The organism is Novosphingobium sp. ST904 (genome assembly GCF_001298105.1).
Taxonomy (GTDB): Bacteria; Pseudomonadota; Alphaproteobacteria; order Sphingomonadales; family Sphingomonadaceae; genus Novosphingobium.
On record NZ_LGJH01000149.1, the window covers coordinates 51651 to 105770 of the forward strand.

The 54120-nt window shown below is 65.3% G+C and carries 48 protein-coding genes and 1 tRNA gene (1 of these 49 cut by a window edge); 20 read left to right on the plus strand and 29 right to left on the minus strand.

The window, feature by feature from the left end; all coding sequences use genetic code 11:
• From ADT71_RS15645 to ADT71_RS15655, 3 genes are all read left to right on the plus strand, one after another.
• Positions 1-1570 carry the 3' portion of a terminase large subunit domain-containing protein gene (locus ADT71_RS15645; protein ID WP_156336621.1) on the plus strand. The gene continues 386 nt to the left of window position 1, outside the view, so only the last 1570 of its 1956 coding nucleotides appear in the window; the start codon falls outside the window, past its left edge; it ends in the stop codon at positions 1568-1570.
• A gap of 11 nt (positions 1571-1581) precedes the next feature.
• The gene (locus ADT71_RS15650; RefSeq protein WP_082370384.1) at positions 1582-2670 is read left to right on the plus strand and encodes a phage portal protein; all 1089 of its coding nucleotides are present in this window, start codon (positions 1582-1584) and stop codon (positions 2668-2670) included.
• A 141-nt stretch (positions 2671-2811) separates the two neighbouring features.
• Complete coding sequence (locus tag ADT71_RS15655; RefSeq protein ID WP_054438303.1) at positions 2812-3624, plus strand: DNA adenine methylase; 813 nt, start codon at positions 2812-2814, stop codon at positions 3622-3624.
• A gap of 119 nt (positions 3625-3743) precedes the next feature.
• Here ADT71_RS15655 and ADT71_RS31445 read toward each other — a convergent pair whose 3' ends face one another.
• The 4 genes from ADT71_RS31445 to ADT71_RS15665 all read right to left on the minus strand — a co-directional run bounded on the left by ADT71_RS31445 (position 3744) and on the right by ADT71_RS15665 (position 5862).
• Positions 3744-4433, minus strand: a complete 690-nt coding sequence (locus ADT71_RS31445; protein ID WP_132468683.1) for a hypothetical protein — start codon at positions 4431-4433, stop codon at positions 3744-3746.
• A gap of 217 nt (positions 4434-4650) precedes the next feature.
• A complete protein-coding gene (locus tag ADT71_RS15660) occupies positions 4651-4974 on the minus strand; it encodes a hypothetical protein (RefSeq protein WP_054438304.1) in 324 nt (107 codons plus the stop codon).
• Position 4975: 1 nt separating this feature from the next.
• Positions 4976-5149, minus strand: a complete 174-nt coding sequence (locus ADT71_RS32200; RefSeq protein WP_165913182.1) for a hypothetical protein — start codon at positions 5147-5149, stop codon at positions 4976-4978.
• Positions 5150-5229: 80 nt separating this feature from the next.
• Positions 5230-5862, minus strand: coding sequence for an SOS response-associated peptidase (locus ADT71_RS15665; protein ID WP_054438306.1), 633 nt, complete (start codon positions 5860-5862; stop codon positions 5230-5232).
• A gap of 733 nt (positions 5863-6595) precedes the next feature.
• Between ADT71_RS15665 and ADT71_RS15670 the strand changes: the two genes are divergently transcribed.
• Positions 6596-6671 (plus strand) — tRNA-Val (locus ADT71_RS15670).
• Here the strand turns inward: ADT71_RS15670 and ADT71_RS15675 are convergent.
• The 6 genes from ADT71_RS15675 to ADT71_RS15700 all read right to left on the minus strand — a co-directional run bounded on the left by ADT71_RS15675 (position 6628) and on the right by ADT71_RS15700 (position 13109).
• Positions 6628-6981 carry a YHYH domain-containing protein gene (locus tag ADT71_RS15675; RefSeq protein ID WP_369818275.1) on the minus strand — a complete coding sequence of 118 codons (354 nt, stop codon included), beginning with the start codon at positions 6979-6981 and terminating at the stop codon, positions 6628-6630. The genes ADT71_RS15670 and ADT71_RS15675 overlap by 44 nt on opposite strands.
• Positions 6982-7023: 42 nt before the next feature.
• On the minus strand, positions 7024-7947 hold the full coding sequence (locus tag ADT71_RS15680) for an SDR family NAD(P)-dependent oxidoreductase (RefSeq protein WP_054438309.1): 924 nt from the start codon (positions 7945-7947) through the stop codon (positions 7024-7026).
• A 50-nt stretch (positions 7948-7997) separates the two neighbouring features.
• A complete protein-coding gene (locus tag ADT71_RS15685; protein WP_054438311.1) occupies positions 7998-9218 on the minus strand; it encodes a CaiB/BaiF CoA-transferase family protein in 1221 nt (406 codons plus the stop codon).
• Positions 9215-10237, minus strand: coding sequence for an alpha/beta hydrolase (locus ADT71_RS15690; protein WP_231635914.1), 1023 nt, complete (start codon positions 10235-10237; stop codon positions 9215-9217). The genes ADT71_RS15685 and ADT71_RS15690 overlap by 4 nt, the downstream gene beginning before the upstream one ends.
• A 109-nt stretch (positions 10238-10346) precedes the next feature.
• Complete coding sequence (locus ADT71_RS15695; protein WP_231635915.1) at positions 10347-11408, minus strand: MaoC family dehydratase N-terminal domain-containing protein; 1062 nt, start codon at positions 11406-11408, stop codon at positions 10347-10349.
• 105 nt (positions 11409-11513) lie between these two features.
• Positions 11514-13109 (minus strand): acyl-CoA synthetase, encoded by a 1596-nt coding sequence (locus ADT71_RS15700; protein ID WP_054438316.1) that lies wholly within the window; start codon positions 13107-13109, stop codon positions 11514-11516.
• Positions 13110-13238: 129 nt separating this feature from the next.
• On the opposite strand from ADT71_RS15700, the gene ADT71_RS15705 reads away from it, so the two are divergent.
• The gene (locus ADT71_RS15705) at positions 13239-14030 is read left to right on the plus strand and encodes an IclR family transcriptional regulator (protein WP_054438318.1); all 792 of its coding nucleotides are present in this window, start codon (positions 13239-13241) and stop codon (positions 14028-14030) included.
• Positions 14031-14068: 38 nt separating this feature from the next.
• Here ADT71_RS15705 and ADT71_RS15710 read toward each other — a convergent pair whose 3' ends face one another.
• On the minus strand, positions 14069-14842 hold the full coding sequence (locus ADT71_RS15710; RefSeq protein ID WP_054438320.1) for a DUF4019 domain-containing protein: 774 nt from the start codon (positions 14840-14842) through the stop codon (positions 14069-14071).
• Positions 14843-15053: 211 nt separating this feature from the next.
• Here ADT71_RS15710 and ADT71_RS15715 point away from each other — a divergent pair, with 211 nt between their 5' ends.
• Positions 15054-16463 (plus strand): methyl-accepting chemotaxis protein, encoded by a 1410-nt coding sequence (locus ADT71_RS15715; protein ID WP_054438322.1) that lies wholly within the window; start codon positions 15054-15056, stop codon positions 16461-16463.
• A 65-nt stretch (positions 16464-16528) separates the two neighbouring features.
• On the opposite strand, the gene ADT71_RS15720 is transcribed toward ADT71_RS15715, so the two are convergent.
• Genes ADT71_RS15720 through ADT71_RS15735 form a run of 4 tightly spaced genes read right to left on the minus strand, consistent with a single transcriptional unit; the run spans position 16529 to position 20740 of the window.
• Complete coding sequence (locus ADT71_RS15720) at positions 16529-16981, minus strand: MaoC family dehydratase (protein ID WP_054438324.1); 453 nt, start codon at positions 16979-16981, stop codon at positions 16529-16531.
• Positions 16981-18822 (minus strand): acetyl/propionyl/methylcrotonyl-CoA carboxylase subunit alpha, encoded by a 1842-nt coding sequence (locus ADT71_RS15725; RefSeq protein ID WP_054438326.1) that lies wholly within the window; start codon positions 18820-18822, stop codon positions 16981-16983. Before ADT71_RS15725 ends, ADT71_RS15720 begins: the two co-directional genes overlap by 1 nt.
• Positions 18819-19133 carry a DUF3088 family protein gene (locus ADT71_RS15730; RefSeq protein WP_082370387.1) on the minus strand — a complete coding sequence of 105 codons (315 nt, stop codon included), beginning with the start codon at positions 19131-19133 and terminating at the stop codon, positions 18819-18821. The genes ADT71_RS15725 and ADT71_RS15730 overlap by 4 nt, the downstream gene beginning before the upstream one ends.
• Positions 19134-19138: 5 nt before the next feature.
• Positions 19139-20740, minus strand: a complete 1602-nt coding sequence (locus ADT71_RS15735) for a carboxyl transferase domain-containing protein (protein ID WP_054438330.1) — start codon at positions 20738-20740, stop codon at positions 19139-19141.
• Positions 20741-20863: 123 nt separating this feature from the next.
• Here ADT71_RS15735 and ADT71_RS15740 point away from each other — a divergent pair, with 123 nt between their 5' ends.
• Positions 20864-21718, plus strand: a complete 855-nt coding sequence (locus tag ADT71_RS15740; protein ID WP_054438332.1) for a LysR family transcriptional regulator — start codon at positions 20864-20866, stop codon at positions 21716-21718.
• Here ADT71_RS15740 and ADT71_RS33750 read toward each other — a convergent pair.
• The 11 genes from ADT71_RS33750 to ADT71_RS15775 form a co-directional block, all read right to left on the minus strand.
• A complete protein-coding gene (locus ADT71_RS33750; RefSeq protein ID WP_231635916.1) occupies positions 21715-21903 on the minus strand; it encodes a hypothetical protein in 189 nt (62 codons plus the stop codon). The genes ADT71_RS15740 and ADT71_RS33750 overlap by 4 nt on opposite strands.
• Positions 21904-21914: 11 nt before the next feature.
• The gene (locus tag ADT71_RS15745; protein WP_231635917.1) at positions 21915-22715 is read right to left on the minus strand and encodes an LLM class flavin-dependent oxidoreductase; all 801 of its coding nucleotides are present in this window, start codon (positions 22713-22715) and stop codon (positions 21915-21917) included.
• A 90-nt stretch (positions 22716-22805) separates the two neighbouring features.
• Positions 22806-25106: an indolepyruvate ferredoxin oxidoreductase family protein gene (locus ADT71_RS15750; protein WP_197283040.1), complete on the minus strand. Its 2301-nt coding sequence runs from the start codon at positions 25104-25106 to the stop codon at positions 22806-22808.
• On the minus strand, positions 25088-25414 hold the full coding sequence (locus ADT71_RS32205) for a hypothetical protein (protein WP_197283041.1): 327 nt from the start codon (positions 25412-25414) through the stop codon (positions 25088-25090). The genes ADT71_RS15750 and ADT71_RS32205 overlap by 19 nt, the downstream gene beginning before the upstream one ends.
• Complete coding sequence (locus ADT71_RS30440; RefSeq protein ID WP_082370386.1) at positions 25389-26249, minus strand: hypothetical protein; 861 nt, start codon at positions 26247-26249, stop codon at positions 25389-25391. Before ADT71_RS30440 ends, ADT71_RS32205 begins: the two co-directional genes overlap by 26 nt.
• Before the next feature lie 266 nt (positions 26250-26515).
• Positions 26516-26863: a DUF2889 domain-containing protein gene (locus ADT71_RS33755; RefSeq protein WP_231635918.1), complete on the minus strand. Its 348-nt coding sequence runs from the start codon at positions 26861-26863 to the stop codon at positions 26516-26518.
• Positions 26860-27561 (minus strand): hypothetical protein, encoded by a 702-nt coding sequence (locus ADT71_RS33760; RefSeq protein ID WP_231635919.1) that lies wholly within the window; start codon positions 27559-27561, stop codon positions 26860-26862. The genes ADT71_RS33755 and ADT71_RS33760 overlap by 4 nt, the downstream gene beginning before the upstream one ends.
• Before the next feature lie 32 nt (positions 27562-27593).
• A complete protein-coding gene (locus tag ADT71_RS15760) occupies positions 27594-28628 on the minus strand; it encodes an NADP-dependent oxidoreductase (protein WP_054438334.1) in 1035 nt (344 codons plus the stop codon).
• On the minus strand, positions 28625-29947 hold the full coding sequence (locus ADT71_RS15765; RefSeq protein ID WP_054438335.1) for a cytochrome P450: 1323 nt from the start codon (positions 29945-29947) through the stop codon (positions 28625-28627). Before ADT71_RS15765 ends, ADT71_RS15760 begins: the two co-directional genes overlap by 4 nt.
• Before the next feature lie 2 nt (positions 29948-29949).
• Entirely contained in the window at positions 29950-30762 is an 813-nt protein-coding gene (locus tag ADT71_RS15770; RefSeq protein WP_054438337.1) for an SDR family NAD(P)-dependent oxidoreductase, read from the minus strand.
• Between the two features lie 12 nt (positions 30763-30774).
• The gene (locus tag ADT71_RS15775; protein WP_231635920.1) at positions 30775-32028 is read right to left on the minus strand and encodes an aldehyde dehydrogenase family protein; all 1254 of its coding nucleotides are present in this window, start codon (positions 32026-32028) and stop codon (positions 30775-30777) included.
• 441 nt (positions 32029-32469) lie between these two features.
• Here ADT71_RS15775 and ADT71_RS15780 point away from each other — a divergent pair, with 441 nt between their 5' ends.
• Both ADT71_RS15780 and ADT71_RS15785 read left to right on the plus strand, forming a co-directional pair.
• On the plus strand, positions 32470-33924 hold the full coding sequence (locus ADT71_RS15780) for an NAD-dependent succinate-semialdehyde dehydrogenase (protein WP_054438375.1): 1455 nt from the start codon (positions 32470-32472) through the stop codon (positions 33922-33924).
• Positions 33925-34175: 251 nt separating this feature from the next.
• Positions 34176-34925: an SDR family NAD(P)-dependent oxidoreductase gene (locus ADT71_RS15785; RefSeq protein ID WP_054438339.1), complete on the plus strand. Its 750-nt coding sequence runs from the start codon at positions 34176-34178 to the stop codon at positions 34923-34925.
• A gap of 85 nt (positions 34926-35010) precedes the next feature.
• Here ADT71_RS15785 and ppa read toward each other — a convergent pair whose 3' ends face one another.
• Entirely contained in the window at positions 35011-35559 is a 549-nt protein-coding gene (ppa, locus tag ADT71_RS15790) for an inorganic diphosphatase (protein ID WP_054438342.1), read from the minus strand.
• Positions 35560-35817: 258 nt separating this feature from the next.
• Positions 35818-37761, minus strand: a complete 1944-nt coding sequence (locus ADT71_RS15795) for a M61 family metallopeptidase (RefSeq protein WP_054438344.1) — start codon at positions 37759-37761, stop codon at positions 35818-35820.
• Positions 37762-37865: 104 nt separating this feature from the next.
• Here ADT71_RS15795 and hisS point away from each other — a divergent pair, with 104 nt between their 5' ends.
• The 10 genes from hisS (at position 37866) to ADT71_RS15845 (ending at position 51608) form a co-directional block, all read left to right on the plus strand.
• Positions 37866-39137 (plus strand): histidine--tRNA ligase, encoded by a 1272-nt coding sequence (gene hisS / locus ADT71_RS15800; RefSeq protein ID WP_054438345.1) that lies wholly within the window; start codon positions 37866-37868, stop codon positions 39135-39137.
• Entirely contained in the window at positions 39134-40204 is a 1071-nt protein-coding gene (gene prfA, locus ADT71_RS15805) for a peptide chain release factor 1 (protein ID WP_054438347.1), read from the plus strand. The genes hisS and prfA overlap by 4 nt, the downstream gene beginning before the upstream one ends.
• A complete protein-coding gene (gene prmC / locus ADT71_RS15810) occupies positions 40197-41039 on the plus strand; it encodes a peptide chain release factor N(5)-glutamine methyltransferase (protein WP_054438349.1) in 843 nt (280 codons plus the stop codon). Before prfA ends, prmC begins: the two co-directional genes overlap by 8 nt.
• A 237-nt stretch (positions 41040-41276) precedes the next feature.
• Positions 41277-42215 (plus strand): DUF4167 domain-containing protein, encoded by a 939-nt coding sequence (locus tag ADT71_RS15815; protein WP_054438350.1) that lies wholly within the window; start codon positions 41277-41279, stop codon positions 42213-42215.
• Positions 42216-42422: 207 nt separating this feature from the next.
• Entirely contained in the window at positions 42423-44072 is a 1650-nt protein-coding gene (gene lnt / locus ADT71_RS15820) for an apolipoprotein N-acyltransferase (RefSeq protein WP_054438352.1), read from the plus strand.
• Positions 44073-44113: 41 nt separating this feature from the next.
• Entirely contained in the window at positions 44114-45331 is a 1218-nt protein-coding gene (gene metK / locus ADT71_RS15825; RefSeq protein ID WP_054438354.1) for a methionine adenosyltransferase, read from the plus strand.
• Between the two features lie 373 nt (positions 45332-45704).
• Positions 45705-47573 (plus strand): oligoendopeptidase F, encoded by a 1869-nt coding sequence (gene pepF / locus ADT71_RS15830; RefSeq protein WP_054438355.1) that lies wholly within the window; start codon positions 45705-45707, stop codon positions 47571-47573.
• A gap of 112 nt (positions 47574-47685) precedes the next feature.
• The gene (locus ADT71_RS15835; protein ID WP_054438357.1) at positions 47686-48534 is read left to right on the plus strand and encodes a sulfurtransferase; all 849 of its coding nucleotides are present in this window, start codon (positions 47686-47688) and stop codon (positions 48532-48534) included.
• Positions 48535-48690: 156 nt separating this feature from the next.
• Positions 48691-51009 (plus strand): tetratricopeptide repeat protein, encoded by a 2319-nt coding sequence (locus ADT71_RS15840; RefSeq protein WP_156336623.1) that lies wholly within the window; start codon positions 48691-48693, stop codon positions 51007-51009.
• Positions 50961-51608: a CHAT domain-containing protein gene (locus ADT71_RS15845; RefSeq protein ID WP_054438361.1), complete on the plus strand. Its 648-nt coding sequence runs from the start codon at positions 50961-50963 to the stop codon at positions 51606-51608. The genes ADT71_RS15840 and ADT71_RS15845 overlap by 49 nt, the downstream gene beginning before the upstream one ends.
• A 93-nt stretch (positions 51609-51701) precedes the next feature.
• On the opposite strand, the gene ADT71_RS15850 is transcribed toward ADT71_RS15845, so the two are convergent.
• Positions 51702-52820, minus strand: coding sequence for an alkene reductase (locus ADT71_RS15850; RefSeq protein WP_054438363.1), 1119 nt, complete (start codon positions 52818-52820; stop codon positions 51702-51704).
• Between the two features lie 116 nt (positions 52821-52936).
• Here ADT71_RS15850 and ADT71_RS15855 point away from each other — a divergent pair, with 116 nt between their 5' ends.
• The gene (locus tag ADT71_RS15855; protein WP_054438366.1) at positions 52937-53875 is read left to right on the plus strand and encodes a LysR family transcriptional regulator; all 939 of its coding nucleotides are present in this window, start codon (positions 52937-52939) and stop codon (positions 53873-53875) included.
• The last annotated feature ends 245 nt before the right edge of the window (positions 53876-54120 follow it).

Consider the following 54120-nt stretch of genomic DNA (forward strand, 5'->3'; position numbering starts at 1 on the left):
CAAGGTCGGCAATCGGAACAACGATCAGGCCAAGGCCAAGCGTGCGGAGAAGCGCAAGAATTTCCTGACGCTGGAGCAGTGGCAGGCGCTGCTTGACGACTTCCACAAGCGCAATTTCGAATACCAGGAACTGTGGTGGGAACAGCGCAATCAGCGCACCCGCAAGATCCGGAAGAGCCGTCAGGTCGGCGCGACGTGGTACTTCGCCCGCGAGGCGCTGGCCAAGGTGGCCGAGGCTGTGCTTGCCGGTGTGGGCCGAGAAGAGCTGTCGCTCGAAGAAGCTCCGCGCAACCAGATCTTCCTTTCCGCATCAGAGCGGCAGGCCCTCAAGTTCCGGCGCGAGATCACGGGATGGGTTCGCCGCGTCACCGGCGTGGAACTCAAGGGCAAGATCATCACCCTCGATTTTGCCGGGCAGTACCCGGAAGACGAGGATGGCGATGCCACCGGCCCCGCGCTCGATCAGGTCGGGTTCTACTTCCTGTCGACCAACTCGGCGACGGCGCAGGGCGAAAGCGGCGACCTCTACTTCGACGAATACGCATGGGTGCATGGCTTCGCGGAACTGAACCGCGTGGCCAGCGGCATGACCACGCACAAGATCTACAAGGAAACGTACTTCTCGACGCCGTCCACCAAGACGCACGCGAGTTACGCCTGGTGGTCTGGCGAGGAGTGGAACGCGGGCCGCGATCGTCGCGCGCAAAAGCCGTTCGACATCAGCCTGAAGAACCTGCGGCGCGGCGCCATCATGCCCGATGGAAGCTGGCAGCAGATCCTGACGATCCACGACGCCTGCAAGATGGGCCTGGCCAAACTGGTCGACGTGGAGATGCAGCGGGCCAAGTATTCGGAGGAGGCGTTCCGCAACCTCTACGAGTGCGAGGACGTAGACGATTCCGAAAGCAGCTTCCCGTTCAACCGGATCGCCCCGGCGCGCGTGGACAGCTTCTACAGGTGGCGCGATTTCAAGCCTGCGCTGATCGAGATACCGGGCGGGCGCCCGTTCGGCGATCTGCCGGTCTGGATTGGGTACGACCCCAACAAGCAGGGGCGCGACGACGCGGCGCTGGTGGTGGTGGCGCCGCCCGAACAGGCGGGCAAGGGCAAGTTCCGGGTGCTGGAAAAGCACCGGCTCAACGGGCGCGATTTCGAAGGGCAGGCCGATTTCATCAAAAAAGTGGCCCAGCGCTACCGCGTGACGGACATTGCGATCGACACCACCGGCCATGGTCAGGCGGTGTGGGAGATCGTGTCCAGGTGGTTCCCGATGGCCCGCAGGATCGAATATTCCGTCGCCGTCAAATCCGCGCTGGTCATGAAGGGCCAGAACATTTTCCGCAATCAGCGCATCGAGTTCGACCAGGAGTGGACGGACCTCATGGCTGCGCTGATGGCGATCCGCCCGGCGCTGACCGGGAGCCAAAAGGGCGTCACCTACGTCGCCAAGCGCAATGGCGAGATCGGCCACGCCGACGTCGCATGGGCGCTTCTCAATGCACTTTCCAACGAGCCGCTGGACGTCGCCACTGCCGGTGAAGGCAGCAGCGGGCGCGTGGTCCCCTTCTGATAGGAGTTTTCATGACCGAGACCACCGATGTTGTCCCCGTGGCGCATGCAGAGGGGCAGGCCGCCAAGGCCAGCCCGACCGTGACCGCTTTCCGCTTCGGCGATCCCGAAAGCGTGATCGATAGCCGCGAGCTGAGCCAGTACTTCGAGATGTGGCACAACGGCCGCTGGTACGAGCCGCCGCTGCCGATGGGCAAGCTGGCCCAGACCTTCAACATGAGCCCCTATCACCGCAGTGCGATCGCGCTGAAAGTGAACATTCTGGTTGCCCAGCAGACACCGTCTCGCTGGCTTGGCTCCGATGCTTTCGAACGGTTCGCGCTCGACTTCCTCCAAATGGGCAACGGCTATCTGGAACATGTGCCGAACATGGCGGGCGGGCTTGCCCGGGCAGACCATGCCCCGGCGCTGCACACGCGGCCGGGCATCGAGGCGGGCAAGTACTGGTTCGTGAACGGTCCGATGGGCGACATCCACGAATTCCCGATCGGCCGCATCTTCCACCTGCAGCAGCCGGACGTGGCGCAGGAAATCTTCGGGATGCCGGAGTGGCTGTCGGCGCTGCAATCGGGCCTGCTCAACGAGAACGCCACGCTGTTCCGCCGGAAATACTACCTCAACGGGGCGCACGCGGGCTTCGTCTTCTACCTTTCCGAACCGCTGGCCGACACGCAGATGGCGGACGCGATCACCGATCAGCTCAAGAGCGCCAAGGGCCGGGGGAACTTCCGCAACCTGTTCATGCACATTCCGGGCGGGAAGAAGGACGGTGTGCAGATCGTGCCGCTCTCGGACGTGACCGCGAAGGACGAGTTCACCAATATCAAGACCATGAGCCGTGACGATATGCTCGCTGCGCACCGCACGCCGCCCCAGCTTATCGGCATCGTGCCCACGAACAGCAGCGGGTTCGGCAAGGTGAGTGAAGCCCGGGACGCCTACTACGAGACCGAGATCGTGCCGATCGCGAGGCGCATGCTCCGCATGAACGACTGGTTCGGCGTGCAGGTCCTGGCCTTCGCCGATTACTTGCTCTCGGATGGGCAGATCATCCGGCAAGTGGGTAACGGGTTCCAGAAGCTGCCCGCCGGCACGCGGTGAGTTTGCCCTGCCGAGAGGCGGGGGACAGGGGCGCGGCAACGCCCAAGTCCGACGAGAGAAGTTCGTCATGATCCAGATCGTCCCGCCCCGGGACCATCCCGCCTGCCGACTCGGCGCGGGAACAAATAAGGAACATGATTGATGATGTCGAATCCCGCGCTCGCGCTGTCCCCGGTGGATCCAGTGCGGCCGCTCGCGCCCTACATCGGCGGCAAGCGCGCGCTCGCCAAGCGCCTGGTCGCGCTGATCAACTCCATCGAGCATCAGGCCTATGCTGAGGTGTTCGTGGGCATGGGAGGCGTGTTCCTGCGCCGCGACCAGAAGCCCAAGGCCGAGATCATCAACGACTGGTCGGAGGACGTGGCGACGTTCTTCCGCGTGATCCAGCACCACTACCTCGCCTTCCTGGACATGTTGCGCTGGCAGATCACGAGTCGCGCCGGTTTCGAGAAGCTGCTGGCGCTGGAGCCCAGCTCACTCACCGACATGCAGCGGGCGGCGAGGTTCCTCTATCTCCAGCGTCTGGCATTCGGCGGGAAGGTGCGCGGCAAGACGTTCGGCGTGGTAGTGGATGGCGGGGCGCGGTTCGACGTGACCAAGCTCGCCCCCATGATCGAGGCGGTGCATGAGCGGCTTGCCGGCGTCGTGATCGAGCGCTTGCCCTGGTCGGATTTCATCACCCGGTACGATAGGCCGGGGACGCTGTTCTACCTCGACCCGCCCTACTACGGCAGCGAGGGCGACTATGGCCGCGACATGTTTGATCGCAGCCAGTTCGAACAGATGGCCCTGCAGCTGCGCGGCCTGCGCGGCCGGTTCATCCTGTCACTCAACGATCATCCCGAGGTGCGCCGGATCTTCGCCGGGTTCGACTTCCGGGAGGAGGAGCTGGCCTACACAGTGGGCGGCGGGGGCAATGCCAAGGCCGTGCGCGAGGTAATTGTTTCGAATTGATGGCAAGGGGCGGCGTCAGATTGGTGACGCCGCCTTTTTTGACAAGCGCGCTTCGATCGTTCTGCAACGGCTGAATTGGGTGGTAAGGTGCCAGTTCGCTTTAGCGAGTGTGATGACGCTTACAGTTTGCTTTTATCCCGCTCACCTTGGGCACTAGCTTCGGCTGCTGCGGCCGACGATGCTGCTTGAGCAGCGGTATTGCTCAGGTAGCTCACCTCGAGAGTTGCCCTCTGACCTCGATCATTTGGACACTTGACTATCTGCGAGTCCACTTCGTTGTTTGCGATATTCTGTGCTAACAGCATCAACTTTCCACTTGCCCCATAGGTATGCTGAGGAACCGTCCCTGGTTCAAGCCTTAGCAGCACTCGCGTTGGCGTAGTATCGAACGTGTTACGTATAGCTACGAGTTGGCGATCTTCTGTCACCTCACGCTGAGCCATAGCGTTTCCATATTTTTGAATTAGCAGTTCACGAAGACTCTCGTACTTCTGAGTGGCGCGGCTCAAGCATGCATCAGTCTGAAGGTGAACAGTAGTTAAGCCCGACGAACTGAATACAAGGCTTGCCTTGTACTGGAGGCCGTCAACCTCAATGCCATCCCCTACATACCCAATGTTGAGGCGAGAACCTTTACTTGTCTTCTTGACAGTCACTCCCCCAATGCCGTCGACCGCGCGAAGCGCGCTTGCTGCCTCTTCCACCGACATCCCTTCGCGAAGAGTTTGCCATAGAACGAGGCGTTGGTCCTCGGTTGGTGCCGAGATCACCCCTGAGGCGGCAGCCACTAAAAGAAGAACAACCGTCATTAATTAGCTTCCCCATTGCCCTCAATCTTTTATCGGATTGAGCATGCATCTGTCGAGAGGCTAGAGGCCCTAACGTGGGAACGTCCCGAATGGGCGGTCGCGGACCGACAGCTTTTCTCGCGTAACATAGGGCGGCCTCGCCTGAACGAGCGGCCTCTTTTGATCAATGGAAAATACCTGCTGTCCGGGGGTAATGGGCGCGAAGCTGACGAATGGCCTAACCTCGAAAGCGATTGATCGCCCGCTTCCACACGGGTTCATCCGGCATGGGAAGGCTGATCGTTGGCGGATCGCTGCACGTCTCAAGCGTGATCGCGGTGAACCTCCAAGAGCGCTGTTTCTTGCACTCGCTGCAGTAGAAGCGCCGCTTGGCCTGGACGAATGACCCGTTCCAGCCGCGCCGTTCGAAGAGCCACCACAAGGCGTGCGGATCGAACACGGCCGTGTGCCCGCACTTGCAGGTCAGCCTGATCGAATAGGACCACGCGGCCGCTTCGAAGATGCTGTTCGCAATCTTCAGGCCATCGGCGCAGCGTGCCACATCAACGCGCGCCCTGGCGCTTGGCCAGTACGGTCGCGCAGGCAATGGCGCCAGTCATGTAGGGGCCGTCGTCTTGCTCCCCCGTGCGGATTTGCCTCAGAAACTCGCGGTTATCTAGCCCTCGCTGCTCCAGCGCCCGCGCCACTGCGTCACGGATTTCGGCAATCTGTTCCATTTTCGCTACTCCGCAAAATGGAACATATGAAGAACAGAAATCGAGTCGGTCAACAGCAGTGCGACCAATGGATGGCAGCTTCAGAGCAGCGTTGCCGACGCCGCGCTGGATGATCGCTTGAACCAAGGTTCGTCCGTGCGATCGACGATCAGCGGCTCGGAATAGACGCGGCATAGGGCGAGCGCCTCGTCCGGCGTCCCGGTGGTCCAGCGGTCCCAATCGTCGCGGGAAAGGATGGTCGGCATGCGGTCGTGAACGTCCGCCATCTGATCGCAGCCATCGACCATCACCATGGAGTAGGCATTGCCCCACTCGGCCGTGGGCCGCCAGATGCCCGCGACCGCGAAGAGATCGTCATCCGGCAGCGAGTACCATGTGCGCGTCATGCTGCCCTTCGCGCCCTCGGCTTCCGCCCATGCGGTTACCGGGATCAGGCAGCGCCGGTGCCGGAAACTGTCGATCCAGAAGCCGGTGTGCAGCTTGTCCTCGCGCGTGTTGTTCACCGGCTTCGGTTTCAGCGGTGCGCCGGTCTTCTTGCTCTTGAGCACGAGGGGGAAGCCCCAGTTCATCGCGCGGACTTCGCCCTCTGCAACGACCAGGCCGGGATAGCCGGGGTAGATCTCGGCCGCGAAATTCGGCGCGGCCGATGTCCTGGCTCGGAATAGCGCCGCGACCGCGTCGGCCGCCTTCGTCAACCGGTAGAGATTGCACATGCGGGGATGGTGCGCCGAGCGTCGCTGGACGTCAATCGGCTCACCGGGACGCACCTGGGCGAGGGAACCGCGGCTAAGCCTTCGAAACGCCCTCACCCCCACGCCTCGCTTTCTCCTTCTTCGTCGAGAATTGTGCATTTGGCCGAGCTGGGCGTGCAGCCGACAGCCACCCCCATTCGTCGCTAAGGCCTAATGTTTCTAATGCGCCGTCGAGGAAGGCCAAAGACCCGCAGAATTTAGCCATTCTTGCCATTAGAACCGCGATCTAATCTGGCCTAATATTTTCAGGCCTCAAACCTTATGTCACTGGAAAACAAGGATATTTATCGATCTAGAAATTACCCTCTCTCTCTATAATTTGATTATAACAAGATTAGTAATTTATTAGACCGTAAGACATTGAAATTTCGTGCTTATTAGAAACATTAGGCGTTGGCGACGCATACCCCATACCCTTGAGAATTCGACGGTAGGCAGCGGCCTTCAGCGAAGCGTTCTTGATCGCTAACACCCTGCCCAAGGTCTGAAGCCGATGTGCGGAATTGTGCGCGAGCGTGCGTTCGGAGACCGCATTGCGGGGAGCCTGCGAGATAGGCGTGATCTGGTCGGGACTATGTCGGGACTCTAGGTCCCGATCTGTTCCATCCGAGCCCGCTTTGTTCCGAAACGAGGGGAGTTGACGCGGCCGCAAAATCGCTTATTTGGCGCGTTCTGCGGCGCACACAGCGCGTCCGGGCGGTTAGCTCAGTTGGTAGAGCATCTCGTTTACACCGAGAGGGTCGGGGGTTCGAGCCCCTCACCGCCCACCATTTCCTTCCTATTCGCAGGCGATTCCATCGCGTCCCGGTCCAGCCCCGGCCGGTATCCCGCGTCGCCACGGCGCAGCGGAGCGGCGCCCGCTGCCCGCGCGCTGGCGCAATTGGGATAATAGCCCGCTCCGCCCGGGGATCGCTGCGGCCTGACAGGCGCGGGCGCGGGCGCGGCCCTGCTGCCGTGGCAATGATAATCCCCCGTCTTGCGGTTGCTATGACAACCGGCCGCATTCACGCCGCCCGGATGGGCCGAAACCGCGCCGGGCAAGGACATCAGGGTGAATGTCAGGCAAATGAGAAAGCGCATCCTGAATGCGCTAGCATTAAATCCTTGAAATGCAGATCATTGTCAGGCGGCCGTGGTCGCCCCGCGAATCACGCCGAAACCATAGAGAAGGTGTTCGAGCTGCCCATCGGGCACCGGCGGAAACGCCACCGTCTCGCCGCCCTGCCGGATAACGTCGATATCTGCGGAAACCTGCTCCAGCGACCAGTCCTGACGGAACGCCCCCTCGTTCTCGGTGATGCGCGCGCGCGCCAGGCGGCCGCCCATCGCCACGAACATTTCGCCGGTGGCCTCGCAGCTTTCGTGACAGAGATAGCCGACCATCGGCGCCACCTGTTCCGGCTCCATCGGCGGGAACTGGCTGGTGTCGATCCCTTCCGACATGCGGGTGACGGCGGCAGGAACGATCAGGTTGGATTTCACATCGGCGTGCTGCCCCTCGATCGCGGCGGTGTTGGACAGGCCCATGAAGCCCGCCTTGCACATCGCGTAAGTCACATTGTCGGACTTGCCGTAGAGCCCGTTGATCGAGCTGGTCAGCACGATGCGGCCATAGCCCTGCGCCATCATGTGCGGGAAAGCCTCACGCACGACGTGGTAGGCGCCCTTCAGATGAACATCGAGGACGCTGGTGAAATCCTCGTAGGAAAGCTCGGAAAGGCTGCCCCGCCGCACGTTGCCGGCCGAGTGGATCAGGATATCGATCCGCCCGAAGGCATCGAGCGCGGCCCCGATGATGGCCTTGCCGCCTTCGGGCGTAGCGACGCTGTCGGTATTGGCCACCGCCTCTCCGCCGGCCGCGCGGATTTCGGCGGCAAGCGCTTCCGCCGGACCTTCCTCGGTGGCATCGCCCGCCATCGAGACGCCAGGATCGTTGATCACCAGCTTGCAGCCCCGGCTGGCCAGCAACAGGGCATGAGCCCGGCCAAGCCCGCGCCCGCCGCCGGTGATCACGGCGACTCTATTGTCGAAGCGCAGGTCTGCCATCTGGAAATCCTCTCAAGTCTTGTCCCGCCAGCCTTGCCCGATGTGGGGGCTCAGGCAACCACTCCGGCGTTCCGCAGCTGCGCAATTCGCTCGGGCGAAAGATCGAGCACGTTGCCAAGGATCGCATCGGTGTGCTCGCCCAATACCGGCGGCGCGCTGGGCACGGGCTGGGGCGCGTCGGTGAAGCGGATCGGGCGATTGACGATGGGGATCGGGCCCAGTGTGCTGTGCTGCGTTTCCACCACCATCTCGCGCTCCACCGCCTGCGGCTGCGCCAGCGCTTCCGACACGCCGAGGATCGGGGCATGCGGCACTTCGTGCGCGGTGAATATCGCCACGAGTTCGTCCACGCTGTGCCGCTCGGTAAAGGCGCTGACGATGGCGTTCACCTCGGCCCGCGCATCGCGGCGCTTCTCCAGGGTGTCGTAGCGCGGGTCTTCGGTAAGTTCGGGCCGGTCGATCGAGCGGCAGATACGGCTCCAGAAGCCCGGCGTGAGGCAGGCGACCACGATCGAGCCCTCCCGCGCCGGGAAAATCCCGTAAGGCACGAGATTGGGATGCTGCGACCCTACCCGGTTCGGGTCCGTGCCGTTGAAGAAGGAAAGCTGCGCGATATAGCCGAGCATCCCGATCAGCCCGTCCATCAGGCTGACGTCGATATGCCGCCCCACCCCGGTCCGCTCGCGTTCGTAGAGCGCCGAAAGGATGCCGATCGGCCCGTTGATCCCGCCAACCAGATCGCCCAGCGGAATGCCCAGCTTGGTTGGCAGTCCGTCAGGCTCTCCGTTCATCGAAAGCGCGCCGGACATGGCCTGCAGCACGATGTCGAAACTGGGCCGGTCCTTGAGCGGCCCGGTCTGGCCATAGCCCGAGATCGAACAGTAGATCAGGCGCGGGTTGATGGCCTTCATCGTATCGTAGCCGAGCCCCAGCCGCTCCATCACACCCGGCCGATAGTTCTCCACCAGCACGTCGCACTTGGCCGCCAGATCGCGAACGAGAGCCAGCCCTTCCTCCGTCTTGAGATCGACGACGATGGACTGCTTGCCGCGATTGACCGCGAGGTAATAGTGGCTCTCCCCATCGCGAAGCGGCGGGAAGGAGCGGGTTTCGTCACCCGTGCCGGGCGGCTCGATCTTGAAAACCTCGGCGCCCATGTCGGCCAGCGCGAGGCTGGCGGCGGGGCCTGCCAGCACGCGGGTAAAGTCGATCACGCGCACACCGGCGAGCGGCCCGGCCCAAGCCCGGTTTACCGGTTCGTCTGCATTCATCGGGACAGGTTCTCGCGAAAGAAGGAGAGGATAGCCGCCACGGCATCGCGCCCCTCGGGCATGTGGAGGCCGTAGTGGTAGCAGTGGCCCATGCCCTCGCCGACGATCAGCGTCGAACGGATGCCGGCCTTGAGCAGCTGCGAATTGGTGAAGATCGCCGGGCTGAGGTCCATCGCGCGGGTGCCGGTGATGATGAGCGTGGGCGGAAAGGTCGCCAGCACGTCCAGGTGATAGCCCGGCCAGGCGCTGGGATCGCGCGGATCGCAGCCGTCGAAATAGCCGCGCGTGATATCCATGGGCGTGCTGCCGTCAGCGGGCGGCGGCGGGAAAGAGGCGTCGATATAGCCTGCGACATAGGCAGACTCTCCGGTTCCGAACGGCACTCCGCCCGCGCCGAAGATGCCCACCGCGCCCGCTTGCGGCAGTCCATGCGCCGGCAGCCAAGCGGCGGCCTGCGCCGTCAGCGCGCCGCCTGCGGAACCGCCATAGATGCCGATCCGGCCGGGGGCATAGTCCGCCAGCAGCGCGGCATAGACCGCCGCGACATCTTCCACGCCTGCCGGATGGCGATGCTCGGGCGCCATGCGATAGTTGACGCTGACGACGCGATATCTGCCAAGCGCGGCAATGGGGATCGCCTCGAGAAGCGCGATCCCGTCCCACCCGACGGTGAAGGCTCCGCCGTGCAGGTTTATCAGCACGCGCTCGGGATCGTGGCTGCCGTCGGCGGGGGTGACGTCCAGCACCTCCACGCCGCCGATGGTGCTGGGGACGATCTCTACCGCGAAATTGTCGCGCAGACGGGCGACGCCTTGCGCGGCATAGGCATTGATCTGTTCACGCCGGGCGGCGATGTCCGCTTCGTTCTCACCGGCGGCATCGAAAGCGGGGGTGGTGGCACGCATGCGCTGGAAGGCTGCGGCTTCCTCGCTCAGCAGGCTGGAAACGGGCAAGGTGAAGGCCGGAACCCGCACATTGCCATTGGCCTCGAACTGCGGCGCTGCTGCATCCTGTCCCACTGCCTGCTCTCCCGTTTTCTCACGGCCACTCATACGACACGGCCCGAACCTTCTGACAAAGGTCCGGGCGAAATCGCCATGCCGCTATCGGCGGCAATGCCTCTTGCGATCAGCCCTTGCTGGGCAGTTCCGCAACGGCGGTGCCGAAGGCCGAGAGTTCGCCGCGATGGGTGGTCGCCTTCTGCGACACTTCGACGAACTTCTTGCCGCCTTCCTCGAACTTGCGCGTCACTTCGCCGGTGATGATGATGGCATCACCGTCCGGGTTGTGGCGGCGGATCTGGCAGTCCGACCTGGTGAGGAAGCCGTCGTCGCCGATCCAGTTGGTCATGTGGTGCGTCAGCCACGAGCAACGCTCCGGACCGTAGTCGTAAGCGCCCGGCGCGCCCACTTCGAGAGCGAAAGCTTCGTCCCAGTGCACGCGCTCGGGGCAGTCCGGCACGTTGAAGCGGTTGCGGATGCCCAGACCCGGGTGGGCCTTCTGCATCTTGTAGGCCAGCTTGTTGGCGCGGATGTAGAGGCCGCCCCAGCCTTGCGCGTAGCAGATGAAGCCGGTGACGGTCATCGGGCCCTTCATCATAGGCGGCAGCTTGTCGCCGACGTTCACGTCCTCGAAGTAGCGCGGGGTGGCGCCGCGGATCTCTTCCTGGTCGTAGATGTCGTAGAATTCGTCGAGCTGTTCCTGGGTGAAGGGCTCAACGCGGCCGCGCGCTTCGGTGTACTTGGTGCCGCGCTCGCGGGCCTCGTCACGGTCGGTACGGAACACCCACGAATCGGCGCCGGCAACCTGCTCACCGTGCTGGTTGAAGAAGTCGACGTGGTAGATCTGCTGGAACGAGCGACCGGCGAACTTGGTCTGATGCTCGACCAGATCCTTGAGATAGGCCACCGTGGTGATGGTGTCGTTGCGCAGCACCGGCTTCTGCCAGGTCCAGTCCGCACCCGCCCACATGGCGTGCACGCCCGAAAGACCGCCGCAGTAGCCCGAGACGATGCGGCTGGTGGTGAAGAGGAACGAAGGCAGCGCGACGATTGAGCCGTACTTCGTGTTCTTCGCATATTCCGGATCGCACCACAGCGGATTGTCGTCGCCGATGCCGTGGGCATAGTGGCGGATCGCGTCACGGGTGGCTTCGTAGTTCCACGGCTCGACGGTGTTCTCGATCTTCACGCCGATGCGGGCGCGCAGATCGTCGAGGCCGGCCTCGTGATCTTGGGGAACTTGGACTCTGCTGTGGTTGCCATTTCGGTACTCTCCTGAATTTTCGGATTGGGTTCAGCCGACCGCTTCGGCGGCCTTCGCCGCTTCGCGATCGCGCAGCATCTTGCGGTGGACCTTGCCGGCCGGGTTCTTGGGAAGCTCGTCCACGAACTCCACGATGCGCGGGAATTCATGCTGGGCGAGCTTCTGGCGGGTGAAGTCCTGAAGCTCCTTGACGAAGGCATCGTCTCCGGCGCGGTTCGCCACGACGAAGGCCTTCACCACTTGCCCGCGCTTCTCGTCCGGCACGCCGATCACGCCGCATTCGAGCACGTTCTCATGCCGCAGCATGGTGTTCTCGATCTCGACGGCGGACATCGTCCAGCCGGCCGAGATGATCACGTCGTCGGCGCGGCCGCAGTGGTAGAAATAGCCGTCCTCATCGATCTTCGCGCGGTCCTTGGTGGTCATCCAGGCACCGCCGCGCCAGAGCATCAGCTCACCGATCTCGCCGGGCGCGGTGGGGGTGCCGTCAGGGCGCTGCACTTCCAGCTTCTGGCCCGGAACCGCCTTGCCCAGCGATCCCGGCTTCACCGTGAAGTCCGGTGCGCCGGGATAGTTCACCAGCACGACGCCGATCTCGGTGGTGCCGTACATCGAGCAGACGGGCACCTTGAATGCCCCGTCGATGAATTCCAGAGTCGCCGGGTCGATCGGCTCCCCGGTGTAGGACAGCTTGCGGAAGTGGAACTTGAAGTCCCCCGCCGCGCCGCTGTTCTTCATCATCCGGTAGTGCGTAGCCGCGGCCGACATGTTGGTGATGCCATAATCGTCCAGCGCCTTCATCAGCCGCACCGGATCGAAGCGTCCGGCGAAAGTGCCAGTGGTGACGCCAAGACCGAGCGGCGCCAGCGTGCCGTGCCACAGACCGTGCCCCCATGCGGGCGAGGACGGGCAGAAGAACTCGTCGCCTTCCCCGTTTGCGGTCCTGGGCCGGATGCCGGTGCCGTAGAGCGCCGCGAACATCAGCGTAACCAGCGCCTTGTGCGTGTGCTTCACCGCCTCAGGCAATTCGCGCGTGGTGCCGCTGGTGTACTGGAACACGGCGAGGTCACCCGCCCTGGTCTTCGGCTCATAGGTCGCCGGATACTTCGCGATCTCGTCCAGCAGGCCATCGTCCGCGACGATCACGCGCAGCCCGTTTTCCGCCGTCACCGCCCCGCGTGCGAGCTCCGCCTTTTCGGCATTGGTGATGAGGATCGATGGCTTGCAGTCGTCGATCCGCAGCTTGAGCGCGTCGGGACCAAACAGCGTGAACAGCGGCACCGAGATCGCCCCGGTCTGCATCGCCCCGAACAGGCAGACGTAGAACGGCAGCGAGGGTTCCAGCATAAAGGCGATCCGCTCACCCGGCTGCACGCCCTCGGCATCGAGCCAGTGCGCGAACCGCGCGGCCCCGGCGGCAATCAGATCGAAGCTGAGGATTTCATCGCGGCCATCTGCGTGGGCAATCCGCACCGCCGGCCGTCCCGAACCATCGGCATGGCGGGTGATGCATTCATGCGCGATGTTCAGCACCTCACGGTCGCCGTCGAACAGGTCCCACAGCGCGGCCGAAGAGGCGTGCGCCTGCGCATCGGCATAGCTCGAAAGGTCGGTCAACTTCACCATCGCTCATCCCGCTTCCGCGCCAGCACGATTCGCTTCTCGCGATTCGGCGCCGACCGTTTGTTCTTGTGTTCAGCAAATGTGATGAAGCAGGCTTGTTTTGTAAATATTGAATGTTATTCTATATATTGAATGACTAGCCCCACAGATCCTCTCGAAGACCCCGTGCGCGCCAGCAAGGCCCCCGCCATCGCCCGGGCGGCAGCCGTGCTGCGCCTGCTCGGCAAACGTGGATCGCCCATGGGGGTACAGGCCGTGGCGCGTGAACTGGGGCTCGTGCCCAGCACCTGTCTCTATGTTTTACGGGCGCTTGTGGCCGAGGAACTGGTCGCTTTCGACCCGGACACCAAGCGCTACGCTCTCGATGCCGGGGTCCTCACCCTCGCCCGCGCCTGGCTGAAACGGGACCAGTTCAACGACCTCGCGCAGTCCCCGCTTGACCGTATCTCGCGCGAGTTCGGACTGACCACATTGGGTGTGCAGATCTTCGGGCTCGACCACATCATCGTCACCGCGATGGCGCAATCGGGCGAGGCTTTCCAACTCTCGACCCAGGTCGGCAGCCGCTTCCCCGCGCTTGTCTCCGCCACCGGCCGCTGCATCGCCGCCTTCGGGGCGCCGGACCTCGAAGCGCTGCGCCCCCGGTTCGAAACGCTGCGCTGGGACGAGGCGCCGTCATGGCAGGAATGGTGCGCGCAAGTCGCCGAAGCGAAGCTGACCGGGATCGCCGTGGACGACGGCCACTATATCGCCGGGGTCACCGTGATCGCGGCGCCGGTGTGGAAAGGCGGTCGCGGCAGCGGCGCCCCCTCCCACGCGCTGGTCGCCATCGGCATCGGCGCGACCTTGCGCGGGGAGATGGACCGGGTGAAGCAGGCGCTGGTCGGCGCTGCGCGGTCCCTCAGCGAGCATCTGGCGGGCTAGGGGAAGTCCAAAGGGACGCCCCCGTACGCGCGCCCAACCTACTCGATGGTCACACCCGCCACGCGCCACTCGCCATTTTCGCGCGCCAATGAAACCGTCTCCACCGCATCCGCCTTGTTGGCATAGCTGGTGCGGAACTTCACGACTTCATAGCCGGCAGGCGGCGCGGGCAGGTTCTCCTGGCTGAGCAAGGTGCGCGAGATCACCGCCCCCAGCGGCACCCGCACCCGTTCGGAAGTTTCCGCCCATACCTGCAGGGTGTTCAGCTTGTGGAATGCGGAGCCGGTGCCCTTGTAGCTATCCTCCCAGCGGCCCTGATCCACCAGCGTCAACCATTGGCGCGCCGCATCGACGACCTCCTGATTGACCGCAGAGGTCGGTGCTGACGATGGGGGCGCGGAAACTTGCGTGAGGCTGGCGAGCGCCAGAAGGCCGAGGGCAATGGTCATGAGCAGAACTCCGATGCTGATCCCGGGATGGCGATGTAGCCACCCTGCGCCGCCGATCGGCGCCTCTGCCCCATCCGCCGGGCGCGCCGCCGCGTCTGCCCCGATTTGCGCGTCCACAAGCAGTTCGGGGGTCGGAAAGCCGGTCCGGTCACTCTCCTCCTCCAGCAGCAGGCGTGCCGCTTCCCGGCTGCTGGACACCGCCATCTTGCGCCGCGCATCGCGCAGCCGCTCGTTGATCGTGTGGACCGAAAGGTCGAGCGTGCGGGCAATGGATTTGGCGTCATGCCCCCTCACGATCAGGCGAAGCGTCTGCTTCTCCTTCTCGGTAAGGCCCCAGGAAGCGTGTTGCACCGGCATGTTCATACCTTCCGCCGACTATGTAAGGCGCCCCGGCTCCACCACCCCGAAAAATTTGTACTTCCGGTGCCGGACCGTGATCCCGCCTTCACGGCGGTGCCCGCGCCGCTAGTTGAATCCCCTTAGCGGCCATCCGCCAATCCTTCGCAAATGCCGCGTACATCACGGGCTCGCCGGAGGCACATGTCCTCGCGGAAAATGGTCAGCGAGGCCGAGAATGTTCAACTGGTTCGAAAAATACGCGCCGATCCGGCTCAAGTTCCGCACCCTGTTCTATGTGCATGGTCTGTGGGGGCTGCTCTCGACAGCCGGCTCGGTCCTCGCCGCCCGACATTTTACCGTGGCCGGAATCGGTCTGGCGGTCGTGGCGCTCGCGGCGTCGCTCGTCACTGTGAAGATCAGCGGCAAACTGATCTGCGATCCCTATGTCGAGACGGTCGTTCGCATGGAAGGGCTGGCTGCCGGCGATCTTGTCAGCCCGATACGTTTCACCGATCACAGCGATTGCGTGGGCCGGATGACCAAGGCCATGGCGGTATTCCGGGACAATGCGGTCGAACTCCAGCTCAACTCCACCCGCCAGCAGATGGTGGACTCGCTGGAACGCGGCCTGCTCTCGCTCGAAGGCGGTGACATGGCGGTCAAGTTGGAGACCGCCTTCGCCGATGAATATGAAAGCCTGCGGGCCAGCTTCAACCGCACTGTCGCCGGTCTGGAAGCGAGCATGGCGCAAGTCGTGTCCTCCGCCGAAAGCGTGCGCACCGGTTCGGCCGAAATCCGCGCCGCGTCGGATGATCTCGCGCAGCGCACGGCAAGCCAGGCGGCCACGCTGGAACGCACTTCGGCTTCCATGAAGCATGTGACGGGCATGGTGGAAGTCACCGCACGCAGCGCCGGTGAGGTTCGCATCGCGGTCGGCGCGGCCAGCGGGGACGCCGATGACGGTGCCAAAGTCGTGCGCAATGCGGTTACCGCGATGGACGCGATCGAGAAGAGCTCGCTGCAGATCAACCAGATCACCGACCTGATCGACGGCATCGCCTTTCAGACCAATCTGCTCGCCCTGAATGCGGGCGTGGAGGCCGCGCGCGCTGGCGATGCCGGGCGCGGTTTCGCCGTCGTCGCCAACGAAGTGCGGGCGCTGGCCCAGCGATCGTCCGATGCGGCGCGGGAAATTCGCGGGCTGATAACCACGTCGTCCACGCAAGTCGCGGAAGGGGTCGATCTGGTAGGCCGGACCGGCCGCATGCTGGAGCGGATCGGCACCCGGATCGCCGAGATCAACAAGCTGGTCGATGCGATCGCCCAAGGGGCGGAAGTGCAGTCCGAGGCCTTGACCGACATCAGCGGCGGCGTCGCCAGCATGGACCAGATGGTCCAGCAGAACGCCGCCATGGTCGAGCAAACCGCCGCCGCGGCACGCGGCCTGGCCTCGGAAGCGGAAGAACTTGCCGGACTGACCGCGCGCTTCAGGCTGAACCAGGGTACAAATGCACCGGTGCGTCTCCTGTCACGGCGCGCGGCGCCCGCCCCGGTGGCCGCCCCGCTACGCCCCGCGCTTATGCCGGTAAGCCGAAACCTGGCGGTCAGCCCCTCGAACTCCGGTGAGGATTGGTCCGAATTCTAGGTTGTAATGCTGGTTATTCCCCGGACCGTGCCAGCTTCGCCGACCGGATGAATTACGCCCGGGCGTCAGGATGGGCGCTTCTTGAGGAGGACGGTGCGCAGCATAGAGAGCGCAGTCTCGCCGCGCTGGTTGGTCAGTTCGTGTTTGAACACGACGATGCCCTGCGTGGGCCGAGACTTGCTCTCGCGCATTTCGACCACTTCGGAATGGCAGGTGAGCGTATCGCCGATGAAGGTCGGCTTTGGCGTCACCACCTTGTCGAAGCCGAGATTGGCGACGAGCGTGCCCACAGTGGTGTCGGCAATCGAGAGGCCGACGGCGAGGCTGAAGGTGAAAGTGGAATTGACGAGGATCTGGCCGAACTCGCTCTGCCTGGCGAATTCGACGTCCAGATGGAGCGGCTGCATGTTGTGCGTCATGGCCGAAAACATCAGGTTGTCGGTCTCGGTGACCGTGCGGCCGGGCTGGTGCGTGATCCGGTCCCCCACGGTCCATTCGTCGAAAAACCTGCCCGGCATTATTCGCTCTCCTCGATCCGGGCGAGCAGGGCTTCGACCTGCACTTGTGCCCCGGCAGTGGCGTTGAGTTCGGCAACCGTGCCATCGAACGGCGCGGTCAGGGTGTGTTCCATCTTCATCGCTTCGAGCGTCAGCAACTTCTGGCCCTTGGTGACGATCTGGCCCTGGGCCACATCGACCGCGATCACCTTGCCCGGCATCGGCGCAAGGATCGCGCCCGAGGCATCGACGCCGCCATGCACACCGTCACGGCGCCACGGCGTAAGCAGCCAGGCCTGTCCCTGCTCGGTGACCAGCACGCCTTCATCAGGCTCATCACTGCCATCGCCGGTCAGCGCGATCTCGACCTTTTCGCCATCGAGCGAGAACCACGCGCTACGCGCCGGTGCAGCATTGAGGCGGAAACCGGGCAACGAATTTGCCGGTACCAGGGAATTGGCAGCAGCCTCCAGCACTTCGTCCGAAGGCACCGGGGCCTGCGCCATGGCCTCGCCGTCGCGGGCGATCAGGCCGGTGTCGACCTTGCCCGCCGCGAAGTCGGGATGCTGCAGGGCCTTCACGAGGAACGAGGCATTGGTGCGCACCGGCCAGACGGCGCTGTCCTCCAGCATCTCGCCCAGTCGTTCGCGCGCTTCGTCACGGTCTTCGCCCCAGGCAATGACCTTGGCGATCATCGGGTCATAGAAGGGCGAAACTTCGGCCCCTTCATAAACGCCGGTGTCGATGCGGCCGCCTTCGGCATCGCCGAACTCCAGCAGTTCGAGCTTGCCGATGCTGGGCAGGAAGCCCTTGGCCGGGTCTTCAGCATAGAGGCGCGCTTCCATCGCCCAGCCGTCGATCGTGAGGTCTTCCTGGGATTTCGGCAGCGGCTGGCCACTGGCGACGAGAAGCTGCCATTCGACCAGATCGACGCCGGTGATCTCCTCGGTCACCGGATGCTCGACCTGCAGGCGCGTGTTCATTTCCATGAACCAGATGCGGTCTGCGGAAAGCGGGCCCGAACCGTCGGCAATGAATTCGATAGTGCCGGCGCCGACATAATCGACCGCCTTGGCCGCACGCACCGCCGCCGCGCAGAGCGCCTCGCGCGTTGCGGCATCCATGCCGGGCGCCGGAGCTTCCTCGATCACCTTCTGGTGGCGGCGCTGGAGCGAGCAGTCGCGTTCGAACAGATGGACGACGTTGCCGTGGCTATCGCCAAAAACCTGCACTTCGATATGGCGCGGACTGGCGATGTACTTCTCGATCAGCACGTGGTCGTTGCCGAACGAGGACGCCGCCTCGCGCTTGCACGATGCCAGTGCGTCAACGAAAGCCTCGGGTGCCTCGACCAGCCGCATGCCCTTGCCGCCGCCGCCGGCAACGGCCTTGATGAGCACGGGATAGCCGATCTTTGCGGCTTCTTCTGCCAGGAAGGCAGGCTCCTGATTCGCGCCCATGTAGCCCGGCGTCACCGGAACCCCGGCCTCCGCCATCAGCGTCTTGGCCGCGTCCTTGAGGCCCATCGCGGTGATCGACGAAGGGTTCGGCCCGACCCAGACCAGCCCCGCGTCCATCACTGCCTGCGCGAACGCGGCGTTTTCTGAGAGGAAGCCATAGCCTGGATGGATCGCCTCGGCGCCGGTCTGCTTCGCAGCGGCAATGATCTTCTCGCCGACAAGGTAGCTTTCCCGCACGGCAGAGGGCCCGATATGCACGGCCTCGTCCGCCTCGCGCACATGCAGCGCATCGGCGTCGGCGTCGGAATAGACCGCAACGGTGCGGATGCCCATCTGGCGGGCAGTGCGGATGACGCGGCAGGCGATTTCGCCGCGGTTGGCGATCAGCAGCGACTGGATCATGGGTGACGCTCCGGGAAACCGTGACGGGTGTGCAGCGCCGCAAGGACGCCCTCGATATCGCCCGCGAAGCCGCCTTCGGCAAAGGCGAGCGCGGGGAGGTTCTGGTTTTCCTCGCCCAGCATGGCGACCACCGCCGCGCGCGGTCGCGGCCAGCCCACGCGGACCACTTCGATCTTGCCCGCCCGCTCCGGGAACAGCGCCAGCAGGCCCTCCACCGTCACGCAATCCTTGCAGTAGAAGCGACGCGCTCCGCCGAATGCCGGATCGGCATAGTCGGTATCGAGCACGAAGAGAGTATCCTTATCGGCCATCGCCATCACATCCTGAACACGCCGAACTGCGGCCTTTCGGGGATCGGTGCCTCAAGGCACGCCGCCAGCGCAAGGCCCAGCACGTCGCGGGTCTGCGCCGGGTCGATCACCCCGTCGTCCCACAGGCGCGCGGTGGCGTAGTAGGGGTTGCCCTCGTCCTCGTACTTCTGGCGGATCGGGGCCTTGAACGCCTCGGCCTCCTCGGGCGACCACTTCGCGGCGTCGCGGTGGACGGTGGCCAGCACCGAGGCCGCCTGCTCGCCGCCCATCACCGAGATGCGCGCATTGGGCCAGGTGAACAGGAAGCGCGGATCGTAAGCGCGCCCGCACATGCCGTAATTGCCTGCGCCGAACGAGCCGCCGATCAACACGGTGATCTTCGGCACCGTGGCGGTGGCCACGGCGGTGACGAGCTTGGCGCCATGCTTGGCGATGCCTTCCGCCTCGTACTTGCCACCGACCATGAAGCCGGAGATGTTCTGCAGGAACAGCAGCGGAATGCGGCGCTGGCAGGCCAGTTCGATGAAGTGCGCGCCCTTCTGCGCGCTCTCCGAAAACAGCACGCCGTTGTTGGCGAGAATCGCCACCGGCTGCCCGTGGATATGCGCGAAACCGCAGACGAGCGTGGTGCCGTAGAGCGCCTTGAACTCGTGGAACTCGGACGCATCGACGATGCGGGCGATCACCTCGTGAACGCCGTAAGGCGCGCGCACGTCCTCGGGCACTACGGCATAGAGTTCCTCGGGATCGTACTTGGGCGGCCGCGGTTCGCGCAGCGGCTGGTCGTGATTATGGGCGGGGCCAAGGTGGCTGACGATATCGCGCACGATGGTCAGCGCATGTTCGTCATTGTCGGCAAGATGGTCGGTCACGCCAGACTTGCGGCTGTGCAGGTCGCCGCCGCCCAGATCCTCGGCAGAGATCACCTCCCCCGTCGCCGCCTGCACCAGTGGCGGGCCGGCCAGGAAGATCGTGCCCTGCTCTTTCACGATGATGGATTCGTCGCTCATCGCCGGGACATAGGCGCCGCCGGCGGTGCAGCTTCCCATGACGCAGGCGATTTGCGGAATGCCCTTCGAGGACATCTGCGCCTGGTTGAAGAAGATGCGGCCGAAATGGTCACGATCCGGGAAGACCTCGGCCTGGTGCGGCAGGTTGGCGCCGCCGCTGTCGACGAGGTAGACGCACGGCAGGTTGTTTTCCTGCGCGATCTCCTGCGCGCGGACGTGTTTCTTCACGGTGATCGGGTAATAGGTGCCGCCTTTCACGGTGGCATCGTTGCACACGATCATGCACTGCCGGCCGGAAACGGTGCCGATCGCGGTGATCAGTCCGGCGCCGGGAATGTCGTCCTCGTAGAGCCCCTCGGCGGCCAGTTGCCCCAGTTCCAGCAAAGGCGAACCGGGGTCGAGCAGCCGTTCGACACGCTCGCGAGGCAGAAGCTTGCCGCGGGAAACGTGGCGTTCGCGTGACTTCTCGTTACCGCCCAGCGCCGCCCTGGCGACTTTACCGCGCAATTCGGCAACGAGCGCCCGGTTGTGGCGATCGCGCGCCTGCGCTTCGGGACTGTCGAGATTCAGGCTGGTCTGGAGCACTGGTGCGCTCATGCTTCATTCTCCAGTCGGGCCAACGGGCCTCTTCCCAATACGAGTGACTTATCATTCCCGTGTAGACATGCCAGGACCGCAGCGGAAATTGAAAGTTGCCGCCCTTCGTAATAGATCGTGTCTATGATCGACCAATATCTCCTGCGCTATTTCCTGGCCGTGGCGGAAACCGGCAATTTCAGCCGTGCGGCGCGCAGCGTAGCGGTTACGCAGCCCACCCTTTCCGCCGGTATCGCCAAGCTGGAGCGGGAACTGGGCGCCCGCCTGTTCGACAGGGATCGCCAACGCGTTGCCCTGACCCCCGCCGGTAGCCGGTTCCTCGTCCGTGCCCGCCGCATCGCCGCCGAGTATGAGCATGCTCTGGTAGAACTCGCGCAGCCCGCGGAAGCGAGCCTGCTGCGCGTGGGCGTCCTCAACACGATTCCCACACAGCTGATCGGCAGCGCCTTGGCCCAGCACCGCTTGCAAGGCTCGGGGGAGGCGCTCGAACTTCTCGATGGCAGCGAACGCGATCTTGCCGAGCGTCTCGAACGCGGGCGGATCGACGTGGCGCTTACCGTCATACGGCCGCACCATGCGCGCTATCGGCCGGAAGTGCTCGCCCGCGAACGTTACATGATGGTGCTGCCGCCAGACCATCCGCTGGCCGATGAGGCCGAAATTCTCGCCGAACAACTGGCGCAGGACCGCATGGCACTGCGCCGCCACTGCGAGGCCCTGCCGGAGATCAACCGCTTCTTCACCCAGCGCGGCGTCCGCCCCCGCTTCGTCCTCAAGACCACTAGCGACGAGCGCGTCCTCGCGGTGATCCGCAGCGGGGCGGGGGTGGGAATGATGCCGGAAGGCTTTGCCGACGGATCGGTCCGCTTCGTGCCGGTGCGGGACTTCGAACTCGCCCGCGAGGTCGGGTTGCTGCACGCCGCAGGCGAGCAGCCGAGCGCCTTCCTCGAAATCCTGCGAAAGCGGTACCGGCCCTAGCCCATCGCTTCCTTCAAGCGCGGCATCGTCGCCTCCAGCAGCCTGAGGCTCTTCCAGCCTTCTTCCGGTGAAAGCCCCCCCAACAGCGGCTGGAATCCGATTTGCCCGGCGCCGCCCATCGAACGCACCTTTTCGACGAGTTGATCCGGCGTCCACGCCGCGAACATGCCTGCGTGGCGAAGCACGGCCGGGTCTGTCAGCCCCTTGAACGGGGAGTTTGAATCCTCACCCTCGGCCGCTGCCCACTTGGCGTATTCGGTGATGACGTGGACCGCATGCGGCGCGATCGCTTCCCAGCCGGCATCGGGATCTCGCACAAGTGAACCGCAAGCGGCATGCCGGGAACAGGCCGGAAATAGGTGCGAGGCTGGTGGCCAAGGCGTTCGCATTCGGCCAGGTAGAGGTCCACGAGTTCTGCCTTCATCGGCCCGAAACCGACCCCGAACTTCGCGGCGCGCCGGGCCGATGCGGGAACGCCGCCGCCAACCATGACGATGTCCTCCGGCGCCTGCACGGAAAGCGGCCGCACGTAGATCGGGCGGCCGTCGAATTCGAATTTCTCGCCACGAAGCGCGCGAAGGATGATCTCCAACCCTTCGTCCATCAGCCGCGCCCGGTCCTTCAGGGATTTGCGGAACATGGCGAACTCGAACGGGACATAGCCGGCACCGAAGATGACGTTGAGCCGGCCGTTGGACATCTGGTCCACGATCGCGATCTGTTCGGCCAGTTCCAGCGGATCGTGCAGCGGCAGCACCACCGCACCCAGCAGGAAGCGGATGCGGCTGGTAACCGCCGCCATGCCGCCAGCCAGCGTGAACGGCTGCGGCAGGTAGCCGTCGTCGGAACCGTGATGCTGCATCAGCCCGATCTGGTCGGCACCGATCCTGTCGACGAAGGCGGCCATCTCGATCGCCGCGCGGTAGAGTTCGTGCGTCGGCGTTGCCCAATCGGGCGAGCGCATGTCGAACGAGACGTTGATGCGGATGTTATTCACGGGCCGATTCCCCTCCAGCGGCGATGGGCCCGGTCGTGCGGCAATCGCTTTCGCACGGCAATTTTCGGCGGGTAGATACCGCCCCGGCGGTCAGGCCGGTTCGAGTTCGGGCGAGAGTTCGGCCACGCGGGCGCGGCAGGCAGCGACACCGGCCTCCTTTACCGCACCAAAGCCGGCGATTCGTGCGGGGGTAGCGGCGAGCGCGAGGGCAGTGTCCATTGTTGCCTCCTCCACTTGCGCCGCGATCCGGCGGGCAAGGTCGCGGTACTCGCCGATCAGGGCGCGTTCCATCCGCCGCTCGGCGGTGTGGCCGAAGGGATCTAGCCATGTTCCCCGCAATCCCCTTGCCTTCGCCAGCATCGTGAAAGCCGGGAAAATCCAGCTTCCGAACGCGATCTTGCGCGGGCGGCCGGTCTTGCGATCCTTGCGGAAAGCCAACAGCGGCGGCGCGAGGTGGACCTTTAGGCGAGGTTTGCCGCCGAATGCGTCAGACAGGCCCGCGCGAAAGGCCGGTGCGCTGTAGAGACGGGCAACTTCGTACTCGTCCTTGTAGGACATGAGCCGACCAAGCTGGCGCGCGATCTCGCGCAGCAGAGGTTCGCTGTCCTCCAGCCCGCGCGCTGCAAATGTGCCCGCGATTTCGTCAATGAACCTGCGGTATTGCGCAGCATAGGCGGCGTTCTGCCAGTCGGTCAGCAGGCGCTCGTAACGCGCGGTCAGGGCGGTCAGATCGCGCGGCGGCTCGGGCGCCGAAGGCCCCGCATCGGCCAGCGCCAAGAGGTCTTCACCGCCCGCAGCCGCCAATCTTCCCACAGACAGCGCTGCAAGGTTCGCGCGCACCGCTACGCCGTTCAGCCGCACCGCCTCCTCCACCGAGGCAAGCCGCACCGGCAGCAGACCCTTCTGCGCCGCAAAGCCCAGCATCATCAGATTGGTGAAGATCGAGTCCCCCAGGAGCCGCGTCGCCAGCGAGCCCGCGCGCAGGGAGGCGATTCCCGCCGGATCGACGCGCTTGCCGATGGCGCGCAGGAAGCGGCTGGCGGTCAGATCAAGGTCCGGGTTGCGCTGGAATTCGCCGGTAGGCGCCACGTCCTCGTTCGCCAGCACCCGCGTATCGGGCCCCGCCAATGCCATGACTTCGGGTGATGAGGCCACCACCAGATCGCAGGCGATCACCAGATCCGCCATGCCCGCACCCAGCCGTGCCGAGGGGATCGCCGCTGCATCGGCGCCGATCCGGATATGGCTCGCCACCGCGCCGCCCTTTTGCGCCATGCCGGTCTGATCCAGCACTTTGGCGGCCTTGCCCTCCAGCTGCGCCGCCATCGCCAGCACCGCGCCGACCGTGAGCACGCCGGTACCGCCAATGCCCGCCACCAGCATGGCGGAGGCTCCGCCCGACAAGTCCGCCACCGCCGGTTCGGGCAAAGCGGCGACCATGTGCGCCAGCGCGGCATCGTCCATGCTGCGTTTCCGGAGCGTACCACCCGAAACCTCGACGAAGCTGGGGCAGAAGCCCTTGATACAGGAGAAATCCTTGTTGCAGCTTGACTGGTCGATGGCGCGCTTGCGGCCGAACTCGGTCTCGATCGGCACGACCGAGAGGCAGTTGGACTGCGTCGAGCAATCGCCGCAGCCTTCGCAGACCGCGGGGTTGATCCAGAGCCGCTTGTCGGGATCGGGATAGGCGCCCTTCTTGCGGCGGCGGCGCTTCTCGTTGGCGCACGTCTGCTCGTAGACGATGGCGCTGGTGCCGGGGAGATCACGCAAGCTGCGCTGGACCGCATCCAGTTCATCGCGGTGCAGCACGCGGGTTCCGGCGGGCAGATCGGACGCAGCAAAGCGCGCCGGTTCCTCGCTCACCAGCACCACCGGGTGGACACCCTCCACCACCAGTTCCCGCACGATCTGTTCAGGACTGAGCGCGCCTTCGGCGGGCTGACCGCCGGTCATGGCGACGGCATCGTTGTAGAGGATCTTGAACGTCACCCGGCTCTTCGCCGCCACCGCGGCCCGGATCGTCAGCAGGCCGGAGTGCGTGTAGGTTCCGTCGCCGAGGTTCTGGAACATGTGCGGCGTATCGACGAAATGCTGCGCGCCGATCCAGGGCATCCCCTCCTGCCCCATGCTCACCGTCTGCATGGTGCTGCGTTCGGGCATGTAGTGGGCAAGGCCGTGGCAGCCGGTCGCCCCCATCGCCGCCGAGCCTTCGGGCACCACGGTCGAGGTATTGTGCGGGCAGCCCGAGCAGAAATAGGCCGGCCGGATCGCGGTGCGTTCGAGCACGGCTGCGGAGTCTTCCCGCTCACGCTGCATGGCATCCCGCGCGGCTATGTCATCGTGCAGCATACCCAGCGCCGCCATGCGCGCGATCAGCGCGCGCCGCACCATGCCGCATCGAGCACACCCACTTCGGACAGCAGTGCGGAGCCACCCGGAGTGGTCTTGCCCGAAAGAGCCGGGGCATCGGCGCGGCCATAGAACAGACGGGCGATCTGGTCCTCGATAACGGGCCGCTTTTCCTCGACCACCATGACTTCGGCGCTGCCCCCGCAGGCCTGCCGCACGAACGTCACGTCGAGCGGCCAGACAAGGCCGAGCTTCACGACCCTGACCCCCAGCGCCGCACATCCGGCCTCGTCCAGCCCCAGATCTGCCAGCGCCTGGCAGAGATCAAGCCAGGCCTTGCCCGCGCTCACCACCGTCAGCCGCGCGCCGGGCGCCTCGTGACTCACGCGGTCGATGCGATTGAGCGCGGTGAAAAAGTGGCACGATCGGCAGGCGCCGCTCGATCACCATTCTCTCCTGATCGAGCGCCGACATCCCGATGCGCAAATTCGGAGAGGGCCCGGCGGGAATCTCCGGCAGGGCAATCGGGAATCTGTGTCCGGGCAGCGTGACGGTCGTGGTCAGGTCCAGCGTGTCGGTCACCGCCTTCATCGCCACATAGAGCCCGCTGGCCCGCGACAGCGCCCAGCCGAACTGGCCGAAGCCGAGAATCTCGTCGGTCGTTGCCGGGTAGAGCACCGGGACCATCGCGGTCATCAGCACGTGTTCGGATTGATGCGCGGTCAGCGAGGACTTCGCCGCATGGTCGTCCCCGCAGAGCAGCAGCGCGCCGCCTTTCGGGTGCGTGCCTTCGAAGTTCGCCGCCTTGATCGCCTCCCCCGCGCGCTCGACGCCGACGCCCTTCGCGTACCAGAGCGCAAAAACGCCATCGACGTTGGGCTTGCCGTACCAGTCGAGCTGCTGGGTGCCACGCACCGAGGTCGCCGCCAGTTCCTCGTTCAACCCGGGCTCGAAGCGAACATGATGTTCGGTGATCAGCTTTTCGGAGGCCCACAACTGCGCATCGAGCGTGGTGATCGGAGAGCCGCGATAGCCGGTGACATAACCCGCCGTGTTCAGCCCCGCCGCACGGTCCCGCCGCGACTGGTCGAGCAGCAGGCGCACCACGCCCTGCAGCGCCGAGAGCATGACCTGCCCCTCGCCCTGCCTGTACTTGTCTTGCAGCGTGACGACCGTCTTGGTCACTCGAACCCCCGGTTTTCATGTCCTTGCTCGCGGCCTTTCAGATGCCGGGCGGGGGAGCAAGCAGGGAACGCAGGGTGCACCGTGGGGGTCAAATGGGGCTGCGGTTGGGGTAGGGAACCGGGTGTTTCGGGCCGTTCAAAACACTATACCCATCAACACTCCGTCGCCCCCGCGAAGGCGGGAGCCCCGCCTTGGTTGCGCGCACCTCGAGAACAATTGGATCCCCGCCTGCGCGGGGATGACGAGCTTGATTTTGCGCGATCAGTTCAGGCCGGCTGGCGCAGTTCCTCCACAAGCCTTGGCACATCGGCCAGCGCGCGCAGGGCGTCGTTGAGGTGCGTGCAGCCTTCCGGCCCGCGCAGCATCTCCAGCACGTCCTCGCGCACCTGGCCCAGATTACGCCCGACGAGCCGCGCGACGTTATGGACGGCGCCGGGGCATTCGCGGAACGGCAGGATGCGCGCTTCGGGATCGAGGCTCAGCACTTCCAGCGTCTCGGCATCGACGGTTGCGCCAAGGTTGTATTCGTGGATGGCGACACGGCCACCTTCGCGCAGCCTGGCGCTGTCCTGAAAGGCGGAGGCGATGTGGATCAGGTTGCCGTCTCGCGTCACATCGATGCGGCGGGCGCGGCGGAAACCTGGGCCTTCATGTTCGAGGAATTCGTGCCAGCCTCCGGATCGGCCGGGTTGCGCAATTGGCCTGCATCGGCATCGGCCACCTTGTCCAGCGCGGCATCACCGGTGACACCGCTGTTCCCCTCCTGCAGCCCCCAGCAGACATTGGCGCGCTGGGCGAGCACGGGGTTGTCTTCATTACCCCCGCCAAGCCGCTGCCTGAGTATTTCCATCCGCTCGGGAAACCACTGGCCCCATGCGAAGGACGAGACCAGCGCTGTGCCGGAAAGATCGTCGAGCACGAGATAGAGTGGATCGGCCTGCGCAATGAGTTCGGGCATGATCTCGCGCAGAGTCATGCGCAAATGGCCGCCGGCGCGGGCACCCACAAGTGCGCCGATGCTTGCCGGAGCGGGATCGGCGGCGATCTGGGTGATCGTCTTGTCCTCGGTCATCCGCAGCGAGAATTCGCCCATGGCCAGCGAGCGCCCCGTGCCGTCCGGGCCGGTCAAATAGTCGCGCGCGCGGCCGACGAAGAGGCGTTGGCCGTCCACGCCATCGGGCCAGGCGACATCGATGCTGGAGGTGCGGCGCAGCGAGTTCACGGAGCGCAACGGGGCCGGATTGGCCGTCTGGCGCGGGGGCGGCGGGTAGGACGCGGAGGGAATTGGCCCTGTTGGAACTGAGGTCGTCATGGTGGCATCCTGCGATTTTTTGTTTTCGCCGATCAGCCTGACACCTTCACCAGCAGCTTGCCTAGATGGTTGTTGCCAGAAAACACCCCGGCGAATGCGGCCGGTGCAGCCTCCAGCCCCTCGACCACCGCCTCCGGGCATTGGATGCGCCCTTCGGCAATCCACCCGGCGATGTCGTCCAGCGCCTGCTGCCCGCCGACGAGGAAGCCGCCGAAGCCCTTGATCTCCAGACCCTTGGACATGATCGCGCGGAAGAAACCGGGCAGACGGTCCGGCCCCGGACCTTCCAGGCCCATCCCGTAATAGGCGATGAAACCGCAGACCGGCATCCGCGCACTGCGCTTGAGGTGGGGGAGGACGGCCAGCATCACGTCCCCGCCGACATTGTCGATGAAGACATCCGCGCCTTCGGGCAGTGCCTTGGCCAATTGCTCGGCGAAATCCGGCGCCTTGTAGTCGGCAGCGGCATCAAAGCCGAGGTCGATCAGGCACCGGCACTTGTCCGGCCCGCCGGCGATACCGATGACGCGCGCGCCGCGTATCTTTGCGATCTGTCCGGCAAGACTGCCCACCGCGCCGGCCGCGGCCGAGATCACCACCGTCTCCCCCGCCGCGACCCGGCCGATGCCGATCACGCAGGCATGGGCGGTCTGCCCCGGCATCCCCAGCGCGCCCAGCGCGGTGGAGACGGGTGCCTGCGCGGGATCGAGCTTTCGTGGCGGCCCGCGCCAATCGGCCCTGTCCGGCGCGACAAGGGCATATTCGCGCCAGCCGGTGCGATCCTCCACCACGTCCCCCACCGCATAGCCGGGGTGGTTGGAGGCGGCGACTTCGCTCACCGTCGGCCCATACATGACCTCTCCGGGATGGACCTGCGTCACGCCGGAAAGGCGCTTTTCGTCGATGGCGAAGCGGATCAGCGGGTCGAGACCCAGCCACAGTGTGCGCAGCAGCACCTCACCCTCGCCCGGCGCGGGGATTGGCGCATCCTCCACGCGGAAGTCCGAAGGCTTTGGGTTGCCTTGCGCATAGCGTGCCAGCACGACCTGCTTCATGGTGCCGCTCACCGCAGTTTCACCGTCACCGCCGACATGCCGCGATGGTCGAGTCCGCGATACTCCGGCTTTGGCTTGCCGGGGTCGAGCGTCATGTTCGGGAAGCGGTCCAGCAGTCCGTTGATCGCCACCACCATCTCCTGCCGGGCGACATCCATGCCGAGGCACCGATGCGGGCCGAAGCCGAAGCCCATGTGATGCTCCTTGCGGCGGAAGATGTCATATTCCTCAGGCTTGTCGAACACCGCCGGATCGTGGTTCGCGGCGCCGAGGCACAAGTGGATGCGGGTTCCGGCGGGGACCTTCACGCCCTCCATCTCGGTATCCTCCATGCAGAGCCGCATGAACACCGGATCGGTGGCACGCCAGCGCAGGCCCTCTTCCACCGCAAGGTCGATCAGGCTGCGGTCTTCCTTGCAGGCCTCCCAGAAATGGCGGTGGGTCATCAGCGCGTCGATAGTGATGCCCAGTTGCCGCCAGGTGGTGCCGCCGCCTGCGAAGATGGCGAGCTTGCAGTAACCGAACAGCTCATCCTCGGTGAGCGGGCGCTTGGAGCCGTCCTCGTGCGTGATCTCGCAGGCGATCAGGCCGGCGATCAGGTTGTCGCCGGGCTCGCGCTGGTTCTCCGCGATCAGGCGGCGCAAGGTGCCGTCGACCCAGGCGCGTGCCTCGGCCGCTTCCTCGGGCGGCAGATTGCGCGCACCAAACGTGGCGCGGTTGAGCTGGTAGCGGAACTCGATCACGTCCTCGCCCTCCAGCCCGATGGCGCGGGTGACGGTGGCCATCGGCAAACGGGCGCAGAGGTCGGTGTTGAGATCGGTGGTCTCGCGGTCCCTGATCTGGTCGAGCAGCACGTCCACCGTCTCCTCGATCCAGCGCTTGTTCCACCAGTCCAGCACCTTGGGCCGCTTGAACAGCGGCTGCGCGGCGGAGCGCAGGCGCTTGTGCGGCTTGCCGACCATCGAGAGGATCGTGGTGCCGATCGTCCGCACCCCGGCACTCTCGTTATAGCCCTCGGAGGAATAGAGCTGGTTCTCGCGAAAGCCGATCTCGCAGGCGCGATAGGAGAAGAACGTCATGTTCTCTCGCGGGGGCCCGAGCATCGAGACCATTTCCGGTACGCCCAGCAGTTCGCGCAAGGTGCCCTTGTGGACCGCGCCGGCCTCGCGCAGGCGGTTCATGTCCTCGGTATAATCGCGCGTGGGATCGACGCCGGAATTGGCGTCCACTTTGTCGACATCGAACATCTCCGCATAGCGCGGATTGTCGGACAGCAGCGATGCGAGCGCGTTGGAGCGGGAATCGTTACCCGAATAGGGACAGGTCGCCATGGTCAGCCTCCTACCTTTCGGCCGGCCGAGAGCCCCCCGTCCACGGGAAGGTTCACGCCGGTCACGTTGCTGGCGAGATCGGAACAGAGAAACAGCGCCGCCGAAGCGGTGTCGCGCGGATCGATGGCGCGGCCGAGCGGATGGACGCGGCCCATGCCTTCCAGGATGCGGTCGCGGTGCTCGCTGTCGGGGTCCATCCCGGCATAGTGGGTGAGCATGCCCGCCGGACAGACCGCGTTCACGCGGATGCCCTTTTCCGCCACTTCGATGGCGAGCGCGCGGGTAAGCTGCACCACCGCGCCCTTGGTGGCGCCGTAGAACACCCCGCCATAGCCGATCAGCCCGGCAACCGAGGCGGTGGAGACGATGGCCCCGCCGCCCAGTCCGTCCTTGGCCTGCCTCTCGAACTGCCGGATCGCCGACTGGCAACCGTGGACCACGCCCATCACGTTGACTTCGGAGACGCGGCGCATCTCCTCGTCCTCGCACTCGATCAGGCTGCGCAGGCCCTTGCCGGGGACCGGGCTGATGGTGATGCCGGCGTTGTTGTAGATGCAGTCCAGCCGCCCGAACGCCTCCACGCCCGCCGCCACGGCGTGATCGACCGAGGCGGGATCGGAAACGTCGCATTCCACGGCGATGGCCTCGCCGCCCTCAGTCCGCACCATCGCAGCGGTGGCGACCGCTTCGTCCGCGTTTACGTCCACCGCGATCACTTTGGCGCCGTGTTCCGCAAAAAGCAGAGAGGCGGCGCGGCCCACACCCGATCCGGCCCCGGTAACCAGTGCGACTTTGCCTTCGAGCAGTCCTTGCATCCCGGTCCTCTCCTACCCGCCAATATTCAGCGTGGTCATGATCTGGAATTCGCGCAGCCCCTCGATGCCGCGCTCGCGGCCAAGGCCGCTCATCTTGATGCCGCCGCCGCTGGCATGACTGGAAGCGAGCGCACCGTTGACGTTCACCGCGCCGCTGCGGATCTTCAGCCCCACCTCCAACGCCTTGACCTTGTCCTTGCCGTGGACCCAGCCGGACAGGCCGAAGCGGCTGTCATTGGCCATTTCCACCGCGTGATCGAGGTCGCGGTAGCCGATCACCGAGACCACCGGCCCGAAGATCTCCTCCTGCGCGGCGGGATTGGCATTGTCGGGCAGGTCGAGCACGGTGGGCTCGAAGAAATAGCCCTTCTCCAGCCCATCGGGTCGCTTGCCTCCGCAGACCACGCGGCCGCCTCCCGCGACGGCGGCGGCAACGAAGTGCTCGCACCGCGCGCGCTGGGCGGCGCTGACGACCGGGCCAAGCTGGGTCGCCGGATCGCTGGCCGCGCCGATCTTCACGCCGGACAGCAATTTCGCCATCGCCTCCAGCACCTCGGCCTTGCTTTCCTGCGGCACGAAGACGCGGGTGCCGAGCACGCAGCCCTGCCCGGCGTGCGAGGTGCAGACGCTCATCGCCGCCATGGCCGCGCGGTCCACCGAATCCGGCAGGTAGATCTGCGCGGACTTGCCGCCGAGTTCGAGCACCAGCCGCTTCAACGTAGCCGCCGCCTGCTTCGCGACCTCCACGCCCACGGCGGAGGAGCCGGTGAAGCTCACCATGTCCACGCGCGGATCGCTGGTCAGGGCCTGAGCGCCCTCGACGCCCGCTTCGATCACGAGGTTGAATACACCTTGCGGCAGGCCCGCTTCCTCGGCCGCCTCGGCGAAGACCAGCGCGGAAAGCGGCGTCAGCGGATTGGGCCGCAGGATGACTGTGTTGCCCGCCATCAGCGCAGGCACGACCTTCCAGAGCGCGGTGTAGAACGGCACATTGTACGCCGAGATCGCCGCCACCACGCCGATCGGCGACCAGCGCTTCACGCTCTGCACCGCGAAATGGGCGTTGACCCGCTCGTGAAGGGGCAAGGGGTTGTCCTCGATCTCCGGCAGGCGGAGAATCAGATCGATGATTTCCCGCGCCATCCGCAACGGCGCCTGGACTTGCGCGCCCATCACCGTCGAGCCGACCGGACAGCCCGCTTCACGGATCGCGAGGTCTTTCAGCCGGTCGGCACGATCTTCCAGCGACGCAGCGAAGCGGGTCATCACTGCGGCGCGCGCCGCCATCGGCAAATGAGGCCATTCACCCTTGTCAAAAGCCGCGCGGCCGCGGAAATCCCGGCTTCCACCTGCCCTGCCGACAGCCCGGCAAGGTCCGCCACGACGCTTTCGTCGGAGGGGTCCAGCACCTCGAAACGGGCGCCTTCTCCGGCAAGGAACACACCGCCGACGTAGCCGGCTGAGGGGCTGGCGTTCGTGCCTACCAGGGGGCCTGCGCAGTCCAGAGCCTCTCTCCATTATTCATTATTGTGAATTTATGTTCGCAGATGAGACTAACCGAGGAGTTTCGGTGCGTCAATCGCGTCCACGCTGGCGCAGCCTCGCGCCGTGCCGGCGGTTGTCACTTCGGCGGGCGATCCCTATTCCATGCCCGCAACGAGAGGCCGGCGCGCCAGCGCCGCCACAACCAGCGAGGACCTGCACGAAATGGCGTACACCGACTTCCTCCGGCAGCAGTGCTACATCGACGGCAAGTGGTGCGATGCCGATTCCGGCGCGACTCTCGAAGTGACCGATCCCGGCACCGGCGCCGTCCTGGGCACGGTTCCCAAGATGGCGGGTGACGAAACCGCCCGCGCGATTGACGCGGCCGAGAAGGCCCTCCCGGCCTGGCGGGCGAAGACGGCCGGAGAGCGTGCGAAGCTGATGCGCAAGCTCTACGAGCTGATGCTCCAGCACCAGGACGACCTTGGCGAACTGCTCACCCGCGAACAGGGCAAGCCGCTGGCCGAAGGCCGGGGCGAGATCGCCTATGGCGCCAGCTTCATCGAATGGTTCGCCGAAGAGGGCAAGCGCGCCTATGGCGACGTGATCCCCGGCCATGCCCCGGATCGCCGCATCGTCTGCATCAAGCAGGGCGTCGGCGTGGTCGCCGCGATCACGCCCTGGAACTTCCCCAATGCCATGATCACCCGCAAGCTCGGCCCGGCGCTGGCGGCGGGCTGCACCATCGTTATCAAACCGGCATCGGCCACGCCCTATTCGGCGCTGGCCATCGCCCAGCTCTGCGAGATGGCCGGCATCCCGGCGGGAGTCGTCAACGTCGTCACCGGCAGCGCCGGGCAGATCGGCGGCGCGCTCACCTCGAGCCCGAAGGTGTCCAAGCTGACTTTCACCGGCTCGACCGAGATCGGCCGCGACCTGCTGCGCGAATGCGCCGAAACCATCAAGAAATGCTCGATGGAACTGGGGGGCAATGCGCCGTTCCTCGTGTTCGACGATGCCGACGTCGATGCCGCGATCGACGGCGCGATGATCTCCAAGTTCCGCAACGGCGGCCAGACCTGCGTCTGCACCAACAGGTTCTACGTCCAGGACGGCGTCTATGACGAATTCGTCGAGAAGCTGGCCGGGCGCGTCTCGGCCATGAAGGTCGGCTACGGGCTCGATTCCGGTACCGAAGTCGGCCCGCTGATCGACGAGAAGGCTGTCGAGAAGGTGGAGGAGCACCTCAAGGACGCCATAGACGGCGGTGCCACGGTGCTTGCCGGCGGCCAGCGCAACGAACGCGGAGGCTCGTTCTTCAACCCCACGGTGATCGCCGGGGTGAAGCCCGACATGAAGCTGGCACGCGAGGAAACCTTCGGACCGCTCGCCGGGGTGATCCGCTTCAAGGACGAGGCCGACGCCATCCGCATGGCCAACGACACGGAGTTCGGCCTGGCCAGCTATTTCTATGCCTCGGACATCAGCCGCGTGTGGCGCGTCGCCGAAGCGCTGGAAGCGGGCATGGTGGGCATCAACACCGGCCTCATCTCCACCGAGGTCGCGCCGTTCGGCGGCGTGAAGCAATCGGGTCTGGGGCGCGAAGGTTCGCACTACGGGCTCGATGACTACATGGAAGTGAAATATCTCTGCATGGGGATCAAACCGGCGGCCTGACGCCAGAACGATGGCAGGGGCGCCCGATTTGCGCGGCGCCCCTGCTCCCCCTCCCCCTCCCCTCAACGCGATGAATTGCCGCGGAACCGGCCGTTCGGCGGAGTGCGGCGATCATGTGCCGGGACTTCTCCTTTCGCCCCGGCGAATAATTGAACACAAGTTCAGCCCGGCTCTTCTGGCGGGTTCCGTTCCCGTCTAGCCTGCTCCCACGGAAAAATCGGGCGCACAGCGCCGGAACGGGAGACTGGATAATGTCCTACAAGGTTGCCATCGTCACCGGCGCCGCCGCCGGAATCGGCGCCGCTTGCGCCAAGCGCCTGGCCAGGGAGGGCGTGGCGGTCGCCGTGCTCGATCTCGATGCGGAGCGCTGCGAAGACACCGTCAGGGCCATCCGCGAAGCCGGCGGAACCGCGCTCGCGCTTGGCGCGGATGTGTCGAACCGCGCCTCGGTGAAAGCCGCCGTGGATCAGGTGCGCGAAAAGCTCGGCCCGATCTCGATCCTCGTCAACAATGCCGGCGTCACCGATTTCACGCCGTTCGAGGAACTCACCGACGAGCGCTGGGACTTCATCTATGCGGTCAACGTGCGCGGGCTCTTCATCATGACCCAGGAATGCCTGCCGGACATGAAGGCGGCGCACTGGGGCCGCATCGTCAACATCTCTTCATCGAGTGCGCAGACCGGGGCGATAAACATGATCCCCTATTCCTCCTCGAAGGGCGCGGTCGTGACGATGACCCGCTCCATGGCGCAGGAATTCGGCCCTCTCGGGATCACCGTGAACAATATCCCGCCCGGCTCGGTGATGGGCACGATCATGTCGGAAGCCAATCGCGACCGCTTCCAGATCCCGACCGAAGTCCTGCTCCAATCGGTGCCCGTGCGCCGTCTTGGCGAACCGAACGATATCGCCAATGCATGTGCCTGGCTGTGCCACGAGGATACCGGCTACGTCACCGGCCAGACCATCGGCGTCAACGGCGGGCGCGTGGTTACCTGAACCCACGGCCGAAACATAAAGGGCCGACGGTTTGCACCGCCGGCCCTCGTTCCACATGGGGGGTGGTGGAACTGCTAAATTCGAATCAGGCCTGAGCGCCCTTGCCTTCGGTGTTATAGCGCTCGATCGCCTCGATGACGATCTGCCGCGCTTCATCGGCGCCGCCCCAGGTTCCGACGCGCACCCACTTCTCCTTTTCGAGATCCTTGTAGTGGGTGAAGAAGTGCTCGATCTGGCTGAACACGATCGGCGGCAGATCGCCCTTTTCCTGAACGTCGGAATAATAGGGGAAGGTGGCGTCGTCGGGAACGCAGACCAGCTTCTCGTCGCCGCCGTGCTCGTCTTCCAGGTTCAGCACCGCGATCGGGCGAACGCGCACGACCGAGCCGGGCACGAAGGGCGAGCGGGCAACGACCAGCGCGTCAAGCGGATCGCCATCGGGCGAAAGCGTGTGCGGCACGAAACCGTAGTTGGCGGGGTAACGCATCGGCGTGTGCAGGATACGATCGACGAACAGCGCGCCCGAGTCCTTGTCGAACTCATACTTCACGGGCTCACCACCAACGGGAACCTCGATGATGACGTTCAGGCTCTCCGGCGGGTTCTTGCCGACAGGAATCATGTCGATGCGCATGTTGGTCCTTCATTTACAGGCACGGGTCAGGCGTGCCGGTTCATCTTTGACCGGGGGGCTTAGCCTTGCGGTTAATGCATCGCAACCGCCTTCTCGCACTTGCGGCGCATCGTTTGCGACACTTGCGCCGCTGCGATGGAGCCCGGAACGCGGGATTGCGCCTCGCAGAAATGCGTAACCCGGAGAACGGCACGTGCCATCCCCCGGGTTACGCTATAAGTTTCCGCAACTTACCTGAATGCGGTCACTTCGTGCCGGTTACTTCCCGCGCGGCGCCAGCAGGCGATCAAGCCCGTTGACCTTGCCCGGCGTGGTGCTTTCCAGCCAGGGCCAACGCAGGCCGCCGTGATAATCCAGCGCCACGGTGCTGAATGCGTCGCCGCGCTTGACCAGCAGCGAGATCGGCTCCTTCGCCGTCTTCGCCGCCGTGATCGCATCCTTGACGACTTCGCCGCTATAGGCCGTGCCGTTCACCGCCACGACCTTCACGCCGCTGACGAGACCGGCATTGTAGCCAAGCCCGTCGAACACCGCGCCGGTCACAGTGCCTTCGTTATCCAGCGTCACGCCCAGCGAATACGTAAGGTCGAGCGACTTGCGCGAATCCGAGACGCCCTTGTCGTAGCCGTTCTGCGTGTCCTTCCAGACCAGCTTGTAGCCCCCCATCTCGATGCCCTTGGTCGGCGCCGGCTGGTTGGTGTCATAGATGCGGGTCTTGAGGAAACCGGCCCAGTCGTAAGGATAGACGCCGTTCAGCGTCCTGGCGACTTCGTCGAAATCATACGTCAATTCGCCCCAGTCGCCATCGCGCACGCCGAAGAAGGCCTTTGCGAAATCGTCGAGGCCCTTCTTGCCGCCGGTGCCCTGGCGGATGATCTGATCCGCTTCAAGCCAGGTCAGCGCACCTTCGACGTAATAGTCTTCGGTGCGGGTGACGGAAGTGTAGGGCAGCGGACGGCGCATGTTGAGGACCGGCGCGAAAGTGGTGTCCTCCACCGAACGCCAGCCGCGACCCGGCGTGGCTTCCGAATAGCGCGCGACGGCGCCTGCCAGCGTGTCGAGGATCGTCTGCTTGGTCTGCACGCCCGAGCGCGCCGCGAGGATGTAGCCCCAGAACTGGGTCTGGCCCTCATAGACCCAGAGCAGCGTGTTCTGCATCGGCTGCTGGTAGTCCGGCGTCCAGAGGTCGGCCGGGCGGCGGTACTTTCCGTTCCAGCTATGGACGAATTCATGCGGGATCACGTTGCGATCCCAGTCCATCTTGTCCCAGTCGGTCCAGACCTTGGGCTCCATCTGGTTCTCGCTCGAACGATGGTGCTCGAGGCCGATGCCGCCCATGCGGTCGGTCAGTGCCAGCAGGAAGTCGTAGTGGTCGAAATGGCGCGCGCCGAACGTCAGCAGCGCTTCCGACACGAGATTGCGATAAGCCTTCATGTTCTCGGGCTTGATGCCGAGCAGCTTCGCCTCGTCGGCAACGACATCCATGCTGACGTCATGGCCCAGATCCCAGCGCTGGGCGTACTTGCCCGCGAAGACCGGCTCGTCGACCAGGCGCTCGTAGTCGGTCGCCGTCCAGGTCACGCTGTCGCCCTGCTGCACTTTCCCGTCGAGCGAGGTGTAGACGGTCCAGCCGGCCGGGAACTTCACGGTCGGCTTCACGGTCACGCCGCGGGTGTAGTAGCCCGAGGGATAAAGGCTCATCTTCTCCCACTGGAGGTTGAGCATTTCCTGCGTCATCGTGATGCGGCCTTCCTTGGCCTGCACCGGCGAGGTGTGGATGAACTTCGCCGTGACGACCTGCGTTCCGGCCGGAAGCTCCAGATGGAAGGCATTCACGGCCACGGTGTCGCGCTGCCACTTGATCTCCTTGCCGTCGGCAAGGAAATGGATCTGCGCGAGCAACGCGGCGGGGCCGGTCGGCGAGTGATTGCCCGGCAGCCAGCTCGGCTGGACGAGGGTCAGCTTGTCGGTCCCCGACGCGACCGGGAACTGCTGCGTGACCCGGTAGACGCCATGGACGACATCGCTCGCGTCGATATCGAGCGAGATGGTCCCGGCATAAGCCTTGTCCTGCGCAGCCGGCAGCGGCGCGGGCAACGCGGGCGCCATCGGCCGGCTCCGCTGGGCGGATTCCTGCGCGAGGGCGGGGGTTGAAACGGAAAGTAGGGCGAGGAGCGTGACGACCGCGGAACGATATTTCATTACGTCATTCTTTGCGACAGTTGCCGGATTTGGCAACCGTCCAATCCACTAAACGGATCGGGGCCACTTTCCCCGCCGCTCCAATCGGGCTAAGCGCGCGCGTCATGAGCAGCACACCGAGCAACACCCCCCTGGGCAAGACGCCTCAGGCGATCCGCGGAACCCAGGATATCTTCGGCATCGACGCCGAGGCTTTCGCGCACGTTGTCGAGACGTTCGAACGCGTCCGCAAGCTCTATCGTTTCCGCCGCGCCGAAATGCCGGTCTTCGAGAAGACCGAAGTGTTCTCCCGCTCGATCGGCGAGACGACCGACGTCGTGTCCAAGGAAATGTACTCGTTCGAGGATCGCGGCGGCGAATCGCTGACCCTGCGCCCGGAATTCACCGCCGGCATCGCCCGTGCCTACCTGACCAACGGTTGGAAGCAGTTCGCCCCGGTCAAGCTGGCCACGCATGGGCCGCTGTTCCGCTACGAACGCCCGCAAAAGGGCCGTTACCGCCAGTTCCACCAGATCGACGCCGAACTGATCGGCTCGCCCGAACCGCTCGCCGACGTGGAACTGCTGGTCATGGCAGACCACCTCCTCAAGGAGCTGGGCATTTCGGACGGCGTCACGCTCCAGCTCAACACCCTGGGCGACGTTGCCAGCCGCGAAGCCTGGCGCGCCGCGCTGATCGAATACTTCCGCGCCCACAAGGATGCGCTTTCGGAAGATTCGCAGGACCGCCTGGAGCGCAATCCGCTGCGCATCCTCGATTCCAAGGACCCGCGCGACAAGGTCTTCGTCAGCGATGCGCCCCGGATCGACGATTTCCTCTCGGCCGAGGCACAGGACTTCTTCGGCGCGGTGACTCACGGCCTCGACGCTGCCGGCGTGGCTTACGAGCGCGCGCCTTCGCTGGTTCGCGGGCTCGACTACTATCGCCACACCGCTTTCGAATTCGTGACCGACCGGCTTGGCGCGCAGGGCACGGTGCTGGGCGGCGGCCGCTATGACGGTCTGATGGAAAGCCTTGGCGGCCCGGCTACGCCAGCAGTCGGCTGGGCTGCGGGGATCGAGCGCCTGTCGATGCTCGTCGCCGATGCCGGCACGCTTACCGAAGCCCCGCTGACCGTGGTTCTCGCAGTGGAGGACGATGCCGCGCTGGGTTATGCCCAGAAGGTCATCACCGCGCTGCGCTTCCAGGGCCTCGACGCCGAGATGGTCGCCACCGGCAGCGCCCGCAAGCGCTTCGACAAGGCCGTGAAGATGGGCGCCCGGGTGCTCGTCTCGTTCGGCACGAAGGATGGCCTGCCGAGCGCGAACCTGCGCGCGGCCGAGCCGACCGCCGAATACCTCGCGGTCGAGCAGGTTCTCCAGTCGGTCCACCCGTGAGCATTTCCGACGTCCGCCTCGGCCAGATCGCCGCGCGTTTCGCGGAACTTGAGGCACGCCTTGCCTCGGGTACGCTGGAAGGCGACGCCTTCGTCGCCGCCAGCCGCGATTATGCCGAACTGGAACCGGTGGCGCGCGTTGCCGCTGAAGTCGTGTCGATGCGCGGCGAACTGGTATCGCTCCAGACCCTGGAAGACCCGGACCCCGACATGCGCGCACTGGCCGAGGAGGAAATCTTCCGCCTCAAGGGCCAGTTGCCCGAAACCGAACGTCAGCTCGCCATCGCCATGTTGCCGCGCGATGCGGCCGACGTCCGCCCGGCCATGCTGGAAATCCGCGCCGGAACCGGCGGCGATGAAGCCGCGCTTTTCGCGGCCGATCTCTACCGCATGTACGAGCGCTATGCCGCCGAGCAGGGCTGGCGGGTCGAAATGGTCAGCGCCAACGCCAGCGACGTCGGCGGCTTCAAGGAAGTCGTCGCCAACGTTACCGGCTCGGGCGTTTTCGCCAAACTCAAGTTCGAAAGCGGCGTCCACCGCGTACAGCGCGTGCCGGTCACCGAATCGGGCGGCCGGATCCATACCTCCGCCGCCACGGTCGCGGTGCTGCCCGAACCGAGCGAGGTGGATGTCCAGATCGAGGACAAGGACCTCAAGATCGATATCTACCGCGCTTCCGGCGCGGGCGGCCAGCACGTCAACACGACCGATTCGGCGGTGCGCATCACTCACCTGCCCACCAATCTCGTGGTGATCTGCCAGGACGAGCGCAGCCAGCACAAGAACAAGGCCAAGGCCATCCAGGTCCTGCGCGCGCGCCTCTACGAGAAGATGCGTGACGAGGCCCATGACGCCGAGGCCGAGGCCCGCAAGGCCATGGTCGGCTCGGGTGACCGCTCCGAACGCATCCGTACCTACAATTTCCCGCAGGGGCGCGTCACCGATCACCGTATCAACCTGACGCTGCACCGCCTGCCGGAAATCCTCGAAGGGCCGGGCCTTGCCGAAATGATCGACGCGCTGATCGCCGAGGACGAGGCCAAGCGCCTCGCCGCGATGGATGCCTGAAAAAACAGTCGGCGAGGCGATCCGCGACGCAGCGGAGCGCCTTGCCGCGACCAGCGACACCGCCCGGCTGGATGCCGAAGTGCTCATGGCCCATGCCCTGCACACTTCGCGCTCGTCCCTGCTGCTTTCCCGCATGCGCGACGATGCCCCCGCCGGCTTCGCCGCGCTGGTTGCACGCCGGGCGGAGCACGAACCGGTCGCCTATATCACCGGCCAACAGGAATTCTTCGGCTTGCCCTTCACGGTCGGCCCCGACGTGCTCATTCCGCGCGGCGATTCGGAAGTTCTCGTCGAAGCCGCCCTTGCGGCCCGCCCCGATGCCCGTTCCGTGCTCGACTGCGGCACCGGATCGGGCGCGCTGCTCCTGGCTGTGCTCGCGAACCTCCCGCAGGCCCGCGGCGTGGGCATGGACAGTTCGCCCGGCGCCCTCGCAACCGCGAAGGCGAATGCACAAGCCCTCGGCCTTGCCGATCGCGCGCGCATGGTTGCGGCGGACTGGCTCCTCAGCGACTGGGCCGATGCCCTCGGCGGCCCCTTCGATCTCGTGCTGGCCAATCCGCCCTATGTCGAGACGACGGTGGAACTCGATCGCTCGGTCGCCTCCTATGAGCCTGCCAGCGCCCTTTATTCCGGCGAACTGGGCCTTGATGACTACCGGATTCTGATACCGCAATTGCCCAGCCTGCTGGCGCCCGGCGGCGTCGCCCTCGTCGAGATCGGTCATGAACAGGCAAAATCCGTCGCCGAGATCGGCCAGCTTGCCGGCCTCGCCAGCCGTCTCCACCGCGACCTCGGTAATCGTCCGAGAGTGTTGGAGTTTTCAACAGCCGCGTAAGTTTTCACTTGGAATCGCCGTCCGGAATGCCTAAGGATTACGGCGAACCGGTACATGGATGGAATTTCCCATGCGGACGGTTCGCCTCCATCACTTGCAGACAGTCGCGGACGGAAACGCCTCGACCGGGCAACAGTGGAGTTCACGGCACTCGGGGGCGATCCGTGATCATGTGACGTGTGGCAGATCGGCCCGACGGGAACAGGCCGGTGCCCTGGGTTTTGAGGAAATAAATCCTTGAATAATAATCGTGGTAACAACCGTCGGCGTGGCCGCGGTAATAATCGCCAGCAAGGCGGCCAGCAGACCAATCGGATCGACAGCAGGGCTCGCGGCAATGCGCCGCAGCTGCTGGAGAAGTATCGCAAGCTGGCACATGACGCGCATCTCAATGGCGACCGCGTGACTGAGGAATATTACCTTCAGTTCGCGGACCACTATTTCCGCGTGATCGCCGACCAGAAGCAGCGCCAGGAAGATTCGCGCCAGCCCCGCCGCGACGATCGTTCGTCGGATTACGGCGACGACTACGGCACGGACGAATATGGCGATTACGATGCGCCTGCCAGCCAGGAACGGCAGGAACGTCCCGAGCGGCAGGAACGTCCCGAACGCCAGGATCGACCTGAGCGGCAGGAACGTCCCGAACGTCAGGAGCGCCCTGAACGTCAGGAGCGCCCTGAACGTCAGGAACGCAGCTTCGACCGCCAGGACCGTCCGCAGCGTCAGGACCGTGCTCCGCGCGCCGAGCAGCAGGCTGAGGAACCGACCGCCGAGGCGACCGGTAACGAAGCCGAGCCCGAGCGTTCGGTCTACGAACCGGCCGAAAACCCCTTCGTGCGTGACAACCGCCCTTCGCGCGGCCTGAAGCAGCGCAAGCCGCGTCGCACCCGTGACGAGGCCGGCGGCGAAGGCGAAAGCAACGCGGCTTCCGCCTATGTTGCTGCTGCCGAACCTGCGGCCAACCTCGACCCGGCCATCTTGCCTCCCGCGATTTCGGCTGCGCCCGCCAAGCGGACGCCCAAGGCCGCCGCGGAAAAGCCCGCGGCTGAAAAGTCGGACGATGTGAAGTCCGATGAAACCGCCGAGGAAAAACCGCGCCGTCGCCGTACCCGCAAGGCCGCTACCCCGGCCGACGAAGGTGGCGACAGCCCGCTGGAAGCGGTCAACTCCTGAAACGAAACGCGAATGCGCCTAGCGCGCATTCGCTGACGTTCCGATCCACGGCCCACGTCCCGCCACAAGGCGAGACGTGCGTTGGCGTTTCATCCCGCCGGCAAGAAGCGAACCCGGCGCGAACTCCGCTTGCTTCCGGCCATCTTGCCCGTACATAGCCGCAGCAATGGATTCCCTACGGCGCGAGGCCCGGTTCTGAAACCCGCAATGGACTTCCTGAACCGCCATCTGCGCCTTGCGGCGGGGTTTGCAGCGATTCTCGCCGGGGCCATGGCGGCCTGCGGCTTCCAGCCCCTCGCACTCTGGCCGCTGACGTTGCTCGGCGTGGCCTGGCTTGCCGAACTGATCACACGTGCGCCGGGATGGCGGCGTGCCCTCTTGATCGGCTGGTGCTTCGGCCTCGGGCACTTCACGCTGGGGGACAACTGGATCGCCACGGCATTCACTTACCAGGCCTCCATGCCCGCCTGGCTGGGGATGATCGCGGTATTCCTGCTGTCGCTCTACCTCGCGATCTATCCCGGCCTCGCCGCGCTGGCGGGCTGGTTGCTGCTGAGGCTGGATCGCGGCCGCAGGGACGGTCCGCGTGATGTGCCGGGGCCGGGCGCCTTCCTCATTCTCGCGCTGGCACTCGCCGCCGCCTGGATCGTGAGCGAATGGCTGCGCGCCTGGGTCTTCACCGGCTTTGCCTGGAACCCGCTCGGCGTGGCTCTGCTCGGCGGCTTCCAAAGCCGCGGCCTCGCGCTGGCGGCACCGTGGGTGGGGACTTACGGTCTTTCCGGCCTGCTGGTCCTGATCGCCTGCCTCCCCGGCCTCCTCTGGCGGATGATCCGCAGCTTCAAAGGCCCTGCGCGCTGGAGCTGGGTGCTGCCCGGATTCGCCGTCTACATCCCGCTCACGATGCTGATGGCGCAGCCCGATCCCTGGGCACAGCGCAGCGAGGGAGCGATCCGCTTCACGCTGGTCCAGCCCGACATCCGACAGGAACGGATCGACGATCCGCGCCTTTACGAGGCCAATTTCGTGCAACTGGCGAGCCTTTCCGTTCCCCGCTCGCCGGGGGACAGGCGCTTGGTCTTTTGGCCGGAATCCGGCCTTGGGGACTATATTCGCGACGGTTATCCCCCCTTCCTCTACCGCATGTACACATATGCCGGAGACCCGGTTCTCGCCCGCGAGCGGATCGGGCGGGTAATCGGCCCTTACGGCCTGCTGATGACCGGTGCGGTGGATCTGGTGATGGAGGGCGATCAGGCCGTGGCCGCGCGCAACTCGGTTTCCGCGATCGACGGCAATGGCAACCTGCTGGCAAGCTATTCCAAGGCGCATCTGGTCCCCTACGGCGAGTACCTTGCCCTGCGCTGGCTGCTCGAACCCCTTGGCGCCACCCGTTTCGTAGCCGGAAACCTAGACTTCTGGCCCGGCCCGGGCCCGCGCACCGTCGACTTCGGCGAATGGGGCAAGGCCGGCATCCAGATCTGCTACGAGATCGTCTTCAGCGGGCAGGTCGTCGATCCCCGCGTAAGACCTGACTATATCTTCAACCCGTCCAACGACGGCTGGTTCGGGAGCTGGGGCCCGCCGCAGCACCTCGCCCAGGCCCGGCTTCGTGCTATCGAGGAAGGCCTGCCCGTCATGCGCTCGACCACGACCGGGATCAGCGCCGTGATCGATGCCGATGGTATCGTGCGCTCGTATGTCCCCTGGCATAGCGCAGGAAGGCTCGACGGAAGCATTCCGCCGCCTCACGAGCCCACGCCGTTCGCACGGTTCGGCAACTTGCTGCCGCTGACGCTTGCCCTCGGTTTCTGGCTTGTTGCGGTTTCCGTTATTGCGCTCCGGCGTCGGCGCGGGTAGACCCGTAACCACATAAAGATTTCTTTATATGTGGTGTCACGATGCGCAATGACTATGTCTTCACCTCCGAGAGCGTCTCGGAAGGCCATCCCGACAAGGTTTCGGACCAGATTTCCGACGCCATCGTCGATCTCTTCCTGTCGAAGGACCCGGAAGCCCGCGTCGCCTGCGAAACCCTGACCACCACCCAGCGCGTCGTCCTCGCCGGCGAAGTGCGTGGCAAGGGGATGATCGACAAGGACGGCCACTGGGAAGACGGCGCGCAGGAGGAAATCCAGCACATCGTCCGTGAAACCGTGAAGCGCATCGGCTACGAACAGGCCGGCTTCCACTGGCAGGACCTGCTGTTCGAAAACCACCTGCACCCGCAGAGCGCGGACATCGCGCAAGGCGTGGACTCGGCCGGCAACAAGGACGAAGGCGCGGGCGACCAGGGCATCATGTTCGGTTTCGCCTGCGACGAGACGCCGGACCTCATGCCGGCCACGCTCGACTACAGCCACAAGATCCTCGAACGCCTCGCAGCGGACCGCCATTCGGGCGCCGCGCCGTTCCTCGAACCCGACGCCAAGAGCCAGGTGACCCTGCGCTTCAAGGACGGCGTGCCGGTGGAGGCGACCGCCGTGGTCGTCTCGACGCAGCACAAGGCCGGTTACCACGAAGGCGCCAAGGACGCGGAACTCAAGGCTTACGTGAAGAAGGCCGTGGGCGAGATCCTGCCCGCGGGCTTCGTCACCGAGAACACCAAGTTCCACATCAACCCGACCGGCAAGTTCGAAATCGGCGGCCCTGACGGCGACGCCGGCCTGACCGGCCGCAAGATCATCGTCGACACTTACGGCGGCGCGGCCCCGCATGGCGGCGGCGCTTTCTCGGGCAAGGACCCGACGAAGGTCGACCGTTCGGCTGCCTATGTCACCCGCTACCTCGCCAAGAACGTCGTCGCGGCGGGCCTGGCCAAGCGCTGCACGATCCAGATCGCCTATGCGATCGGCGTTTCCGAGCCGCTTTCGCTCTACGTCGACACGCACGGCACCGGCAAGGCCAGCGATGCCGAACTCGAAGTGGCGATCACCAAGGTCGCGGCTGACGCGCTTGGCGGCCTGACCCCGCGCGGTATCCGCGTCGGTCTTGGCCTGAACAAGCCGATCTACGGCAAGACCGCGGCCTATGGCCACTTCGGCCGCAAGCCGGAGGGCGACCTGTTCCCCTGGGAACGCACTGACCTTGCCGATGCGCTGAAGGCCGCACTGGCCTGACCGGCCGCACCTTCGAAGGCATTGAAACGGCCGGGTTTCCGAAAGGAAGCCCGGCCCGTTCGCTTTGGCGCGGAGCCGGTCCGGCCCTCGCCATCGATGAACCGCCAACCTTGATCGACCAACGACGGCTTCCGGCTTGCACTGCGCGGCAAGCGGTCTAGGTCGTAAACTCATAAACGGCGCCATCGAGGCGCCCAAATGGCCCAGCGCTGCGTCGGGAAGGCTTGAAATATCGACATATTCCATCACCTTCCCTCCTGGCGCTGAGCCATTTTGCCTCAAACCTCGATGGTGCCGTTTATGAGTTTACGACCTAGCCTCATGGCATCGGCTTGCCGCGCCTTGCCGGCAGGCATCAAGGGACACACTCCACATGATCGAACTCGACCGCCGCGGCGCCCTGGGACTGGCTGCCGCGCTTCCGCTCGTATCGGCATTGCCCGGTCTCGCCAGCAGCGCCGCCGCCGCCACGAACGATCTTGCCGCCTGGGATCTCACTGATCTCTATCCCGACCTTGCAAGCTGGGAAACCGCCCGCAAGCAGGTGATGGATGCCCTGCCCCGCCTTGCCGCATACAAGGGCATGCTCGGCCAGAGCGCCGAGGCCATGGCGAAAGTGCTTGAGGACATCTCCGCCGTCACTCTCAAGGCGATCCGCGTCTACACTTATGCCGCGCTCAAGGCCGACGAGGACCTGCGCATCGCCCCCAACCAGGAACGCCAGGCCCAGGTGCAGGACATGTTCGCCGCCTTCGGAGAGGCGACCGCCTGGACCAGCCCGGAAATCCTCGCCGCGGGCAAGGACAAGGTGGAGCGCTTCATCGCCTCCAACGATGCGCTGAAGCGCCGCTTCGCCTTCTCGCTGCGCAATACCCTGCGCAAGGCCGACCACACGCTCGACACACAGGGCGAGCAGATCCTCGCGGCCGCATCGTCGCCGCTCTCCGGTCCCGGCACGATCCGCGAACAATTGTTCAACTCGGACATCCCCTGGCCCACGATCACCCTTTCGGACGGACGCGAAACCCGGCTCGACAGCCAGGGCTATTCGCTTACCCGGGATGCCGCGAACCGCGAGGACCGCAAGAAGGTGTTCGATGCCTACTTCGGAGAGATGGGCAAGTTCGAAAGCTCGCTGGGCGCCGCCATGGCCGCCAAGCTCAAGGGCGACGTCTTCGAGGCGCGCATCCGCAAATACCCCAATTCGCTCGCCATGGCCCAGGCGGACGACGATGTGCCCGAGACCGTCTACCGCACGCTCGTATCGGCCACGAACGAAGGGCTTCCCCAGCTTCACCGCTATTTCCAGCTCCGCCGCAAGATGCTGAAGCTGCCGGATATCCATTATTACGACATCTACCCGCCGCTGGTCAGCCTCGACCGCAAGTTTACGCTCGCCGACATGCGCAACATCACGTTGAAAGCCGTCGCCCCGCTCGGGCCGGATTACGTGAAGCAGCTGGGCGAGGCGACCGCGGCCCGCTGGATGGATCCGCTTCCCCGGCCCGGCAAGACGTCCGGCGCCTACATGAACGGCTCCGTCTACGACGTGCACCCCTACCTGCTGCTCAACCTCGGCGAGAACTACGAAGGTCTGTCCACTTACGCGCACGAGTGGGGCCATGCCATGCACAGCCTGCTGGCGAAGTCCGCCCAGCCGTTCGAACTGGCGGACTATCCCACTTTCACGGCGGAAATCGCCTCGACCTGCAACGAACTGCTGCTCACCGACTACATGCTGGACCAGGCCAAGACGAAGCAGGAGCGCATCTACTACCTCGGCATGCGGCTGGAAGGGCTGCGCGGCACTTACTTCCGGCAAACGATGTTCGCGGAGTTCGAACTGAAGATGCACGAGATGGCGGAGGCCGGTCAGGGCCTTTCCGGCGAGAGCCTGACGAGGGTCTATCTCGATCTGCTGAAACGCTATCACGGCCCGGATTTCGTGATCGACGAACCCTATGCGATCGAATGGGCCTATATCCCGCACTTCTTCAGCTTCTTCTACGTCTACCAGTACGCCACCTCGATCACTGCGGGGACATGGTTCGCCAATGCCATCCTCAAGGGAGGAAACACAGAGCGCGAACGCTATCTCGACGTGCTGCGCGCGGGCGGCTCGGACCATCCCACGGCGATCCTCAAACGGGCCGGTCTCGACATGACCAGCCCCCAGCCCTACCGCGATCTCATCGCCGGGTTCGGCCAGACGATAGACGAGATCGAATCCCTGCTCGGCTAAGCCGGCGATCCGACCGTAATTCGGGACGGGAGGCGTCGACATCGCGCCTTCCCCGTCCTACCTGCCGCACGATTGCACCGGCCATTCTCCGTGGCTGACCCAAGGCTGACCCATGGCATATGAAACGCTGATTTCCGTCTCCCAACTCCATGACCTGCTGGCTTCCGGGGAGGACGTGCTGATCCTCGACTGCGACTTCGAGCTGGGCCAGCCGGACAAGGGCCGCGAAAGCTATCGCGCCGGGCACCTTCCCGGCGCGCGCCATGCCCATCTCGACGACGACCTGGCCGGGCCGCCGGACGGTACCAACGGTCGCCATCCGCTGCCCGCCCCGGTCGCGCTCGCCGCGTTCCTGCGCGGACAGGGACTGAAGCCGGGACAGCAGGTCGTCGCCTGCGATTCCAGCGGCGGGGCCTGGGCCGCCCGCGCCTGGTGGCTGCTGCGCTGGGTCGGCCATGCCCCGGTCGCCGTGCTGGACGGCGGCAAGCAGGCATGGCTCGCGGCAGGCCTGCCGATCGAAACCGGAGAGCCTGCCCCCTGTGCACCGGGTACTTTCGTTGCGGGCGAACCGCTGGTGCCCGCCCCGGTAAATGCCGCGCAAGTGCTCGCAAATATCGAAACCGGCGCCGCGCAGACGCTCGACGCCCGCGATCCGTCGCGGTTCCGGGGCGATCCCAATCCGATCGACCCCGTTGCCGGGCACATCCCGGGCGCGCGAAACCGGTTCTTCCGGGACAACCTCGGCCCGGACGGACGCTTCCGTTCTGCCGATGAACTAGCTGCCCGCTTCAGCGACCTGCTCGGCGGCCGGCCCGCGATACTCAGTTGCGGTTCGGGCGTAACCGCCTGCCACAATGCACTCGCCATGGCCGTGGCGGGGCTGGCCGAACCACATCTCTATCCCGGCTCGTGGAGCGAGTGGATCGCCGATCCGGCGCGTCCCGTCGCCACGGGTGACTGACGGCCGGCCGCATCGAAGCCGCTCTCGAAAGCTGCAATTCCCGCCGAAGAACAATTACATCCTTGCCGTCAGGCCGCATTCCTGTGCTTGACGAACATCGTACCGGAAATCGGGGGCTGGCCCCGAAGCGATGAATTCTTCCGGTCGGGGGCGACGATGACGATGCGGCTCTGGGCAGGCCTGACAGCATGCCTCCTGGCGGGGACGGCAATGGGCGGGTCAGGCACGGCCATGGCCCGTCCTGCACCTTTGCCGGGCCAGCTCGCCAGCGAGCTTCATGCCCTTGCCGACTATGACACCTCGGGCGACCCGCAAGCCGCGCTGAACCGGATCGACGCGCTGCTCGCAAAGGCGCGCAAAACCCGGGGCCTCGACCCTGTGGACCTGCTTCTTGCCGATGCCACGCGCGGCGAAGCCCTGTTCTGGCTCGGCCGCTACGCGGAAGCGCTCGCCGTCTTCCGCCGGTTCGATGCGGAAATGACCGCTCGCGGCCAACCGATGACACCGCGCCGGGCCGACATCGTCAACAATATCGGTTCCGCGCTCTCCAGCCTCGGAAAGCTCGACGAGGCCCACGGCTACAAACAGCGCGCTCTCGCGATCGCCGAGGAGATCTCCGGGCCGGGCAGCAGCGAATATGCCGCCGCGCTCTACGGGCTCGCGGTGATCGACTATCGACGCGGCCTGCCGCTGGAGGCGATCCCGAAAGTCGAGCAGGCCCTCGCCATCAGCCGCGCCGCTGCGGAGCGCACGGGAACGAACCTCGAAAATCCCGCCATCTACGGCATCACGCTGTCGACCCTTCGCATACAGGCAGGCGATTCCGCCTCCGCCGTCGATGCTGCCCGCGATGCCGCCAGCTGGGCCGAGGCTCGCCTTGGCAAGGGACACCGGATCACGCTGGCATCGCTCAATGCACTGGGGGCCGCGCTCAACGATGCCGGCCTCTACGGACGGGCCACCCCGATCCTGCGCCGCGCGCTGGACTTGCGCATGGCGAACCCTTCGCCTGACCAGCGCGACGTCGGCTATTCGCTCAATGCGCTGGCCTACTCGCTCGACCTCGCCGGTTTTTCCGAAGAAGCGCGTCCTTTCTACGAGCGCTCGGCAGCGATCTTCGAGGCATTGCCACCTTCGGGCCAGTCGATGTCGGGCGCCAACATCTTCGGCCAGATCGCACGCATCGCGCGGGACGACGGAGAAACCGAAACCGCGCTGGCCCTTTATCGCAAGGCACTGGCGCTGGCTCGCCGCAACGCGGCCTCTCCCGACGATCCCGAAGTGCTGTGGGCCGAATTCAGCCTCGCCAAGATGCTGAATCTGACGGGCGATCCAAAAAGCGCGCTGGCGCTGCTCGATCACGTCAACGCGGGCTATGCGAAGCGGGCGCAGGCCGCCAACCTCGATCGCATCTCCGGTCTCGCGCTGCGGGGTCTTATCGATGCGCGTCAGGGCGATCCGGTCGGTGCGCTCGAACGGCTGAAACCCGTCCTGGCTACCTTGCGCGAACATCTGCTGGACCGGGCATCCCCGGCTGCGGGCTCGGTGCGCCTGCGCGATCAGGCTTCGGGGCTCTTCGTGCTCGAAAGCCGCGTGGCGCTTGCCGCCGGGGACATGGAAACCGCGTTCGGCGCCCTCCAGATGGCGGGAATGGGGGACCTCCAGACCGCGTTTGGCGGCGCAGGTCCCTATCGCGGCGGCCATGGCCCCGAAGCCGAAGAGGCCATTCGCGCCTACCGCAACGAAGCCGCCGAACTGCGCGCCCTGCGCCGAGAACGTGACCGGGCGACCGGCGACGGCCAAAGCCTGTCCCCAGATGCTGCGGAAAAGCTCGCCGCATCGGAAACGCGCCTTGTCCGGCTCGATGCCGAGATCGCGCGGCTTGTCCCCGGCCATACCGCGCTGTCCAGCCTGGCCCCCGCCGGGCTCATCGCCACCCGCGCACACTTGCGCGGCGATCAGGCGGTTCTCCTTTACGGACAGGATGCCGAAGGTCTGGTCGTGCTTGCGGTCACGCGCGGGGGCATCGCTTCCGCGCTGGTGCCGGTGACACCGCGCCGCCTGCTCGACCTGCAACGCCGCCTGCGCGGATCGATCGAGGAAGGCGTGCTAACGGACGGCCGATCCGCTTTCGACCGGCAGGCTGCCCACGAACTCTACACGCTGCTGTTCCCTACCCCTATCGCACGCGCCGTGCATGACCGCGAAGAGTTGGCTGTCCTCGCGCAGGGCACCCTGGCCGCGCTGCCGTTCGACCTGCTCGTCACCGCACCGCCCCGCGGATCGGACAGCGATCCACAAGCCCTGCGCGAAACCCCGTGGCTGGTCAGGACTCACGCCGTCGGCACCCTGATAAGCGCTTCCACGCTGTCATCCGGTACATCGCGAAGAGCCGGCCGGCGCGGATTCGTCGCATCGGCGCTCCAGTGCTGCGAAATCCCGATGCCGATGCCTCTGATGCCGTCGCCACGGTAGTCTCCGCCCTCCCCGGCCTGCCGAGCCTGCCCGGCGCCGGGAATGAGCTTGCCGCGATGGCCGCAACCTTCAGGGGCGAACGCCGGCTGCTCCTCGGCTCCGGCGCCACCGAGGCAGCGGTCAAGGCCGCGCCGCTGGACCGGGCGGGGGTGATCGCCTTCGCCACGCACGGACTGGTGGGCGGCGCCTATCGCAACATGCTCGAACCCGCGCTCGTCCTGACGCCTCCCGCCGATGCGGGCGGGTCCGAAGACGGGTTGCTCACGGCCTCGGAAATCGCGCGGCTCAAGCTCGACGCGGACTGGGTGATCCTTTCCGCCTGCGACACCAGTGCGGGCGACAGCGAGAATGCGCCGACCTATTCCGGCCTGGCACAGGCCTTCATTTCCGCCGGCGCCCGTTCGCTGCTGCTGTCGCACTGGCCGGTGCGGGACGATGTCGCCAGCCGGCTGACACTGGCCACGGTGAAAGGCGCGCGTGGACATACCCGCCGCGCCGAAGCGCTGCGCCGGGCCCAACTCGATGTGCTGGGCGACCGGAGCGTGGCGGGCGCGGCCCATCCGGCGATCTGGGCGCCGTTCGTGCTGGTGGGGAACTAGGTCGTAAACTCATAAACGGCACCTTCGGCCCGAGCTGTTCGCCATTTGGGCGCCTCGATGGTGCGTTTATGAGTTTACGACCTGGTGCTTGGTTCAGCCATTTTTGCCGGCTTCCTCTTCCTCCCAGGTGGGGTAATCGGTGTAGCCGCGCGCGCCGAGGTCACCGTACCAGGTAGCGCGGTCGGCAGCGTTGGTCGGATGGCCGGCGCGCATGCGCTCGACCAGGTCGGGGTTGGCAATGAACGGGCGGCCGAAGGCGATGAGGTCGAGCTCGCCCGACTGCAGGGCCGCCTCGGCGGTGTCCTTCTCGAAGCCGCCTGCGGCAATCAGGATGCCGGTATAGGTGTTACGGAAATCGCGTGCGAAGTTTTCGGGCATCTTCTCGGCGCCAATCGTCAGCTGATCGCTGAGATGCACATAGGCAAGGCTGCGCTTCTCGAACTCGCCCGCCAGCGTGACCCAGGTTTCGGCCTCGTCTTCGTAGGGCTTCATGCCGAACAGGCGGCCGAACGGCGAGACGCGCACGCCGACCCGGTTGCTGCCGATCTCCGCGCTGATCGCGTCGAGCGTTTCGAGCATGAAGCGCAGGCGGTTCGCGATCGAGCCACCATAGCGGTCCTCGCGCTTGTTGAACGCGCCGTTGACGAACTGCTCGAAGAGGTAGCCATTGGCGCCGTGGAGCTCGACGCCGTCGAAACCGGCATCGATGGCCGTGCGCGCCGCCCGCACGAAGTCGTGGGTAATTCGGGCGACTTCTTCGGTCTCAAGCGCGCGCGGAGGGCTGGCAGCGAGCGTCTTGGCGGTGCCGTTCTCGTCGCGCCCGAAAGCCCAGACGTTCTCGCCCACGCTTGATGAACACGAAACCGGCGACTGTTCCTCGCCCAGGATCGAGGTGTGCGAGACACGCCCCACATGCCAGAGCTGGGCAAACATGCGGCCACCTTTCGCGTGAACCGCGTCGGTCACACGCCGCCAGCCTGCGACCTGCTCGCGCGTATAGAGGCCCGGATTGAACAGGTAGCCGCAGCCTTCCAGCGAGACCGGGGCCCCTTCGCTGATGATGAGGCCTGCGTCAGCGCGCTGGCTGTAGTACTTCACGGTCAGGTCGTCGGGCACGGTGTCGAGCGCCCGCGCCCGGGTCATCGGCGCCATGACGACGCGGTTTCGCAGTTGGAGACCGGAGAGGTCGAAGGGCTCGAAAAGCTTGGTCATGGGAATCCTGGAAAGTACGGGTTTGGAATTGGAGCGATGCGTTGCTCCTAATTAGAGTGGAACTGAGGGCTGATAATCCCCTTGCCATTCCAGCCAGCCGATCCCACAATTCCCGAATGGACACGCAAGACCGATTTTCCGGACTGATGGAATTCGTCACGACCGTGCGCCAGGGGAGCTTCGCGGCCGCCGCCCGGGAGCTGGGTGTCACGGGTTCCGCGGTCGGCAAGAGTATCACGCGCCTGGAGGCGCGCCTCGGGACCAAATTGCTGCACCGGACAACGCGGCTTTTGACCCTGACCGCCGAAGGCCAGCTCTACCTCGATGCGTGCCAGAGGATCATCGATGACCTGGAAGGGACCGAACTGGCGATGGCGTCGGGGCGGGACACGCCGGTAGGGACGCTTCATCTCAACCTGCCTGCGGCGTTCGGGCGCAAACACGTGATGCCGATCCTGCTGGATCTCACGGCCCGGTACCGCCACCTCCACCTCTCGGTGATGTTCACCGAGCGCACGGCCAACGTCATCGATGAGGGCATCGACCTCGCCGTGCGCATCGGCGCGCTCGGCAACGACGCGGACCTGACCGCGCGGCGGCTCGGCACCCAGCGGCTCCTGATCTGTGCCTCCCCGGACTACCTTGCGCGCCATGGCGCCCCGACAACTCCGGAGGAATTGACACAGCGTGATTGCATCATCGGTTGGAGGCGCGTTCCCCGACCGGTGTGGTTGCTGAAGGATGAGGCCGGTGGCGAGATCGCTCAGGAAGTGAAGGTACGCCATGAATTCAGCGACGGCGAAGCGATCGTCGCGGCCGTTCTGGCGGGAGAAGGCCTGTCCCAGCTCCCGACCTGGTTGATCGGCAAGGAGCTTGCTTCAGGCGCTCTTGTGCCGGTGCTGGAGGAATTTGCCGGCGCACAAATGCCGATCCACCTCGTCTGGCCCAGCTCCCGCTATGAGCAGCCGCGCCTGCGCATAGTGATCGACGCCCTGGCTGCCGCGGCGCAAGAGCCGGGATCGTGCTTTACGCCAGAAGCGCCTTCCCGAGACTAATGCCACCAGAAATTGACAAGGATAGGTTCTGCAGCGGCTCGCGACCCTTCGGTCGTTCAGCGGTCGAATTCCCGTTCCCCGGTGCAGTCCTGTCCACTTGCCCATCCCATACGCCCACGCCGGGCCGGGTTGCGGCTATAGCTGATGGGGTGGACGCCCCCGACAGCCTTTATGGCAAAGTGGAGGTGTTGAAGCACCACTGAGGAGGCGTCCGTGTCACAGGTTACCACAATCGGTCTGGATAT

Bases quoted from the DNA above. Each gene is read 5' to 3' on its own strand.
- lnt (WP_054438352.1), top strand. From the start codon at position 42,423: ATGGACTTCCTGAACCGCCATCTGCGCCTTGCGGCGGGGTTTGCAGCG.
- ADT71_RS31445 (WP_132468683.1), bottom strand. From the start codon at position 4,433: ATGACGGTTGTTCTTCTTTTAGTGGCTGCCGCCTCAGGGGTGATCTCG.
- ADT71_RS15835 (WP_054438357.1), top strand. From the start codon at position 47,686: ATGGCATATGAAACGCTGATTTCCGTCTCCCAACTCCATGACCTGCTG.
- metK (WP_054438354.1), top strand. From the start codon at position 44,114: ATGCGCAATGACTATGTCTTCACCTCCGAGAGCGTCTCGGAAGGCCAT.
- ADT71_RS15705 (WP_054438318.1), top strand. From the start codon at position 13,239: ATGACTAGCCCCACAGATCCTCTCGAAGACCCCGTGCGCGCCAGCAAG.
- ADT71_RS15665 (WP_054438306.1), bottom strand. From the start codon at position 5,862: ATGTGCAATCTCTACCGGTTGACGAAGGCGGCCGACGCGGTCGCGGCG.
- ADT71_RS33760 (WP_231635919.1), bottom strand. From the start codon at position 27,561: ATGACGACCTCAGTTCCAACAGGGCCAATTCCCTCCGCGTCCTACCCG.
- ADT71_RS15725 (WP_054438326.1), bottom strand. From the start codon at position 18,822: ATGATCCAGTCGCTGCTGATCGCCAACCGCGGCGAAATCGCCTGCCGC.
- ppa (WP_054438342.1), bottom strand. From the start codon at position 35,559: ATGCGCATCGACATGATTCCTGTCGGCAAGAACCCGCCGGAGAGCCTG.
- ADT71_RS15685 (WP_054438311.1), bottom strand. From the start codon at position 9,218: ATGAATGCAGACGAACCGGTAAACCGGGCTTGGGCCGGGCCGCTCGCC.
- ADT71_RS15715 (WP_054438322.1), top strand. From the start codon at position 15,054: ATGTTCAACTGGTTCGAAAAATACGCGCCGATCCGGCTCAAGTTCCGC.
- ADT71_RS15850 (WP_054438363.1), bottom strand. From the start codon at position 52,820: ATGACCAAGCTTTTCGAGCCCTTCGACCTCTCCGGTCTCCAACTGCGA.
- ADT71_RS32200 (WP_165913182.1), bottom strand. From the start codon at position 5,149: ATGGAACAGATTGCCGAAATCCGTGACGCAGTGGCGCGGGCGCTGGAG.
- ADT71_RS15795 (WP_054438344.1), bottom strand. From the start codon at position 37,761: ATGAAATATCGTTCCGCGGTCGTCACGCTCCTCGCCCTACTTTCCGTT.
- ADT71_RS15655 (WP_054438303.1), top strand. From the start codon at position 2,812: ATGATGTCGAATCCCGCGCTCGCGCTGTCCCCGGTGGATCCAGTGCGG.
- ADT71_RS15765 (WP_054438335.1), bottom strand. From the start codon at position 29,947: ATGGCGACCTGTCCCTATTCGGGTAACGATTCCCGCTCCAACGCGCTC.
- ADT71_RS15840 (WP_156336623.1), top strand. From the start codon at position 48,691: ATGACGATGCGGCTCTGGGCAGGCCTGACAGCATGCCTCCTGGCGGGG.
- ADT71_RS15730 (WP_082370387.1), bottom strand. From the start codon at position 19,133: ATGGCCGATAAGGATACTCTCTTCGTGCTCGATACCGACTATGCCGAT.
- ADT71_RS15775 (WP_231635920.1), bottom strand. From the start codon at position 32,028: ATGACCCGCTTCGCTGCGTCGCTGGAAGATCGTGCCGACCGGCTGAAA.
- ADT71_RS15770 (WP_054438337.1), bottom strand. From the start codon at position 30,762: ATGCAAGGACTGCTCGAAGGCAAAGTCGCACTGGTTACCGGGGCCGGA.
- ADT71_RS15780 (WP_054438375.1), top strand. From the start codon at position 32,470: ATGGCGTACACCGACTTCCTCCGGCAGCAGTGCTACATCGACGGCAAG.
- ADT71_RS15650 (WP_082370384.1), top strand. From the start codon at position 1,582: ATGACCGAGACCACCGATGTTGTCCCCGTGGCGCATGCAGAGGGGCAG.
- ADT71_RS15720 (WP_054438324.1), bottom strand. From the start codon at position 16,981: ATGCCGGGCAGGTTTTTCGACGAATGGACCGTGGGGGACCGGATCACG.
- prmC (WP_054438349.1), top strand. From the start codon at position 40,197: ATGCCTGAAAAAACAGTCGGCGAGGCGATCCGCGACGCAGCGGAGCGC.
- ADT71_RS15700 (WP_054438316.1), bottom strand. From the start codon at position 13,109: ATGGTGAAGTTGACCGACCTTTCGAGCTATGCCGATGCGCAGGCGCAC.
- ADT71_RS15735 (WP_054438330.1), bottom strand. From the start codon at position 20,740: ATGAGCGCACCAGTGCTCCAGACCAGCCTGAATCTCGACAGTCCCGAA.
- hisS (WP_054438345.1), top strand. From the start codon at position 37,866: ATGAGCAGCACACCGAGCAACACCCCCCTGGGCAAGACGCCTCAGGCG.
- ADT71_RS15710 (WP_054438320.1), bottom strand. From the start codon at position 14,842: ATGAACATGCCGGTGCAACACGCTTCCTGGGGCCTTACCGAGAAGGAG.
- ADT71_RS15680 (WP_054438309.1), bottom strand. From the start codon at position 7,947: ATGGCAGACCTGCGCTTCGACAATAGAGTCGCCGTGATCACCGGCGGC.
- ADT71_RS15785 (WP_054438339.1), top strand. From the start codon at position 34,176: ATGTCCTACAAGGTTGCCATCGTCACCGGCGCCGCCGCCGGAATCGGC.
- ADT71_RS15750 (WP_197283040.1), bottom strand. From the start codon at position 25,106: ATGGTGCGGCGCGCGCTGATCGCGCGCATGGCGGCGCTGGGTATGCTG.
- pepF (WP_054438355.1), top strand. From the start codon at position 45,705: ATGATCGAACTCGACCGCCGCGGCGCCCTGGGACTGGCTGCCGCGCTT.
- ADT71_RS15855 (WP_054438366.1), top strand. From the start codon at position 52,937: ATGGACACGCAAGACCGATTTTCCGGACTGATGGAATTCGTCACGACC.
- ADT71_RS15675 (WP_369818275.1), bottom strand. From the start codon at position 6,981: ATGCGCTTTCTCATTTGCCTGACATTCACCCTGATGTCCTTGCCCGGC.
- ADT71_RS15740 (WP_054438332.1), top strand. From the start codon at position 20,864: ATGATCGACCAATATCTCCTGCGCTATTTCCTGGCCGTGGCGGAAACC.